This is a genomic window from Nesterenkonia rhizosphaerae, assembly GCF_039544555.1.
Taxonomy (GTDB): Bacteria; Actinomycetota; Actinomycetes; order Actinomycetales; family Micrococcaceae; genus Nesterenkonia; species Nesterenkonia rhizosphaerae.
The window spans coordinates 855,072-912,742 of sequence record NZ_BAABLW010000007.1 but is presented as its reverse complement, the minus strand read 5'-3'; the positions used below and the strand labels follow the sequence as shown (position 1 = coordinate 912,742).

Below are 57,671 nucleotides of genomic sequence, written 5' to 3'. Positions count from 1 at the left end.
ATGCCGCCAGTACTGCATCGGCGCCGGCAGCAATAGCCGGTGGGAAGTGCGCCGGCTCGCCAGCTCCTCCTGAGGCAATCAGCGGCACCGAAGTCACCGCACGCACTGCGGAGATCATCTCGGTATCGAAGCCCTCCTTGGTGCCGTCGGCGTCGATGCTGTTGAGCAGGATCTCTCCCACTCCGCGTTCTGAGGCCTCCCGGCACCAGTCCAGCGCGTCAATGCCGGTCCCGCGGCGTCCTCCATGGGTGGTGACTTCAAACCCCGACGGCGTATCCGGTGATCGTCGCGCATCAAGGGAGAGCACCAGCACCTGGTTGCCGAAACGGGCGACGATATCGTTGATGACCTCGGGGCGGGCCACCGCGGCCGTATTGATGGAGGCCTTATCTGCCCCGACCTTCAGCAGCCGGTCCACATCCTCCACCGCGCGCACACCACCGCCCACGGTCAGCGGGATGAATACCTCTTCAGCGGTGCGCGTGACCACATCGTAGGTGGTCTGACGTTCAGAGGAGGACGCCGTGACGTCCAGAAACGTCAGCTCATCAGCTCCGGCCTTGTTGTACCGGTGAGCCAGTTCCACAGGGTCTCCGGCGTCTCGGAGGTTCTCGAAGTTGACGCCTTTGACCACGCGGCCTGCGTCAACGTCCAAACATGGAATGACACGAACTGCCAGCGTCACGGCTGAACTCCTCTCTTCAGATCCACTCCCGCTACGCCAGATGCGCACAGCCGATAAAGGCTCGCCGTGGTCATCTCAGACTCGGCAGGCGTGGATCGTGGTCACCAGGATGGCCCGGGCGCCCAGATCGTAGAGCTCGTCCATCAGCTGGTTGGTCTTCTTCGCCGGCACCATCGAGCGCACCGCTACCCAGTTCTCATCCGCCAGCGGAGAGATCGTGGGCGATTCCAGCCCCGGAGTGATCCTGGTAGCTGCTTCTAGGTGTTCGCGGCGGATGTCGTAGTCCATCATCACGTACTGGCGCGCTACCAGGACGCCCTGGAGTCTGCGGATCAGTCGCTGGGTCTGGGTCTGCAGAGCAACAGGTGCGTGAGCGTCGTCGTCCTCACGCTCCCCGTTGCCAGAGATCAGCACCGCCTCGGACTGCAGGATCGGGCTGCCGAAGGTCTCCATACCGGCGGCTTTGAGGGTATTTCCGGTCTCCACCACATCTGCAATGGCGTCAGCCACCCCCAGCCGGACAGCCGATTCCACGGCACCGTCGAGGTGGACCACCTCCACATCGGCCACACCGCGGTCGGCGAACCACTGGCTCAGCAGACCGTCGTAGCTGGTGGCCACACGTTTACCGGCCAGGTCTTGCTCGCTGCTGAACTGTCCCTTGGGTGCGGCCAGACGGAAGGTGGAACGCCCGAAGCCCAGGCCGAGGATCTCTTCGGCGCCACCGCCGACCTCGGCGTCAAGGAACAGGTCCCGGCCGGTGATACCGAGATCGATAATGCCGCGTCCTACGTAGATGGCTACGTCTTTGGGGCGCAGGTAGAAGAACTCGACGCCGTTTTCCTCATCCACCAGGACCAGCTCTTTGCGGTCGCGGCGCTGTAAGTATCCGGCTTCGGAGAGCATGGCCATGGCGGCCTCTGACAGGGCGCCCTTATTGGGTACGGCTACGCGAAGCATGGTGTCCTTTGCGATGAACGTTTTTAGAGGAAGCGGTAGATGTCTTCGGGCTTAAGGCCCTTGGCCAGCATCATGACCTGCAGGTGGTAGAGCAGCTGGGAGATCTCCTCAGCTGCCTCATCCTGAGACTGGTATTCGGCGGCCATCCACACCTCGGCGGCTTCTTCGACGATCTTCTTACCGATCTGATGGACTCCGGCGTCCAGTGCTGCCACAGTGCCAGATCCAGCGGGGCGTTCCTCGGCTTTGCGGGCGAGTTCGGCGAAGAGTTCGTCAAAAGATTTCACGGCGTAAGCCTATGCCTTAAGCGTCCAGTTTCGCGATTTCGATGGCGGCGGCGACGGCGGCGTGAGCGGCTTCGAAGCCTTTGTCCTCCTGCGAACCGCTCAGCCCGGCCCGGGCGAGGGCCTGCTCCTCGGTATCACAGGTCAGCAGACCGAAGCCCACAGGCTTGCCGGTCTCGACCGCGATTGTGCTCAAGCCCTCGGTGGCGGCAGAGCAGACATACTCGAAGTGCGGTGTGCCACCGCGGATGACCACGCCCAGGGCGATGACGACGTCGTGGTGGTGAGCGGCATGTGCGCTGATCACCGGCAGTTCAAAGCTGCCGGGGGCGCGCAGCAGGGTGTAATCCTGGATGCCGATGCTGTGCAGGAAGCGCTCGGAGCCTGCAATAAGTCCGTTCATGACAGTGTCATGCCACCGGGAGGCCACCACTGCCACGCGCAGGGAAAGATCCTGGGCGGCTTTGGTGAGCTCGTTGAGCTCGTGCTCGTCGATATGCGGAGTTCCGGTGGAGCTCATTTCTCTCCCTGTTCCTCGTTGGTGGTGATCTGTTCGGAAGGGTACTGCGGGTTTGCAGTGGCTGTTGTGACCGCCTCGGTGAGGGTGAGGTGGTCCAGCATATGGCGCATTTTGTCCCGCTTGGTGCGCAGGTAGCGCTCGTTGTGTTCGCGGACAATGCCGGTGGAGGGCACCTGCTGGACGTTCAGCCCGGCGGCAGCCAGCACCTCCACCTTGGCGGGATTATTGGTCAGCAGCCGCAGTGTGGAGATACCGGCTCCGTGCAATACGGCAGCGGCACCGGTGAAGTCGCGCAGCTCCGCGGCGAGGCCGAGCATTTCGTTGGCCTCCACGGTATCTGCGCCCTCTTCCTGCAGCTTGTAGGCGCGCATCTTGTTGGCCAGTCCGATGCCTCGTCCCTCGTGGCCGCGCAGATAGAGCAGATGTCCGCCCTCGGCCTGAACGGTCTCAAGGGCCGCGGCCAGCTGCGTGCCGCAGTCGCAGCGGTGGGACCCGAAGACGTCTCCGGTCAGGCACTCTGAGTGCATCCGGACCAGCGGCGGTTCATGCTTTCCATTACTGCTGGAGGAGCTTCCCGGGGCGGACAGCAGGATGTGTTCGTGGCCGGTTTTCTGCTCGGTCCACACCTGGGCGTGGAAGATTCCGTAGTCGGTCGGCAGGTTGACCACCGGACCAGGTACCACGAGTTTCTGCGCCTCTTCGCGGGGCGAGTCCCAGGAGGAGAGGTAGGACTCCCGCACTGCATCCGATGTGGCTTCACCGCCGCGGTACTCAATGAGGTCAGCGATGCTGATCAGCGCCAGATGGTGTTCATCGGCGAAGTCGCGCAGGGCAGGCAGCCGCATCATGGTGCCGTCGTCGTGCACAATCTCAGCGATGACCCCGACTTCCGGGTAGCCAGCCAGCCGGCAGAGGTCTACGGCGGCCTCGGTATGCCCGTCACGCCCCAGCACTCCTTCGACGTGCGCGATGAGCGGGAACATGTGGCCGGGGCGGGTGAAGTCAGCGGCCTGGGCGCCAGCATCGGCGAGCGCTCGGGCGGTGATGGCCCGATCTGCGGCACTGATGCCGGTGCTGGCCACGGTGATCGCGTCGCAGCTGATGGTGTAGGCGGTGCCTTTGGGGTCTTCGTTCTGTGCTGTCATCGGAGGCAGCTGGAGATGCGCCGCCCGCTCGGCGGTCATGGGCACGCAGAGCACACCGGAGCTGTGCCGGATGGTCAGGGCCATCAGCTCTTCACTGGCCACCGCGGCGGGGAAGATGATGTCGCCTTCGTTCTCACGGTCGGCGTCGTCCACCACGATCACCGGGCGTCCTGCGGCCAGCTGATCCAGTGCCACTTCGATGGGATCAAGCACTGGTGCGGGGCTGGTGGGCTTGGGAACTGCCGGCAGGGTGTCGGAAGCGGCGCTGTCAGCGGGCTCAGCTTCTGCCGCCTGTGAGACCTCGAGTTCGCCCTGGAAGGTCAGCATGCGCCGGGTGTACTTAGCCAACACATCCACTTCGATATTGACGTTGCTGCCCGCTGCAAGGCCCCCGAGGGTGGTCTCGGACAGGGTGGTGGGAATCAGGCCCACCTCGAACCAGTGGCCGCCGGTTTTGTCTGCGCCGGTGGCGGTGATGGTCAGGGAGACCCCGTCGATAGCGATGGAGCCTTTCTCCGCGATGTAGAGGGCGAGATCCGCGGGCACGCCGAAACGGTAACGGCCATCGTTGAGGTCCTTCTCCAGCAGTTCACCGATGCCGTCCACATGCCCTTGGACCACATGGCCGTCCAGGCGTGCACCGGCTGGCAGGCAGCGCTCAAGGTTCACTCGGTCTCCTGTGCTGACCTGGGAGAAAGTGGTCCGCTTCAGGGTTTCGGGGATGAGCTCGACGGCGATGACCTCACCTTCGATACTCACAGCGGAGACGCAGACCCCGTTGACAGCGATGGATCCGCCCAGGCCCAGCCCCTCGGTGTGCCCCGGCGCCTGCAGCACCAGGCGTTCCACTCCCTTAGCGGGGTCGGGGGTGCGCTCAAGCACCTGACCGGTGCCGGTCACGATTCCGGTGAACATGCGTCTCCTTCTGGTTCGGGCTTGAGGTGGATGCACACATCTGAGTCCATGGTGCTGACGGCTCCGCCGTCGGTGGGGTCGAGGGCGAATCGTCGGGCCTGGGCCAGCGTGGTGACTCCGATATCTCCAAGGGAGCTGCGGCCAACACCGAGCAGCATCGGCGCCACATAGGCAAAGACTTCGTCCACCAGGTCAGCGGCGAAGAACGCCGATAGAACGCTCTGGCCGCCTTCGACCAGCACATGTTTGACCGGGTAGCCCCCGTGGGTGGTTCCGGCCAGGGTGCGAAGCGCCTCCAAGGGGTCGCGGGTCCGCAGCTGAATCCAGCCGTCCCCCTCGGGCTGGTGCTGTTTCAGGATGGCGTCTTCGGGAATGTCCCTCAGGCCCATCACGCAGCGCAGCGGCTGGGAGTCAGCCAGCTCGCCGTCGTCGTTACGTGCGGTCAGCCGGGGGTTATCGATATGCGCGGTGTTGGTGCCGACCAGGATGGCGTCCACACGCTGGCGGATCCGGTGGGTGTGGCGGCGGGAGGGTTCGGAGGTGATCCACTGGCTGGTGCCGTCGGCGGCGGCGATCTTGGCATCCAGTGTCTGGGCTAAGTGAACGGTGACGAAGGGCCGCTGCTGGGTTTGTGCGAGGTTCCAGCGATGGTTCAGCTTGGTGGCTTCTGCTTCAAGAACACCGGTGACGACGTCGAGGCCGCGCCCCACCAGCAGCGCCGCGCCTCCGCCGTTGGCGCTGGGATCTGCGGCTGCAGTGACAACGCGTGGCACACCAGCTTCCTGGATGAGGTCGGTGCAGGCGGGCTGGCGCCCCCGGTGCCGGCAGGGCTCGAGGGTGGTGTAGAGGGTGGTGCGTGAAAAATCAGTGACACCGGCTGAGTGTGCAGCGCGAAGCGCATCGCGCTCGGCGTGGAAAGTGCCGGCTCCGCGGTGGTGGCCAGTGGACAGAATAGTGCCGTCCTCGTCTGTGAGCACCGCCCCGACAAGGGGGTTTGCTCCACGGGGACCGAGCTGCGCGGCCTCGAGGGCACGACGCATGGGGCCGTTGTCGGCATCAGCCGTAGGCATTAAGCGTTCTCCTTCTGTGCCACTCCCATCCAGACTGTGACTGTCGGTGCTGGAATTTCACCAGCTCAGCCTCCTGAAGGAGGGTCGCGGACTCTGACCGCCGGTTCGGACTTTCACCGATCCCGTAAGCACGTGCGGACTATCTTGCCATAGACACAACAAAGCCCCGGAATCAGTTGATTCCGAGGCTTCATCGTTGTTCATCAGAGCGGATGACGAGATTCGAACTCGCGACCCTCACCATGGCAAGGTGATGCTCTAGCCAGCTGAGCTACATCCGCATCAGATCCATACTACTGGATCCGTGCGCGATACTGGGATCGAACCAGTGACCTCTTCCGTGTCAGGGAAGCGCGCTACCGCTGCGCCAATCGCGCTTATTCAGCTATTGCTTGTCAGGGACTGCTCCCTGACTTGCGAGGTGGGGACGGGAATCGAACCCGCGTATACGGCTTTGCAGGCCGCTGCCTCACCACTCGGCCACCCCACCAGGGTTCTACCGGGCTCAGTGTCCCTTCCTGCGAGCGGATGACGAGATTCGAACTCGCGACCCTCACCATGGCAAGGTGATGCTCTAGCCAGCTGAGCTACATCCGCATTTCGTCGGCGCTTTTTGGGCGTTTCGACGACATGAAACTCTAACCTACATGTCACCTGAGAGTCCAATCGGCGGGCTGAGCCCCGGATTCACAAGGATGTCCGAGGCTCGTGTCAGACTGGATTTCTTATGACGGATCCACGACTTGCCCACGCCACTGAGTTCGGCCGGATGTACTCGCGTTCGCTCTCATCTGCCCCCGAAGTTCCCTCCATCACCACGGTGATCGCCCAGGAGGCGAAGGATATGACCGGGTGGGCGGGGCATATGGCCGCCACAGAGCTGGTGAATGATCCACGACTGCCGGGTGCAGTGGGTTCTGCGCCGACTCTTCGCGGATTGGCGAGGGAGGCGTCCTCGGCGGCGGAGCGCTTCCGGGACGCGGCGGCCGCGCGCGGGGACCGTGTCCATGCCTATGCTGAGCAGGTTTCTCTTGCAGCACTGGGCGCGCCGGGAGCGGATCCCGACGGCGCCCGGCGGGTTCTGGCTGAGCACGGTGATGCGCGTTTCGCCGATCGGTTTGATGAGTGGTGGCAGCTCTATGGGGTGCGCCCGATTGCGGCGGAGACCACTGTGTGGAATCACACAGTGGGTTATGCCGGGACGTTGGATCTGGTGGCGGAGATCGGCGGACGGCTGTGTTTGATCGATTTCAAGACGAAGGGGCTGACTCGCGACGGGCGGGCTAAGCCGCTGAGCGAGTCGGTGGTGATGCAGTTGGTGGCCGGGTTGCGGGCTGAAGAGATGCTGGTGGATCCGGTGGCGGGAACGTGGTCCCCCTGGGCTTACGGGCAGGGGGCCGGCGGTGAGGACGCGATGCTTCTTGCGGTGGCGATTTCTGAGGCTGAGGTAGTGCCGGTGCAGGCTAGCCCCGGTGGGCTGCGGGCGCACTGGCGTAAGTTCTGGGCATTGCGGCAGGTGTGGGAGCACTCTCGGGCAGTGACGGAGACCGGCCGCGCGTTGCGGCCGATTGGCCCGCCGCCGGCTGGCGCTGGGGTTGGTGCAGTGACGCCCCCTGCCCAGGCCTCTGGTGATATGCAGCTGGCGGGACCTGGTGCAGATACCGATAGTGGAGCGCGCCGGGCGGACCGGTGGCCGGGACTGTGAGTGGAGCCGTGAACGGAGTAGCGAATGGAGTAGCGAACGGGGCCGTGAGTCAGCGGCCGAGCCAGTTCCCGTCCTCGTCGTAGCGGTCCTGGTAGATGGCCGGAGGTCGGTCCCCGGGTTCGATGGTGAACGGCCCGTTGCAGCCGTAGTCGGCGGCGTCGCGACAGGCCCCGGAGACCAGGCGCTGGCTGGTGCGCCAGATGTCAGCCTCACCGGGTGAGGCCGCTGCGGTGGTACTGCCGGGGATGGCAATCCAGCCGGAGTCCTCGACTTGGAACTCCCCGATGAATCTGGTGGTGACTTGGACAGGGTAGACGCCGGTGGATGAGTAGATGTGACTGGTGGGAGTCTCGGCGTCGGTGAGGTTGATGCTGTTGTTTGTCTCTGCGAAGTGTGCGGCAGATTCCCCTGCACGGCTGGTGGTTCGAACGGTGCCGTCGCCGTAGTCGAAGGTGTACTCCACGGGGATAGCGCGGATCTGCACTGTGTGACCCAGGAGCTCTTCGGTGAGCGTCTGTGTTTCTACATCGGCAAAGACATTCGTGTGACGGTTGATGTACCCGAATCCCTGAAGCTGCTCTTCAAAGGCGACGCGACCGCCATCGATCGGCAAGCGGGAGAACTCGTCAACGACGGTTGTGTAGACCAGTTCATGAGCCGGAATCTCCTCAGCAACTTCGGTTTGATCAGGGGCAGGCGGGGCCACCGCAAGCTCGACAGGTTCTTCGTCGGTAGACGGACATTCCGCAGGCCCACCCGCTGCCAAGCCTCCGATGAGGAACCCCACAGGGCAGTCTCGCGGTAGAAGATCCCAACAGGAAGGGTCGGATGCGCCGCTGTTTGTGCAAAAGTTACGGTTGGAGAGGAGTCCTGAGAGCCTGTCCCCCGGAGTATTTTCATTGTGAGGGATGCTTCGATTTTCCAATGAGCCCGTAGAGCGACTTGGATGCTCTATTTGCCGGACTCGTTCGCCACCACTTTCTCCTGTCGACCCTGGCTCCCGCTCCACGCTGCGCGGGTAGCGCCTCACGGATTCGACATCAGTGCTTGACCAGACTTCCGCCGCGTCATCCCTCCAGCTACCCGAGAACCGCTCGGCTTCGCCATTATGACTCTCGCTGCCGAACGCGGGGACAGTTGGCGACCAAATAAGTGCCACTGACAGAACAACACCTGTGACGAAATGCGAAGAATCCACGGCTCACTCCTCTCCACCAGGAGCAGTCTCCTCATCTGAGCCTAAGAATGCCAGCTCACCGACCTTCCAGGAACCCTCTTCGAACACGAGCAGCGAGTGCCACGCCCCTTCTCCAGCGCCCGCCTCTTCGAATGCCAGTTCGCCGTCCCAATAACCTTCATAGTCGTTCTCAATTACACGAAACACGGCCTCCGCTTGATCGGTTAGACCGTCCCATTCCATCGGGCGCACCCAGACACCTACAAACTCGTCCGGCTCTTGAACAAACCAGCCCCTTTCGTACATTCCGTCAATATTGTCAATTTGCGATTCGCAGACTCTGCACTCGCTGCTAGAAGCGCCCTCCAGAGGTTCCGTGTCCCCAGTGTTTCGCGAGTATGCCCGCACCTCCACCCAGTGCCGCAGAGCCGCCTCTGCCCCCTCTTCGGTGGGGTCGTATATCTCATCGGGCGGATCGGGAACAGGCCAGTTCTGGGCTGGCCCTTCGGAGGATGCGGGTACCGGCGTGGTGTCATCGCCATCGTTCACTTCCGAATCTTCGGCTGCAGGATCACTGCTGGCGGCTCCCTGACCATCTCCCTCCGCCGCTTCCCTAGCACTAACCTCGGCCTGAGATGCGGCCTCGGGATTCTCACTGCCATCAGCACAAAGGTGTGGGGCGTTCTGCATCGGCTCGCAGCCTTCCGCGCCATCCGCACCTGAGCACGCGCTCAGGACGAGAAGCCCGATCATTCCGAGCCCGGCGCCGCCACGCCCCGGTGAACGGCGAAACCACGACCCGTGTCGGCCTCTGCCCTTCGACCTTTCGGCAGCCGCAACCTTGTTCTGCACCCATGTCCCGTCAACCATTTGCCGATACACCCGTTCCGCAAACCGTCTGGCACGGTCTGCCCACCATCTGCTCCTCGGGGGCACCAACAGCTCCGCCCCTACCGTCCGCTCCCCACGGTAATAAGCCCTGCTCCTTGTGACCAGGGTCAAATCCCGCCTGTGGATAAAAGCTACGACCGTGCATAGGTCGCCCGTCAGGGGAGTGAGACCGCTGACCTGGGGCTAAACGCAATCAAACTGCCAGGACGGAAACCGGACCAGACTATTCGAATCTTTCTTCTATGAACCCTTGTCAGACCACTGGATTAGAACATATAATCGAATCATGGACACGAAACTAGCTCAGTCGCTGCGGCACGCGGACCTGCGTGTCGGCCAGAACAGCGTGTCCGACCAGGCCTGCCCCTCTTCGGCACAACCATCTGCTCCAACCGAGCTATGGGAGGCCGAAATGACCGTAAGACGTGCTGAAGCCCACCAGGTCTCAATACTCGTCGACTATGTCCAGGCCTTCTGCCGGACTCGCGCCGATGAACGCGAGCGGCGCTACCAGGACTTCATAAGCCTTGGGATGGACCAGAGTGCCAGCGCCTTGAAGAAACAAGAGCATCGCGAAGCTAGAACTGATGAATCCGCCGCACTCCTCTACGCAGCCCGGGCAATGCGCACCTCTGAGTACCGCGCCTCAGCGCTCTTCAGCGCTTCCTCCCACGCCAGAACAGCCCTCCCCAACGTCTGGCAAGCGTTCCTTTCAGGAAAAATCACCAGCACCGCACTGAGCCGTATTTCCCGGACCAGCCGTGACAGGCTCTGCGACAAGTCATCCCGCGCCGACCTCGATGCCCTAGCACCCGAATACGCAGAGCATCACCGTCCACGCGAACTGGAACGCTGGCTCACTCGGTTCACGGCCGTGGCCGAACCAGAAAATGCAGCAGACCGCTGCCAGCGGGAACTCGATCAGAGAACCGTCTCCGTTCGCCCCGCAGATGACTTCGAGAACATGTCCTGGTTCAGCGCTCTCCTACCCACCCCCACAGCGGTAGCCATTAAGCGACGCCTTGACGCAGTAGCTCGGTCGCCCCAACAACCAGTTCCCTACGACCCCATCACCGCAGCCCTGAGTGCCTCCGCTACTCGCAAAGCTCACATACGGGAGTGCATCGCCGCCTACCGCGGTCTGACTACGCCGCGGGACATCTGGACAGGAGAACCGCTGCGTGGGGGCACACCGAAAACCCCGGAGGAGCCCACCATCGTGAGCCTGCCCCCGAGCCCGGAATCGCTCACCGCCGAGTCGCTTCCCACTACCTATCACGACGGCGACACACGTACTCTGGCCCAGCGCGCGGCAGATCAGCTCAGCGCCTGGATCCTGAACGGCCGCTCCGAATCCGCGATCACCATTGACGCCCACATTGGTCTTTTGGTGGCAGAAGAAACTCTCACCGGGGAATCAAACCATCCAGCAATAAGCCGCGACCGTAGCCACACCCTGCCAGCCGAGGCTGCGCTAAACCTCATTAAGGATCCGGCAGTAGTCACCACTTGGCATGAGCTCCGCGTTACACCGCACCACCAGGACAATTTTCAACGCAAAGACCCACCTCCACTTGGGCCGTCCGCTCAGGAATATGACACGCTCTCCCACCAGTACCTCGGACGGTTCCCACCTGAACGGCTGCGCCAAGCCATCTGGTTCCGGGACGGCACATGCCAGGTACCCGGCTGTACGGTACCTGCAGAGAACTGCGATATTGACCACGTCCAGCCGCATCCTGAAGGCCCCACCCGCGGGGACAACCTCCAGGCGCTATGCCGGCGTCATCATCGGATCAAGACAGCAGGATTCGATGTTCTGATCACACAACCCGGATCTGGAATCCACCGCGCAACTGCGGAAACGCTGATACCGCGCACCGCAGAATCCCAGCACCGAATCACCAACACCGCATCAGGCTCACGCCACAGATGAGAGAATGTCCCCCATGCCTGTGCTGCCCATCCGCATGATCGGTGACCCCGTCCTGCGCACACCCTCAACGGCTGTGCCACTGAATACCGCAACCCCAGAACCCCGTATCCAGCAACTCATTCAGGATATGGAGGCCACCAACAAAGACGCCGGCGGAATCGGAATCGCAGCACCACAGGTAGGCGTCAACCTTCGCATCTTCACCTGGGACGTAGAAGGGCACCAGGGCGCAGTCATCAACCCGGAGCTCCAGCTGATGGGCGAACCAGCATTTGTCCCCCGCCAAGCACCCACTGAAGAAGACGCCATACTTCGTGAAGGCTGCCTATCCGTACGCGGCGGGATTTACGGTCCGGTCAAACGCCACCCCCACGTGGTTCTCACCGGTTACGACAGGGCAGGAGAACCACTGCGGATCCAAGCCGACGGCCTCCTCGCAGCCTGCTTCCAGCATGAACTCGACCACCTTGACGGCAAACTCTTCCTGGACCGACTCGAAGGCGATCACCGCAAGACTGCCATGCGTGCACTGCGTGAAGGGAACCCTGCATGACCGAATCTGCTACTCACCCCGCACAACCCACCAGCACCCCAATCCTGTTCGCCGGCACCCCCGAGATCGCCGCACAAGCTCTGCGTGGAATCATTGCCGCCGGCTACAACGTCACAGCTGTCCTCACTCGGCCCGACGCCCCTGTGGGCAGAAAAAAACAACTGACCCCCTCGCCCGTTGCGCAGGCTGCAGAGGAAGCCGGAATTCCGACCATTAAAACCGCCAAAGTCGACGCAGACATCACTAATCAGGTCCAGCAGACTGGAGCCCGGCTCGGCATCGTCGTTGCCTATGGTGCCCTGCTGCCGCAGCCCGCGCTGGAGGCGCTGCCGCTGGGCTGGGTCAACCTGCACTACTCACGGCTGCCGCAGTACCGCGGCGCCGCCCCCGTGCAACACGCCATGCTCAACGGCGAAGCCACCACGGCCGCCACAATCTTCCAGCTTGAAGCCGGAATGGACACCGGCCCGGTCCACGCCAGCGCCGAATACACCATTCCCGAAGCCACCTCTGCAGGGACGGTCCTGACCGAACTGACGACCCTTGGGACCTCGTTGCTCACCAAACTGCTCCCGGACCTCCTGGCAGGCAACTCACAACCAGTACGCCAGCAGGGCACCCCCAGCCACGCCCCGAAACTCACACGCGAAGACGCCTACATCGACCCCAGCGAACCGGCAGAACAGCTGGTCAACCGCATCAACGCGACCATCCCCGAGCCCGGCGCCTGGACCCTCAATGGCGAAAACCGCCTCAAACTTGGTCCCACCAGGCTCTACCACGGCGACCTCTCTCCAGACGCCACCCCCGGACGTGTACTGCAAGCGATCTCGGACCGCGCGCCGGGAGACTCCCTAATTGTGCTCACTGCAGGAGACGCACGCGGGGTTGTCCTGACCCAAGTCCAGCCCGCCGGTAAAGCAATGATGAACGCCGCTGACTGGTTCCGCGGCCAACAAGGCACCGTCACCTTAGGAAGCGCAGCATGAGCGAATCACACCGGAACCAGAGCCCCCACGAGGGCGAACGTAGAAACGCCAAAGGACGTCAGCGCAACCGCGGCAGCCGCAGCGCTTCCGAGCACAGCGCCGCAGGCTCTCGTGGCGAACAGAGCGGCCGATCCAGCCGCCAATCTGGGCGTCAATTCAGCAAGAACGCTCCCTCGGCCCGCAGCCGCCGCTCGGACCCTGCCCGCCTAGCGGCGTTCCAGGTACTGCGCGCGGTCTCCCGCGACGATGCTTACGCCAACCTTGTCCTTCCTGCAGAGATCCGCCGCGCCAAGCTCGATAAGCGCGACGCCGGATTCGCCACCGAACTCACCTACGGCGCCCTGCGCTCAGAAGGCACCTATGATGCTGTGCTCTCCAGGTGCGTAGACCGGGAACTCAGCAAACTCGACCCACCAATCCTCGACGCGCTGCGGCTAGGGGCACATCAGCTGCTGGCGATGCGGGTCAATACCCATGCCGCCGTCAACGAGACGGTAGCCCTAGTCCGCGATCAAATCGGTGCCGGCCCCTCCGGCCTGGTCAACGCGGTCCTGCGACGTGTCGCGGAGAAGACCCGTGACCAGTGGCTGGACGTCATCGCCGAAAACTCCACCGGCGACGACGCCCTCGGCCTGCGGCATGCCCATCCCTCCTGGGTGGTTCGCGCCCTCAGACAATCGCTGAAGCTGCGCGGACGTGCCGAAGACATCGAAGCGCTCCTTGAATCCGACAACGCCGCCCCGGAAGTCCATCTGGTCGGCCTGCCCGGACTTCACGGCGACGCCGGCCCCCATCACTTGAAATCAGCCGTCACCGCAGGAGCCACCCCCTCGGAGCTCGTCGAAGGCGCCGCGATCTTCCGCGGCGGAGATATCGGCCGCCTCGAAGGAGTCCGCGAAGGTCAGCTGCGCGTCCAGGACATCGGCTCGCAATGGATCGCTCAAGCGCTGACCGAACCAGCCGTACAACCAGCAGAACGCTGGCTGGATCTCTGCGCCGGGCCCGGCGGCAAAGCCGCTCTACTCGGAGCGATCGCTGCTGAGTACGGCGTGACTCTCACCGCCAATGAGCCTGCCCCACACCGTGCTGAACTGGTGACCAAGGCCCTGGCCGCCGTCGACCCCTCGGCCTGGAGCGTGCGAACAGGCGATGGCCGCACGCTCAGTTCAGACCCCGAGTTCTACACGCCCGAGCAGCCTTTCGACCGCATCCTCATCGATGCCCCCTGCACAGGTCTGGGCGCCCTGCGGCGCCGTCCCGAGTCCCGGTGGCGGCGCAAACCCAGTGGCCTCGCCGAGCTGACTGTCCTGCAGGAGGACCTACTCGACGCCGCCGTCGCCGTCCTCGCGCCGGAGGGCCTGCTGGCCTACGTCACCTGCTCCCCACATGCAGCTGAAACCATCGCTCAGGTGGAAGACCTGCTACGCCGACACTCCGAACTGCAGCTGCTCGACGCCCACGAGCCCATGGCTGCAGTGGCACTTCCCCAAGGACAGAAGCTGCTCGAAGAGACACGCTCGACCACCTCGGCCAACTCCAACCCCGTCATCGCCAAGACTGTGCAGCTGTGGCCGCATATCCACGGAACTGACGCTATGTTCTTCGCACTGCTGCAGAAGAAGCCAGACTGACGCATCTAGGATCAGAGACGTGACTTCGATTCATCCCAGCATCCTCAGCGCCGACTTTGCCAACCTTGCCGCCGAACTCCAGCGCATCAGCAGCGCCGATGCCGTCCATGTGGACGTGATGGACAACCACTTTGTTCCCAACCTCACCCTGGGACTGCCGGTAGTGAAAGCCATCCGTGAGGCCACCGACCTTCCCCTGGACATCCATCTGATGATCGACGACGCTGACCGCTGGGCGCCGGAATATTCTGAGGCCGGTTGCGAGTCCGTGACCTTCCACATCGAGGCCGCCGCACGTCCCAAAGAGCTGGCTCGCATTCTGCGCTCCCACGGGTCGAAAGCGGCTATGGCCGTCAAACCCGGGACCGAGCTGGAACCCCACCTGGAGATCCTCAGCGAGCTGGACATGCTACTGATCATGACCGTAGAACCGGGCTTCGGCGGCCAGTCGTTTATGGAAGCGATGCTGCCGAAGATCACGGCCGCACGGCAGGCAGCAGACGACCTCGGAGGCACGGTTGCTATCCAGGTCGACGGGGGCATCAACCGGGACACCATTCTCCGTGCCGCCGAAGCGGGGGCGGACACCTTCGTTGCAGGCTCCGCCGTCTATTCGGCCGCGGACCCCGACGCGGCCATCGCGCAACTGCGCAAGCTTATTCGAGGAAGTTAACCGCTCCCCGCCTCACCGCTACGTCGTAGGTGCGGCTGAGGCTGGTCCGGACAGCGAAAACCGGCGGCGGTCTCAACCTTCCCCTGAAGAGACCACCGCCGGTGTGCTCGCCAGTCTACCCGAAACTGCGGTCTTGTGCGGCCCTCGCACCTCCCAGGATTCAGCCCCGGGGAAATCAGCGGAAGCCGAATCGCGGCTGGACCACCTTCGGCGCCGCGGTTGGCTGCAGCTCCTCGTGGCGCAACTCCTGGATGGCCGCCTCAAAATCATCGAGATTCTCGAATCCGCGGTACACGGAAGCGAAGCGCATATACGCCACCACATCCAGACGCTTCAGCGGTCCCAGAATGGCCAGGCCGACGTCGTTGGCGTCTACTTCAGCGTTGCCGGAGGCACGGATGGCTTCCTCAACCTCCTGAGCCAGCACAGCGAGGTCGTCATTGGAGACGGGGCGGCCCTGGCAGGCTTTGCGGACACCGTTGATGACCTTGGAGCGGTCAAACGGTTCAGCTGCTCCCGAGCGCTTGATCACGCTGAGGGAGGTGGTTTCCACCGTGGTGAAGCGCTTGGAGCACTGAGGGCACTGACGACGACGGCGAATACCGGACCCGTCTTCCAGTGTGCGGGAATCCACCACGCGTGAGGCATCGTGACGGCAATAGGGGCAGTGCACTTTTTATCTCCTGTCTGGAGGGGCCTCCTCTCCCCTCAGGACACCAGTCTACGCACTACATATTGGGCCCAACAAACCCACTAGCACTACATCTAGTACTGGAGCGATGCAGTTCCCCCCGCGAGAGCCGCTATTGAGGCCAGCTCAAGTCTCCAGGCAGGTGGGGCCGAGAATGACCTTCAGATCTCCATAGAGCGACGGCGAGGGATTCACCCGGAAGTTCTCTACCCGGATCAGCTCGTACTTATCCGGATAGACCAACTTGATATGCATATCAGCATTGCCGGCATGGGCCTTCAAGGTCTGCCCCAGTTCCGTGACGATCTTCTCGGTGGCCTTCTGCACCGGCATCGACACCACCACCGGGCCGGTCACACCGTCCTCGGTGATCTCCGGGACTGTGACATCCATGGCCTTGAGGACCACCCCGCCGTCGTCGCGGCGGTCCACCTGCCCCTTAATCGAGACGATCAGGTCCTCGGCCAGGACCATAGACACCGCCTGGTAGGTCTTGCCGAAGAACATCACTTCGATGGAACCGACCATATCCTCCACTGCGGCGCGGGCATAAGGATTGCCCGACTTAGCGACCCGGCGTTCCAGGGCGGTGATCATGCCGCAGATGGTGACGATTGCGCCATCCGGCGGGCCTTCTTCACCCATGACCGAGGCGATAGACCGATCCGCATGCTGACTCAGCGTGCGCTCAAGGCCCTGGAGGGGATGATCTGAAACATAGAGTCCGAGCATTTCGCGCTCGAAGGCGAGCTTGTCCTTCTTATCCCACTCCGGAAGCTGGGGCACCTGCACGGCATCAAAGTCCTCCATGCCGTCGTCCCCAGTGGACATCGCCCCGAAGATATCGGTCTCGTACTGCAGCGAGTCCTTCTTCTTCTTCACTGCTTGATCGATGGCCTGCTCATGCACCGCCACTAGTGAACGGCGCGTATGCCCCAGCTCATCAAAGCCGCCGGCCTTGATCAGCGATTCGATGGTGCGCTTATTGCAGACATGCAGCGGCACTTTTTTGAAGAAGTCACTCAGGGACTCATACGCTCCCTGCTCGGTGCGGGCCTCCACCATGCCAGCCACCACATTGGCACCCACATTGCGCACCGCGCCCATGCCGAAGCGAATGGTCTCATCACCGACAGGTGTGAAGGTCAGCTCGGACTCATTGATGCTCGGTGGTGTCACCGTGATACCCATGCGGCGGCACTCGGAAAGGTACATCGCCAGCTTGTCACGGTTCTCACCGACCGAGGTCAGCAGCGCTGCCATGTACTCCGCCGGGTAGTTCGCCTTCAGATACGCAGTCCAATACGCGATCAGACCATAAGCGGCAGAGTGAGCCTTATTAAACGCATACTCGGAGAAGGGAACCAAAATATCCCAGAGCGTTTTAATGGCCTCATCGGAGTAACCGTTGGTCTTCATACCCTCAGAGAAGGGGACATACTCCTTATCCAGGACCTCTTTCTTCTTCTTGCCCATTGCGCGGCGCAGCAGATCTGCTTGGCCCAGCGAGTATCCCGCCACCTTCTGCGCGATCGCCATGACCTGCTCCTGGTACACGATCAGACCATAGGTGGTGTCCAGAATCTCAGCCAGCGACTCTTCCAGCTCAGGGTGGATCGGGGTGATCTCCTGCAGCCCATTCTTGCGCAGCGCGTAGTTGGTATGGGAGTTGGCGCCCATCGGCCCCGGTCGGTAGAGCGCGATGGTCGCGGAAATATCTTCGAAGTTATCCGGACGCATCTGCCGCAGCAGGGCACGCATGGGCCCGCCGTCGAGCTGGAACACGCCCAGAGTGTCACCGCGGGCCAGCAGCTCATAGGAGGGCCGGTCTTCCAGGTGGAGAGTCTCAAGATCGATCTCCACACCCTTATTGAGCTTCACGTTCTCCAGAGCATCGGAGATGATCGTGAGGTTTCGCAGCCCCAGGAAGTCCATCTTGATCAGGCCCAGGGTTTCACAGGTGGGGTAGTCGAACTGAGTGATGATGGCGCCATCCTGCTCACGCTTCATCAGCGGGATGATGTCGATCAGCGGGTCCGAGGACATGATGACGCCGGCGGCGTGCACACCCCACTGCCGCTTCAGTCCCTCCAGACCGGTGGCCAGATCAAAGATCTCTTTCAGCCGCGGATCGTTCTCCACGGTCTCGCGCATCTCACCGGCCTCGGCATAGCGCTTGGACTTCTCATTGAAGATGTCCCCCAGCGGCATCGGCTTGCCCTGGGCGTCCGGCGGCATCGCCTTGGTCAGCCGCTCACCGGTGGCGAAGGGCTCCCCCATCACACGTGCTGCGTCCTTCAGCGCCTGCTTGGATTTGATGGTGCCGTAGGTGACGATCATCGCCACCCGCTCGTCACCGTATTTGTCCACCACATAGCGGATCACTTCGGAGCGGCGACGATCATCGAAGTCGACGTCGAAGTCGGGCATGGAGACACGGTCAGGGTTCAGGAAGCGTTCGAAGATCAGACCGTGCTGCAGTGGGTCCAGGTCAGTGATGCGCATCGCATAGGCCACCATGGAGCCTGCACCGGAACCACGTCCGGGACCCACCCGGATCCTGTTCTCCTTTGCCCAGTTGATGAAGTCGGCCACCACCAGGAAGTACCCGGGGAAACCCATCTGGGTGATGACGCCGATCTCGTACTCAGCCTGCTTACGAACCTCATCGGGGATGCCCTGCGGATAGCGGTAGTGAAGCCCCTTCTCCACTTCCTTGACGAACCAGGACTGCTCCGATTCCCCATCCGGCACGGGGAATCGCGGCATATAGGAGGCGGATTCGTTGAACTCGACCTCGCAGCGCTCAGCGATCAACAGCGTGTTGTCGCAAGCCTCCGGGAAGTCCCGGAACAGATCTCGCATCTGCGCGGCGGACTTCAGATAGAACTCTTCGGATTCAAACTTGAAGCGCTTGGGATCATCCAGGGTGGAGTTGGACTGCACGCACAGCAGCGCCCCGTGGGCCTTAGCGTCATGGGCGTGGGTGTAGTGCAAGTCATTGGTGGCCACCAGCGGGAGATTCATCTCCTTGGCCAGGCGCAGCAGGTCCTGCTTGACCCGCTTCTCCACCTCGATGCCGTGGTCCATGACCTCGCAGAAGAAGTTGTCCTTGCCCAGGATGTCGCGGAAGTCCGCCGCAGCCTGCTTGGCTTCCTCATACTGGCCCTGCCGCAGGCGGGTCTGAATCTCACCACCTGGGCAGCCGGTGGTGGCGATGATCCCCTTCCCATAGGTCTGCAGAATCTCGCGGTCCATACGCGGCTTGTAGAACTGGCCTTCCAAGGAGGCCAGTGAGGAGGCCCGGAACAGGTTGTGCATACCGGCGGTGGTTTCAGCCCACATGGTCATATGGGTGTAAGCACCGGAGCCGGAGACATCGTCCACACCATCGCCGAAGCGCACACGGGTCTTATCCCTGCGGTGAGTGCCAGGGGTTAGATAGGCCTCGACGCCGATGATCGGCTTGATGTCGTGCTGTTTGGCCTTCTTCCAGAAGTCGTAGGCACCGAAAATGAACCCGTGGTCAGTGGTGGCCAGGGATTTCATTCCCTGAGCGCGGGTCTGCTCGAAGAGTTCGTCAAGCTTGGCCGCGCCGTCGAGCATCGAATACTCGGTGTGATTGTGCAGGTGGACAAAATCCTTGCTCATCATGCCTCCAGAATGCCCTGAGTCTCTGACATCGCTGCGCGCCGGAAGCGCTGCTTAATCATGAAGCAGGTCAAGTGCTTGTGTCAGATCCTTGGCGTGCTCGCTACGGTAGCTGACCCACTCCCCCGATGCCGGATGGCTGAAGCCCAGCTCTACCGCATGCAGCCACTGACGCGTCAGTCCCAGCTCGGAAGCCAGGTAGGGGTCGGCCCCATAAGTGAGATCCCCGGCCAGGGGGTGCCCCATGGCGGAGAAGTGAACGCGGATCTGGTGAGTTCTCCCGGTCTCCAGAGTCACATTCATCAGACTCGCCCGACCATAGGCTTCGATCAGCGTGTAGTGAGTACGCGCATCACGTCCATCGTCGACGACGGCGAAGCGCCAGTCATGCCCGGGGTGCCGGCCGATGGGCGCATCAATGGTGCCCTCGTGCGGATCGGGCAGTCCCTGCACCAGCGCATGATAGGTCTTCTTCGGCGTACGGTTGCGGAAAGCGTCCTTGAGCACGCTGTAGGCCCGCTCAGTCTTGGCCACCACCATGATTCCGGAGGTACCCACATCCAGGCGGTGCACAATGCCCCGGCGTTCCTGGGCCCCTGAGGTCGCGATCTCCACGCCTTGAGCCAGCAGTCCACCGATTACCGTGGGGCCGCGCCAGCCCGGTGAGGGGTGTGCCGCCACACCCACAGGCTTATCGACGACGACGATATCGGCGTCCTCATGCAGCAGTACCAGGTCTTGCACGGCTTCGATCCTCAGCTCATTGGGGTCACTGGGCTCCGGGATGTCTACGGTGATCCGGGCTCCTGCAGGCAGCTTCTCAGACTTCTTCACCACCGCACCGGTGGCACGGCTGTCCTGCGTATGGTGCTGCGGCCGATCCTCCGCCCAGCCGACCCGCCCGTCCTGCAACCACGCGGCGGCCTCAGTACGAGAGATATCGCACAGCCCGGCAAGGACAGCGTCGGCACGCTTTCCGCGGAGTTCTGCGGGGACTGTGAAGTCGGTGAGACCGTAAGCGGCGTCGTCGGCCTCGATGAGCTCGTCAGCGGGCGCGGTGATCTGGTCAGCGGGCACTGTGGTCTGATCAAAGGTCTCAGCGCGGGAATGCTCAGTCATGAGTGTTGGCCTCGTCCTGGTTCATAGTCTTCTTGGGCTTCTTGGCTTCACGGCTGCCGTCCATGTTGATCCCGAATACCATCAGCGCGCACAGCAGGATGATCGAGCACACGATGAAGGAGTCGGCGATATTGAAGATCGCAAACTGCGGGACGGAGATGAAGTCCACCACATGGCCCTGTCCGAAGCTGACGAAGCTGCCATCGACCAACGACGGCGCCCGGAACAGCCGGTCGGTGAGGTTGCCCGCAACTCCTCCGGCCAACCCGCCCAACCCCAGTACCCAGAGCCAGGAACCGCCGAGTTTACGGAACGTCACCAATGCGAAGACCAGCACCGCCGCTTGAATCAGGGTGAAGATCCAGGTGTGGTCGGTGCCCATGGAGAAAGCAGCTCCGGGGTTGAGGTGGTAGCGCCAATAGAGCACCGGCGGGAGCACATCAATCTGCTGTCCCAGGGTCATGGTGGTTTCGACCCACACTTTGGTGGTCTGGTCGAGAACAAAGGCAAGGGCCGCGATGCCTCCTGCGAGGAGGATCGCGGCCCTGCGGCGTGGTGTTTTGGGGGATTCGGACATCCCCACGATTCTACGTGATAGTCATCCGGCTTAGGCGCCGGTGGCTTCCTTCTCGATAGAACCCTTAGTGTTCAGCTCGTTGAGCTGGCCCTCGATGTAGTCCTTCAGGCGGGCACGGTAGTCGCGCTCGAAGCCCGTCAGTTCACTGACGCGGGATTCCAGCTCGGACTTCTTGCGCTCCAGCGCATTCAGAGTCCGGGTGGAGGTCAGCTCGGCCTCTTCGATCATGTTCTCCGCGCGGGTCTCCGCCTCGGTCACAATCTCAGTGCGCTTGCGCTCAGCCTCAGTGATGTACTGCTCGCGGGTGCGCTCACCTTCAGTGATGAGCTCCTCACGCTTGCTGGTGCCCTCGGTGATGAGCTCTTCGCGCTTGGACTCGCCCTCGGAGATCAGCTCAGCACGCTTGGACTCACCCTCGGCGATGTACTGCGTACGAGTCTGCTCACCCTCGGTGATGTACTGCGCACGAGTCTGCTCGCCCTCTGCGACGTACTGGTCGTGAAGCTTCTGGGCCATGGCCAGCACACCAGCTGCAGAGGCGGCGTCGTCCCCGGACGCTGCAGGCGCCGGCTTGGGGCGCTCCTGAGCGGGACGGGTACCCAGCGCGTACTCCGGGTAGGCGGTGATGCTGGGGTCAGCCTTGTACTCGGGCTGCTCGGCGCTCGCTCCGGACTCCGAGGGGTCTTCATCGGTGATCCGGTCAACGGTACCGGTCACCTCGGCGGCGGTACCTGCGTAGCCGGAGAGTCCGGCGTCGTTGAGGTCATCGGGCTCGACGTGGCGAGGATCGTTGTCCAGCTGCTCCTGGAGGGAGGCGACCTTGGCCTCGAGCTCCTGATTCTCCTGGAGAAGCCGGCGCCACTCAACGACGACCTCATCGAGGAAGTCGTCGACCTCGTCCTTGTCATAGCCGGGGCGGAACTTGGTCTCCGGGAACTCCTTGTTCAGGAGGTCTTCGGGTGTCAGGGCCATGCGGTGTCACCTCATCGAGTGGCTGTACAAGCGGGCGGGATTGCGTCATCGCACAGAATACCCATCAGGCACTTTCGCCTTCGACCTCAACCTTCAAGTCAGGGTTTCAGGCCTTCAGGCCGTCTTAGGCGCGCGAATCAGAAGGCGATGGCGACCAGGACGCGCTGCAGGATGACAACGGCCAGGAAGACGATGATGAAGCCCATGTCCAAGGAGATGCCGCCAAGGTTCAGCGGCGGAATTTTACGCTGGACAAACTTAATCGGCGGGTCCGTTACTGAATACACGCCAATGGCGAGCATCAGCGCGAGTCCCTTGGGACGCCAGCTTCGGGCGTACTGCTGAGTGATATCAAAGATGATCCGGATGAGCAGCATCAGCTGATAGATGCTCAGCAGCAGATAGAGCGGTGCAAGGAAGAAGTCCACAGGTGGAAAGGCTACCCGAACTGAAGCGAATCAGGACTGGTTGAAGAATTTGGCGCTGCCCTCAGCCGGCACTGGAGCGGCCTGCTCCTCCGCGAGGACCTCCACGTTCTTCGGAGTCAGCAGGAAGACCTTATTGGTCACCCGCTCGATGGAGCCGCCCAGACCGAAGACCAGGCCAGCAGCGAAGTCCACCAGTCGCTTTGCCTCGGATTCCCCCATCTCCGTGACATTCATGATCACCGGGATGTCATCACGGAAGGACTCGCCAATGACTTTCGCGTCATTGTAGGAGCGGGGGTGGACGGTGGTGATCTTACGCATTTCTGAGCTCTCATCCCGGGAGGAGGGGGCACGCTTAATAGGGGTCACGGGGGCCCGGTAGTCGGGGTCCACGGCCAGGTTGCTACGGTTGTAGGCACCGGTGGTGTTCTCCGGCTCCTCGGCACTGGAGGCACGATCAGCAAGGGAGACGACGGCGCCAGTCGGCTGAGCGGCAGTCGCGCGCCCGGAGTGCGCGGCACGCACTGAGCTGGTCTGCTGCGCCGAGGCCGGCGGCTGTGCTCCGGTGGAAGCTGCAGCTCGCTCGGAGCTGCTCTCTGCACGGGCGGAGGAGCGCTCCTCGTTGCCGAAGCTCTCCTCCTGATAGTCATCACCATCGGCCAAGCCGAGGTAGATCATGGTCTTCTTCAGTGCGCCGGCCATGAGATTCTCCTGGGGAAGGTTGTGGTTAGCTTCAGGCCCTGCGGCGATTGGATAACCGCTGGCGACCTGCGTGACTCAGAGATTACCCGGGATAAGGTCGCGAGCCGAGGACATCGCGTCCTATGCGTAGGTGTGTCGCCCCGCTTGCCACCGCAGCTTCTAGATCCTGACTCATACCTGCTGAGATCCAGTGCGCCTCCGGGTGTACGCCGCGGAGGCTGCTGGCCAGCTGCTGCAGCCTGTCGAAGGCAGGCTCGGCCGGTTCCCCCAGCGGAGCGACAGCCATGAGGCCTTTCAATTGCAGACCTGTAGCCTGAGCAATCTGGGCGGCCAGTTCCTCCACCTTAGCCGGGACTGCTCCGCCCCTGCCGTCGTCGACGCCGGGCTCGCGCAGGTCCACCTGGATCAAGCAGTCCAAGGGGGCTGTCCGCTGCCCCTCCTGCAGGGCCTGGTCTGCAGCTTTAGAGAGTGCAGTGATCAGCTTGCTGCGGTCTACCGAATGCACCGCGGAGGCGTATCGCGCCACGGATTTGGCTTTATTGCTCTGCAGCTGTCCGATGAAGTGCCAGTTCAGTCCCGCCGTCGATATCGCGGTATGGACAGCCTTGGCTGCGGCTTCCTGGTCCTTGTTCTCTCCCACCTGGCGCACACCCAGCTGGTAGAGACGCTGGACATCTGCTGCCGGAAAGTACTTGGTGACAACGATCAGCTCGGGACGGTCCAGTCGGCCGGTGGCAGCACAGGCCGTCTCGATTCGTTGGTGAACGCGCTGAAGTCGGTCTCTGAGCTCATCTGTCCGGGGATCTGTCACGCAGGTCAGTGTATCTCCGCAGTGCAGCACGGAATCTCTGGCCGTGGAGCGCGTGTCAACCGACTCAGCGCTGCCAGATCAGTCCGGCAATGCGGCCCTCTGCGGCACCTGTCTGCTGGCTGCCGCGATGAGAATACAGCGCCGCATCCTCTATGGTGCAGCCGAAGATATCGCTGACCAGGACGCCCTCGGCTTCAAGGACACGGCCCGCCTCCGCCCTGAGATTCAGTGCGGGTGTCCCCCAGCTGGTGGTGGAAGCCAGGGCGGGTCGCTGCACAGCCAGTTCATCAACCATCTGCTGCGGTACCTCGTAGCAGTCACCGCAGGCAGCGGGGCCTATCCACGCGCTGATCTGCTGCGCACCGTGCTCACGCAGTGCTGCGACGGTGTTCTCCAATACGCCGCCCAACAGACCGATCCGCCCGGCGTGGGCAGCTGCGGTGAGGTATTCGGACTGCCCCTGCGCTGATGGTTCACGTGTGGCGGCAAAAAGCACCGGAAGGCAGTCTGCGGTCATGATCGCCAGCGGCTGCCCCGCCTCAGGAGAAATCCAGGCGTCTCCAGTCAAGACGGTCCGGGCTTCTAAATGATCTGTTCCTGGGTGGTGATCTGTGGTCGGCGTTGATGTGGTCGATGTCTCTGCGCTCGGTGTCTCTGCGGCGTTGTGAACCGTCGCAGAATGCACTTGGTTCAGAAACTTCAGCGAGCCCGGGGGGATCTTCATATGCTGTTCGACCCTGGTCCGGTTCTTAGCGCCGTTGACCCCGGTGTTCAACGACATGGTGCCGGCAGCTGTTGAGGTGAAGGCCAGTCTGAGCGGACCATGATCAGCGCTCCACCAGAAGGGCTCATTGCCTCGGTCCGGTCCTGCCGGCGCTGTTTCTGCGGGTGGCTGCTGTGACGTCACCGCTTCAGTATCCCGCATCGCTGCGGCGCATGGGGCTGGAACGGGAGGGCGAGGATGGTCTAAGGATGCAGAACGGGGGCACCCCTGCCTGGAGCGGCAGGCGGTACCCCCGTGCGCGATGGGAAGGTTATCGCCGTAAGTCTGTTGCCCTATTTCTACTTCAGGAAATCAGGAACGTCCAGGTCATCGTCGTTCTTGCCGGTGTAATCCGACTCGATGATCTCCGGGATCTCCTCCTGGGAGCGGGCCGCGGGGGCCGGGCTGGAGATGCGCGGCTGCGGTGCAGTGTCCTGGGAGGCTGCCGAAGCTGCTGGTGCGGTGGCACCAGCTACAGGGGCCACCGGAACCGCTGGACGCTGCGGCGCAGGGGCGGCCTGCTGCGGTGCCGCCGGGCGAGAGGTGGCATCCACCTGGTCGAATCCGGCCGCGATAACGGTCACCCGAGCTTCATCTCCCAGCGCGTCATCGATCACCGCACCGAAGATGATGTTGGCCTCTGGGTGGGCCACTTCCTGCACCAGGCGGGCGGCCTCATTGATCTCGAACAGGCCGAGATCAGAACCGCCCTGGATGGAGAGCAACACACCGTGGGCGCCGTCGATGGAGGCTTCCAGCAGCGGGGAGGCGATGGCCAGCTCTGCGGCTTTGACGGCTCGGTCTTCCCCGTTCGCCGAGCCGATGCCCATCAGCGCCGAGCCTGCACCCTGCATGACCGACTTCACATCTGCGAAGTCGAGGTTGATCAGGCCCGGGGTGGTGATCAGGTCGGTGATGCCCTGCACGCCGGAGAGCAGCACCTGATCAGCTGACCGGAAGGCATCCAGCACCGAGACATTCTTATCCGAGATGGAGAGCAGACGGTCATTCGGGATCACAATGAGGGTGTCGACCTCATCACGCAGCGCTTCGATGCCGGATTCGGCGGAGCTGGCACGACGGCGGCCCTCGAAGGTGAACGGCCTGGTCACCACGCCGATGGTCAGCGCGCCCAGGGACCGGGCGATACGTGCCACGACGGGCGCACCACCAGTACCGGTGCCGCCGCCCTCGCCGGCGGTGACAAAGACCATATCGGCCCCGCGCAGGACCTCTTCGATCTCTTCTGCGTGATCCTCGGCAGCCTGGCGTCCCACATCGGGGTTGGCGCCGGCGCCCAGACCGCGAGTCAGTTCGCGTCCCACGTCAAGCTTCACATCGGCATCGGACATCAGCAGCGCCTGGGCGTCAGTGTTGATGGCGATGAACTCCACGCCGCGCAGGCCCACCTCGATCATGCGGTTGACGGCGTTGACACCGCCGCCGCCGATGCCGACGACCTTGATCACGGCCAGGTAGTTGTTCGGTGTAGCCACGTGAGTTTGTCCCTTAGCTCTCGAAAGTCTTAATGCACGAAGACCCCAGCTGCCCTGAACAGGCTGCTGACCGGGAGGCTCCTCACTGCCTTGCCCGTCAATCCGCGCTCTGGCGGGGTCCGCGGCTTAAGCCGATGCAGTTCGCGGATGCATCGGTTCAGGCCAACCCGCCTTCACACACGGTGACTCCGTCCCGGGCCGCCCTTACAAGCAGCCGGAGCCTTCGTGACACATGCCATTCTTCTGTTCCGGACACCCTGCAGCAACGTTCAAGTTGCACTTGAACCTTAGAGGGTTGAGGCCTCCTCAGCCGCGGGTGCCTATGCAGTTTTGCCCCACCCTACAGCCCTGACGCCCGATCAGCGGGTAACCGGCGTGGACGGCGTGGAGATATCAATAATCTGGGCTTCAGCGAAGTCCTCTGCGCTGGAGGCCAGGATCGCCTCCAGTACCGCCGCTTTTTCCTCACCGCGGTCATCGGAGCCCCACACCACCACTCGCTCATCTGCCAGTTCGAGCTGAACGGAGTCGATCGATTCTGCAGAGGCCGCGCTCATCTGCTCCCGCGCTGATTCCGGCAACTGACCCAGCACAGAGACGATGGCAGCGAAGACGGCCTCATCCTCCAGGGCCGCCTCTGCTGACACCTCGGGCGTGGCGTAACCCTCAGCGTCCATGACCTGGGTCCCGCGGAATTCTCGGATGACCTCCCCGGCGTCGTTGTAGAACAGCACGGCCTCGTCTTCATGGACCTCGGCCACCGGCGGGTGCTCCTGAATCTCCACATGCAGGGTATGCGGAAGCTCTGCCCTGCTGTGCACATCTGCCACCACGTTCTCCTGCTCCAGAGCGGCCCGAATATCGGCTGTGCTCACCTGAGGCAGGGGCTCTCCGTAGAAGCTCTCGACCAACTCCTGGGCCCGGGCATCAGTCAGCAGGTCGTTACCGCTGACTTCGATGCTGCGCAGTGCCAGCAGCGGGGAGAAATAGAGCGTAGCCACTGTCGCCACCAGCGCGAGGAAGGCCCCACCGAGCATGAGCAATCCCCGACGTCGGCGCCGGCGCTCAGTGACCGTCTCCGGTTCCGGAAAGGACAGCGGCTCATGATCACCACTGTGCTGTCGATCACCACTGTCCCGTGGCTCACCACTGTCCCGTCGGGGCTCACCCACCGGTGCGCTCCCGCAGGGCCTGCACAATGCCGGTGCCCAGGTGGGTGACATCCCCCGCACCGATAGTCAGGATGATATCCCCGGGACGGGCGACGGCGGCCACTGCGCTTACCGCGGAGTCGGGGCTGTGCACCGGATGGCCCAACAGCTCAGCGGTGACCCCTTCGATGGGCTCTTCACGGGCCGGATAGATATCCAGCACCAGAGCAGTGTCGGCAGCTTCAAGGGCCGCGCCGAACTCTGCGGCGAAGGACTGGGTGCGGCTGAACAGATGCGGCTGGAAGATCGCATGGACCTGACCGGGCTCGAATGACGAGTCAGGCTGGTAGGCCGCTGCGGCCCGGGCTGCGGCCAGCACCGCGGCCACCTCGGTGGGGTGGTGAGCGTAGTCGTCATAGACCCGAATGCCGGAGACCTCACCGCGCAGCTCAAAACGCCGTGAGCTTCCCGAGAATTCGGCCACTGCTGCCGCCGCCTGCTCCAGCCTGAGCCCGGACGCCAGTCCCGCGCCGACGGCGGCCGCAGCATTGAGCGCATTATGGACACCGGGCACCTTCAACTGCAGATCCGCGCGCCGGTCGGCGTGGCGGAGCACTGCATGCAGCCCGGTACCTGCTGGCACCAGCTCGCTCAGCCGAATATCGGCAGAATCCCCGGTGCCATAGCTGAGGATCTGAACATCTCGTGAGGCAAGAGGTTCCCGCACCTTCTCCAGCAGGGCGGCTGCGCCGTCGTCGTCGGCACAGATCACCAGCGTTCCCCCGGCCTCGATCCGCTCGGTGAAGTCCACAAAAACCTGCTCCACCGCCTCCGCAGTGCCGTAATGGTCCAGGTGGTCAGGCTCGACGTTAGTGATGACCGCGATGCGCGGACGGTAATTGAGCAGGGAGCCATCGGACTCATCGGCCTCAGCAACGAACCACTGACCCGCACCCGCCTGAGCGTTGGTGCCGAAACCTGCCACATTGGCGCCGATGGCGAAACTTGGCTGCACCCCAGCACGATCAAGCATCACCGCCGTCATCGATGAGGTGGTGGTCTTCCCGTGGGTGCCGGCTACCGCGATCGCCTGCTGATCGGCCATACACGCTGCCAGACCTTGGGATCGGTGCAGGATGTCAGCACCGGCGGCGCGGGCGGCGTCGTACTCCGGGTTGCCCTCCTTGGCAATGGATGAGGCGATGACCGTGGTCACCGGCTCTCCGGTTTCAGCTTCAATAGAGGCAAGATTCTGCGCGCTGTATCCCACCCGCACCGGCACCCCGGCGTCACGGAACTCCTGCAGGACCGGGAGGTCTTTGGCATCGGTACCGGAGATCGGCACCCCGGCAGCCAGCATCAGCCGGGCGATGGCAGAGACGCCGACACCTGCCAGTCCCAGAAAATGGACACGCCCCAGGGCCGCAAGTGACGGTGGGATCTGGGGACCGGGGGCCTGAGTCGCTGAAGTGGTGCTCATACCTGGGCCTCCACACCTGCTGCGTGCAGGGCCGCTCGGGCCATCCGCTCGTCTGCATCAGCGATTCCGGAGGCTTCTGAGTGCTGCTGCATGGTCAGCAGCAGCCGTGGGTCCTTCAGCAACGGCAGAACATTGCGCCGGATCCAGGACTTGCTGAAATGCTCGTCCTTCACCAGCAGGGCACCTCCGGCGTCCACCAGGCCGCGAGCATTGAGCTCCTGCTCGCCGTTGCCGATGGGCAGCGGGACGAATACCGCAGGCAGGCCCACCGCGGCGACCTCGCAGACAGTCGCCGCTCCGGCGCGCGCCACGATCAGGTCCGCAGCCGCATAGGCCAAGTGCATTCCGTCCAAATACTCACGCTGGTGGTAGTGCTCAGCGCGCAGCGGCGCGCCAGTGGCATCAGTGACGGCTTTGCCTCTGCCGGTCAGGTGCAGGATCTGGGCTCCGGTGCTGAGAATCTCCGGCAGCGCAGAAGCCAGCGCTCGGTTGACGTTCAGTGCACCGGAGGATCCCCCGGTCACCACCAGGGTGGGCCGCTGCGGATCCAGACCAAGGGCCTGGCGTGCAGTCACGCGCTCCGCATCACGATCCAGACGCGAGATGGCCTGAGCCATGGGCATCCCCACATGCTCGGCACCGCGCAGCGGAGTGTTCTCGAAAGCCACCCCGGAGAAGGCGCTGAACCGGTTGCCCAACTTATTGGCCAGTCCCGGTCGCGCATTGGCTTCGTGCAGTACCACCGGGATACCGCGCCGTCGTGCTGCCAGATACACCGGTGTGCAGACATAACCACCCACACCCACCACTACCTCAGCCTCGCGGCGGTCCAGGATCTCACCGGCGGCGTTGATCGCTGAACGGAAACGGCCCGGGAATCGCAGCAGATCCCGGGTGGGTCGGCGGGGAAAAGGAACCTTCTCGATGAGGTCCAGCTCGTATCCGGCCTCCGGAACGAGGCGGGTCTCCAGGCCTGCGGGGGTTCCGATCATGGACTGGCGGGCCTGCGGGGCGAGTCTGTGGATCGCCTCAGCGATGGCCAGCATGGGGCTGATATGTCCGGCAGTGCCGCCTCCAGCGAGGACGACAGAGGGAGCGCTCATAGCGTGTGGGGTTCCTTCGGGTGTTAAGCGACGATCTTCGGCAGGTCAGTCATAGCGGGGTGCATCAGGGACGTCGGCGTGATCGTGGTCTGGCGTCTTTACCGCGGTGCCAGTGTAGACCGCTTAGCAGTACCACGACGACGGCGCTTGGGCGCCCGCGCTTGGAGCCGCTGGCGGCGCGCGAAGTTCAGCACCACCCCGACTGCTAAGAGTGTGATGGTCAGGGCAGAGCCGCCGTAGGAGATGAAGGGCAGCGGCACACCGACCACCGGCAACAGCCCGATGACCATGCCGATATTGATGAAGGCCTGTCCGCTGAGCCACGCGATGATACCGATGCACACCAACCGGGTGAACTGGTCATCGGTGCCGAATGCCACCCGGAAGATGCCAATGGACAGGGCGGCGAAGAGTCCCAGCACAGTGAGAGTTCCCAGCAGGCCCAACTCCTCACCGATGATGGTGAAGATGAAGTCATTGTGGACCTCGGGGATGTAGTCCCATTTCTGCCGGGACTGCCCCAGGCCCACTCCCCAGAAACCGCCGGAGGCCAGCGCGTAGTAGCCCATCTCGGTCTGGTGGCAGGGATCCAGGCTGTGGTCACAGTTCATACCCAGCCATGCGTAGACGCGCATCATCCGGTACGGGGTCATCCACATCAGCAGGCCCACTGCGACCACCGCCAAGGCACCGGCTGCGATGAAGTAGCGCAAGGAGACACCGGCAGCGAAGAGCAGTGCGGCGGCAACGGTGATGATGATCAGGCTGGTGCCGAGGTCACCACCGGCGAGCACCAGCACCAGCACAGCCAACGCGCCCGGGGCCACAAAGGGAACCACCCAGTGCGTGAACTGCTCCACCAGTCGCCCCTTCTTGGCCAGCACCGCCGCACCCCAGAGCACCAGGGCGAGCTTCGCCAACTCCGAGGGCTGGCCACGGACAGGTCCGATCTGCAGCCAGTTGGTGGAACCGCCGCCGTCTGAACCCAGCGGAGTGAAGGCCACCAGACTCAACAGCACTCCGGAGAGCAGCATCATGGCCCAGCCGATGCCGCCCATCCAACGGGTGGGCACGTACATCATGAAGATCATGCCCAAGACGCCGATGCCAGCCCACATCGCCTGACGGGCGACGATGGTGAACGGGTCCCCATCACCGGTGACTGAGGTCGAGGACAGCACGAAGGTCAGGCCGATCACTGAAAGCGCGATGGCTGAGCCTAATACCAGCCAGAAGTTGGTGTAAGGGTTTGCCCCTTCGAAGAACGCCCACAGCTGGCGGACCCGTTCTGCTCGGGAGGCGGCGCGCTGTTGGCGCCAGGCCCGCCCGGTGGAACCGTCTGCGGCGTCGTCCTCATGTCCCGAGGTGGCTGCGGCCGAAGTATCAGTGTTGCTTCCTGGGATGTCATCCACCAGCCGCAGATGCCCACGCTGAGATCCGCTGTGGCCGGATGTCTCCAGGTCCGGGGTCTCCGGCTCTGCGGTCACCAACTCCTCGGCCGAGTCCGCTTCAACCGGCGACGGCGCGGTCAGTACCGTTGGTGCAGGAGGTCGGGCCGGAAGCCGCGGCGGGCGCTTATCCATCTGATCCTCCTTCTACGGGCTTGGGGTGGCTGCTTAAGCTGGACCTTCCATCAGCTCGGCGACTGCTTCGATGAAGGCTTCGCCTCGTGCTGCATAGGAGGCGAACTGATCCATCGAGGCCGCCGCAGGACTGAGCAGCACGGTCTGGCCTGCGGTAGCCAAGCGATGTGCCTGCGCGACTGCTGCACGCATTGCGGCAGTTCCATCAGCCGATCGCAGCAGGTCCTCCACCGGTGGGGGTGTATCTGATCCCGTCTGGTTCTGCGTTTCATCTTCGCTCACGCCTCCGCCGATCACCGGCACCTGCGGCGCGTGTCGTTCAAGGCTGGAACGCAGCTGAGAAGAGTCTGTACCGATGAGAATCACCTGGCGCAGCCTCGGCGCCACCTGGCGCACCAGCTCGTCATAGTTCACCCCTTTGGGGAGCCCGCCGGCGATCCAGACAATCTCGCTGAAACTGCTCAGCGACGCCGCTGCGGCGTGGGGGTTCGTGGCCTTTGAGTCATTGACCCAGAGGATATCGGCGGCCTTGGCCACCGGCTGGATGCGGTGGTCACCTGCTTCGTAGCTCCGGATAGCAGTACGGATAGCCTCTGGCTCCGCTCCTGCAGCGCGTGCCAGTGCGGCGGCTGCCAGCGCATTGGCCACCAGGTGCTGGGGCGCCATCGGACCAAAGTCTGAACGCACGGCGAGCTCAAGGGCCTGGTGTCGACGGTTGTCCAAGAAAGCGCGATCTACCAGGATGTCGTGGCCATCCTCAGCACGGACCATACCCAGCATCGACACATCCGGGGTGTCCGTGGTGAACCCGATTGCCCGGCAGCCCTCGGCAACATCGGCACTGGCCACCATCTGCTCGGTGACCGGATCAGCCACGTTGTACACGCAGGCGACTTCAGTGCCGGTATAGATCTTGGCCTTATCAGCGATATAGCCGGCCATGCTGCCATGCCAGTCCACATGGTCCTCGGCAATATTGAGAACCGCTGAGGCCAGCGGGTTCAGGGCTTCTGTGTAATGCAGCTGGAAGCTGGAGAGCTCGACGGCCAGCGCATCGTAGCCTTCGGGGTCCCGGATGGCATCCAGGATGGGCATCCCGATATTTCCGCAGGCCACAGCGCGTCGACCGGCCGCCTGCAGCATGGACTCCAGCAGGGTCACCGTGGTGGTCTTGCCGTTGGTGCCGGTGAGCACCAACCACTGCGGCTGCCTGGCCCCGGGTCGGGCGCCCAGTCGCCGGGCCAGCTGAATATCTGACCATACCGGCACATGCTCGGCGGCAGCCTGCTGCATGATTGCCGAGTCCGGGCGCCAGCCCGGCGAAGTGATGATCAGCTCAGGTGCTTGATCCCCGATGAGCGGAAGCTCATCGACTGCCGCGGCCCCCAGCCGGATATCCTCCACACCCACGATGCGCAGGGTCTGTGCATCCCGCTCTTCTTTGGGTGTGCTGGACCCGTCAACGACAACCACGCGGCAGCCCAGTTCGGCAAGAGTATCCGCAGCGGAGAACCCGGTGACGCCTAGGCCCAGCACTGCCACACGGACACCGGCCCACGGGCCGTCCCAACCGCGCAGCTGCGGATGGGAAGTCATCACTGCGTGATCACCCACTCGCCGTAGAACACCGCCAGGCCCAGTCCTACTGCCAGCGCTCCGATGATCCAGAAGCGGACCACCACTGTCACCTCGGCCCAGCCCATGAGTTCGAAGTGATGGTGCAGCGGCGTCATCTTGAAGACCCGTTTACCGCCAGTGAGCTTGAAATAGCCCACCTGGATGATCACACTCATCGTGATGATCACGAAGAGCCCGCCCAGGATCACGAAGAGCAGCTGAGTGTGCGTCAGGATGGCGAAGCCCGCCAGCGCACCACCTAGAGCAAGCGATCCGGTATCGCCCATAAAGATCTTGGCCGGTGACGTGTTCCACCACAGGAAACCAATCAGCGCGCCGGTGATAATGGCGGCGACTGTGGCCATATCCATCGGGTCCCGCACGGTGTAGCAGACCGATTCAACAGCCCGGGTCCCGCTGCAGGACTGGTTGTACTGCCAGATGGAGATGATCGTATAGGCCGCGGTCACCATCGCCGTGGCTGCAGCAGCGAGGCCATCGAGCCCATCGGTGAGGTTGACCGCATTAGTGGCCGCGGTGTTGATCAGATTCGCCCAGATGACAAACAGGATGCCGCCGATGACGGTGCCGAAGACTGCGAAGTCAATCGGTGTCTCGCGCACAAAACTAATAGCAGTCGACGCCGGGGTGTTGCCCTCACTGTTGGGGAACTGCAGCGCCAGTACCGCGAAGAGCACGCCCACGATCCCCTGACCCAGGATCTTGGCCCACGGGGAAAGCCCGAGGGACTGCTTCTTGGTGATCTTCGCGGCGTCGTCGAAGAAGCCGACAACGCCCATACCTGCCATCAGAAGCAGCAGGATCAGGCCCGAGGCCGAGGGTCCGGCGGCGGTGTCACTGATCAGCAGCAGCACCCCGTGGGTCAGCGCATAGGAAATCAGCACCGCGAGGATGATGACAGCACCACCCATAGTGGGTGTGCCGCGTTTGAATTCGTGGCTGGTAGGCCCGTCGTCGCGGATGAACTGCCCGTATCCGCGACGCACTAAGAAGCGGATGAACAGTGGTGTCCCGAGAAGGGTGAGGAGCAGGCCGAGGGCTGCACCGATTACGACGGCGATCACTCAGTTCCTTCCCATGAGGCGATTTTGTCTCCAAGAAGTCTAAGCCCAGCTCCGTTGGAGGACTTCAACAACACAATGTCTCCCGGTTCCAGAGTCGATTTCAGCCAGCTCTCGGCTTCCTCTGCGGTGGCCACCCAGTGGACCTCACTGCCCCAGGAGCCTTCGGCGATGGCGCCGCGGTAGAGCGGGTACGCAGTCTCCCCCACCACCAGGGTCTTGTCGATGTTCAGGCGGACGACAGTCTCACCCAACTGGGCGTGTTTGATGATCGATTCATCGCCGAGCTCCAGCATCGCTCCTAGAACCGCCACCGAGCGGCGCGCAGTGGCCAGCGGGTCATGGGCTGAGGGCCGGGTCAGCATCGCCAGAGTGCGCAGCGCTTCACGCATGGACTCGGGGTTGGCGTTATAGGCGTCGTTGATGATGGTCAGCGACTGCGGCTCGCCCTTGAAATCTATGACGCTGCGTTCCATTCGCCAACGGGATGCCGGTCCCAGCCCCTGCAGGCGCGCGGCGATGTCTTCGGGTTCGGCTCCGGCGCGGTAGGCCGCAGCAGCAGCCGCCAGGATATTGGTGATGTGATGGGCTCCGGTCAGCCCACTGGTCACCGCGAACTCCTCCCGGCTCGGGCCAAAACTCAGCGTGAACTGCGGGTGACCCTCACCGTCGAGAGTCAAGCTCTTGGCGGCCACCGTGCGGGAACTGACGTCCATCGAATCCGAGGTGGTCCAGGTAATCGGCGCACTGGCACGGTCTGCCATGGCACGGACCTGAGCGTCGTCGTCGTTGAGGATGACGTGCTCAGTGGCCAGCTCGGCGAGTTCTCCCTTGGTCTGGGCGATCTTGTCGGCACCGCCGAACTTTCCGGCATGGGCGGAGCCGACCATGAGGACCACCCCGATATCGGGTTTCACCATCTCGCACAGGTAGCGGATGTGCCCGGGCCCGTCGGCGCCCATTTCGATGATCAGGTACCGAGTGTCCAGTTCGGCGGTGAAAACCGTCAACGGAACTCCGACCTCGCCGTTATAGGACCCCTGAGGCGCTGTGGTCGGGCCTTCTTCACCCAGCAGCGCAGCCAGTAGATCCTTCGTGGTGGTCTTGCCTGCCGACCCAGTAATGCCGATCACTGTGGTGGGCGAATGCGCGCGTATGCGACGGACGATCTCAGCAGCGAGCGCTCCCATTGCCACCACCACATCCGGCACGATCACCGAGGGGTGCTCGGTACCGTCAGGGGCATGGGTCGCACGCTCGGCGAGCACCAGCTGGGCCCCGGATGCCAGGGCCGCGTCAATGAAGTGGTGACCGTCAGTGGTCTCCCCTGGCTTAGCGATGAACAATGAGCCCGGAGTCATCTGCCGGGAGTCTGTATCGGCACCGGTCAGCGTCAGGGACTGCGGATCCAGCTCCGCGGCCTCAAATCCGTGCAGCCGGCCCCCGGTGATCTCAGCGATCTCAGCGGCGGTCAGCGGAATCATGCGTAGTCTCCTTGAAGCGTGGGGTACCCGCGTGCAGACAGCGCGCGGGCCAGTTCTACCCGGTCATCGATGGCGTGCTTGGCACCGGCCATGTCCTGATGAGACTCATGACCACGTCCGGCCAGCAGGATAGTGTCCGCTCGCCCAGCGGCAGCAACCGCTGCGGTGATGGCGTCCTCGCGCGGGCTGATCTCTTCAAGCACCGTGCTTAGGCCACCACGGGCGATAGCGTCACGGGCGCCCTCGAGCAGGTCGGCACGGATCTGGGCGGGATCTTCACCGTGGGGATCGTCATCACTGATGATGACGTGGTCGGCCATCCGTACTGCGATCGCGCCCATCGTAGGACGCTTGCTGCGGTCACGTTCGCCCGCGGCGCCGATGACCAGAATGAGTTTGCCGTGCTGCTGGCGGACCGCCTGCAGGGTGCGGATCATAGCGTCGGGGTTGTGGGCGAAGTCAACGATCGCCGCAGGTCCGGCGCCGTCGGTTCCAGCCGCAATCACCTGCATCCGGCCGGGGACCTGCACGTGGAAGGGCCGCTTGGTCTCCAGTGCGGCCACGACATCTTCTCGCGTGAACTCCTGGGCGCGGTGCGGATCCGCAGCTGCCTCTAAGACCATCACTGCAGCCAGTGCGGCATTGGAGACGTTGAAGTCCCCCGGCAGTGCAGTGGAGGAGCGAACCTCTTCCCCGGTATGCCGGTTGACTAAGGTGAACGCGCTGCCCAGGCCCTCAGGGGCGACCTCGCGCACCTCCCAATGAGCCTGGGTGACGCTGTCCGGGCGAGTGGAGAGGGTGACGACCTTACCGGTGGCCGCGGCAGCCATCCGGTGCCCCCAGGACTGTTCGGCCCCGGTGTCGTCCACGGTGATCACGCTGATCCGGGTCCGCGAGCGGCTGAAGAGGGCTGCCTTGGCGGCGAAATACTCCTCCATGGTCCCGTGCAGGTCTAGGTGATCCTGGGTGAGGTTGGTAAAGCCAGCGACGTCGTAGAACAGTCCGGAGATCCGCCGGTAGCTGATGGCATGGGAGGAAACCTCCATAGCCGCGGCCGCGACGTTCTTCTCACGGAACTGGTGCATCAACGCATGCAGCTGCACAGCCTCCGGGGTGGTCATATCCGACGAGATGCGCTCGGAATCCTCTGGAGTCGCACCGGCGGCGATCTCGATAGTTCCGATCAGGCCGGTATTACGCCCCTGAGGTGCCAGCAGTGTGCTCAGCAGCGCTCGCAGGAAGTAGGTGGTGGTGGTTTTTCCGTTCGTTCCGGTGACGCCGAAAAGTGCCGGATCCGAAGAGGCGGTCGTGCCGTAGATCACAGCAGCGGCGGGACCGGCGGCGTCACGTACTGCGGCAACTTCGATGACCGGCAGCTGGTAGCCAATGGCCTCGCGAATCTTGCCTACACCGGCGGCGTCGGTCAGTACGGCGGCAGCACCGCGGCTGATGACCTCTGTGATGAAGTCGGCCCCGTGCGCACGCGCTCCGCTGACAGCAACGAACAGATCCCCCGGCGCTACCCGCTGGGGATTCATGGCCGCACCGGTCAGAACCGTGGCGTAGGCACGTTCTGCGAAAGGACTCAGAAGCGGGTCATACCCTGTAGCTCGCAGATGCTCAGTAAGGGTGCCGACGCTGACAGCGCTGGTCACCACGGATAGTCCTGCTGTTCGCCCACAAACCCATCATAGGCCTCCGACTCTGCTCCTGAGGGAGGCACGTCGTAGCTGGAGAGGGCATAGGACATGATGTCCCGGAAGGTATCTGTGAGGTCCCAGTCTCCAAAGCGTCCGGCGGGGCGGTGCACGGTGACCGAGACCAGGAACTGCGGGTCATCGAGCGGGGCTAGCCCCACAAAGTTCACGGTGTACCCGTCGAAGCCCCCCTGAGCGCCGGCGGCCTCGGCGGTGCCGGTTTTTCCGCCGACCCGGTATCCCTCGATAGCAGCCCCGCGGGCGCTGCCGTATTCCACCACACCCTCCATGAGCTTGAGCATCTCCTCTGAAGTGTGCGATGAGAAGATCCGCTCGGATTCGGTCTCCACCGGATGTTCGGTTCCATCTGGATCGACATAGGCGTCAACAATGCGCAGCGGCGTCTTCACGCCGTCGTTGGCCAGCAGTTGGTACATCTGAACAGTGTGCAGCACGGTCATCTCATAACCCTGACCGAACTGGGTGGTCAGCGGCTGGCGTGCGTCCCACTCCTCAGGCGGGCGCAGCGCAGACTGACCCTCGATCCCCAGGCCAATGTCGATGGGATCGCCGATGCCCACCTTGCGCATGTAGTCGTAGCGGGTTTGCTCATCGATCTGATTGCCGATCAGCACGGTCCCGGTGTTGTAGGAGCGCGCGTAGATGCCGGCTGCAGTCATCTCGTACTCAGAATGCGAGCGCGCGTTCTGGATGGTCTGGCCGTTCCAGGTGTAGCGGTACGGAACCGTGTAGTGATCTTCGGGCTCCATGACGCCTTCTTCCAACGCCATGGCGAAGGTGATCGATTTGCCCCCGGAGCCCGGTTCAAAAGGCTGGGTCAGAGCAAGCGGACGGCGGAAGAGCTCATCGGTCTGACCCGGTTGTGCCGGGTCCACGGTTTCCGAATCCGCCATGGCCAGTATCTCGCCTTCGCTGCCTTCACGAAGGTCGACCACAGTAGCGTTGCCCCACTGGGCGTTGTACTGGTTGGTCTTCTGCGCGATGGCTTCTTGGGCGTACCACTGGAGATCCTGGTCGATGGTGAGCTTCACGTCCTGGCCGTCGGTGGCTGGGACCTCTTCAAAGGTCGCGGTAGGGATGCGCACGCCGTCGGCACCCACTTCATAGATCCGCTGGCCCGATTCACCTGTGAGGGCGTCGTCCTGAGCCGCTTCCACCCCTTCTAAGGGCCCATCTGCTCCGATGAAACCGATGATGGAGCCGGCAACGGGCCCGGCAGGATAGGCCCTCTCGGACTGGGGCTCGGAGAAGATGCCCGGGACTCGTAGCTCCATGACTTTCTGACGCATCTCGGGGGTCACGGACCGGTCAATCATCGAGTACCGGTTGGTGCCGTCCCCGGTCATCGCTTCCAGGACCTCCTGGCGGTCGATCTCAAGGATCTCGGCGATCTGGGCGGCGGACTCCTCCACCGTGATGGGAATTCTCAGGCCGGTGTCCGGATCCCGAACGGTGTAGCTATCGACCTGAGACTGATCAGCGATGATGTGGTACCGCTCCACGGAGGTGGCCATGACGCGCCCGTGGACATCCAAGATGTCTCCACGGGCGCCGGGCAGCTCAACACTGCGCAGCCTGTCGCTGACCGCCTGTTGAGCATTACCGGCCGGGTCGAGGGCCTGAACGTGGAAGAGTCTTCCGCCCAGAAGCATCAGCATGGCCAGCACCAGGGCAAGCCCGATGCGCATGCGGAAGGAGAGCGTCTTGGCGCGCTGGGTGGTGCCCATCATGCGTCAGTTGTCCTCCGGGCCGCTTCAGTTGATCAGCTTCGGGGCGGGAATAGTGCCGCCCTCTAAGTCCTGACTGCCGAACTTGCGGTCAGCCTGGGCTTCTTGGCCTCCATTGTGCCCGTCCGCAGCGTGCATCAGGGTCTCCAACGCGCCGACGCCGAGTAGTCCGGTAGGCGAACCCTCGGCCTGTTGCGCCACGTCCACTGCCGCGCTGACGTCCTGGCCGGGCAGCACAGGTGCTGCCACAAAATTGCTGGGGCGGTGGGAGGAGTCAGCGCTTTCGGCACTGCCGATGACATCCCCACTGGCCAAGTCCAGGGTCCCAGCCGCAGCTGGCATGACCATTCCCAGGGTCACTGCAGCATTGGACAGTGACTGAGGTGACTCCAGGAACTGGACCTGCTGGGTCAGCGCCTGGTTCTGATGCACCAGTGACTGATGCTCATTCTGCATCTGGACCACGCTGTACTGGGCGTTGGCGATGTGAATATTCAGGGCCAGAACCGCTGCAAGTGCCGCTGCAAGCAGCAGAATCACTCCGGCGATCAACCCTTTCTGCCGCCCTTTGACCTTCGGCAGAGCCTGCAGTGCTGGCCGAGAGCGCACAGCCTGCTGGGAGCGCGGCGAGCTGTGCTCCGGGGAGACTGTGCGCACATCTGCTACGGAGAGGACGCTCATGCGATACTCCTTGCCGTCACTGGGGCCTTGGCCTGGCGGATCTTCTCGGCTGCGCGCAGCTTGGCTGATGCTGCGCGCGGGTTCTCAGCGATCTCCTCCGCGGTGGGCGGTTCTGCCCCGCGGACCACATTGCTGAAGGTGGGTTTGTGCTCGTCAAGCTCCACCGGCAGTCCGGCAGGTGCTGAGGATGTGGTGCGCTTGGCGATGGCTTGTTTGACGATCCGGTCTTCAAGCGAGTGGTAGCTGAGCACCACGATCCGGCCGCCCAGGCTCAGTGCATCCAGCGCATGCGGAATAGCTCGGCGCAGCACCTCCAGCTCCTGGTTCACCGCGATGCGAATGGCCTGGAAAGTCCGCTTGGCCGGGTGCCCCCCGGTACGTTTTGCTGCGGCTGGGACTGCTGAATCCACGACGGCGGCCAATTGGCTCGTGGTGGTCAACGGTGATTCCTGCCGAGCCCGGATGATCGCTTTGGCGATGCGCCCTGCGAACCGCTCCTCGCCGTACTCGGAGAGAATCCGGCGCAGTTCATTCTCCTCCACCCGCGCCAGCAGCTGAGCAGCCGTTTCATCTGGGGAGTCATCCGCGGCGTTCATGCGCATATCCAGTGGTGCGTCATAGGAGTAGGCGAAGCCGCGTTCAGCCTCATCGAGCTGCAGAGACGAGACTCCGAGGTCAAAGAGCACTCCGGCCAGACGCTGGTCCGGCTCGAGCGTCTTGGCAACCTCGTCCACCTGGTCGTATACCGCATGGACGCCGCGAAAACGGCTGCCGTAACGCTCGAGCCGACCGGCGGCCAGTTCAAGCGCCTGAGTGTCCCGGTCGATTCCTAGAACAGTGACATCTGGATGGGCCGCCAACATAGCTTCGGAGTGACCCCCCATACCCAGGGTGGCGTCGATGACGACTGGTCGGCTGCCATCGTGCTGGATTGTGGTGACACTCTGAGCGAGCAGGGCGATGCAGCGATCCCTCATCACGGGGATGTGGCGGTCGGCTGCCGCACGCTCACTCATGGCGCCTCCTTCGCTGTGATGAATCGAATGCCTGGAGTCAGCTCCCCCTCCGCTCCGGTCCGCCTGACATCGGGGAAGAGAAGTCAGGTGGTGCCGGGCGGCTGGAGAACTCACCCCAGGCCTGCCGCTGGCTCAGAAGAGACCGGGGATGGCGTCCTCATCGGTAGATGAGAACTCCGTCTCCTTCTCTTCCAAGTAGGAGTTCCAGGCCGCGGTGTCCCAGATCTCGGCTCGGTCTCCCGCGCCAATCACTGTGACCTCGCGGTCGAGTCCCGCATATTCCCGCAGTGCTGCCGGAATGGTGATTCGGCCCTGCTTATCCGGGGTCTCGTCCGAGGCTCCGGAGAGGAACACGCGGATGTAGTCACGTGCCTGACGGGAGGTCAGCGGCGCCTGCCGCATCTGCTGGTGCACATTGGCGAATTCCTGCTCACTGAACACATAGATGCAGCGCTCCTGCCCGCGGGTCAGAACCAGACCGTCGGCCAGTTCATCTCGATATTTCGCGGGAAGGATAAGACGCCCCTTCTCATCCAGACGAGGCGTGTAGGTGCCGAGGAACATGGCGCCCACCTCGCTTCGCTCAGATGATCAGAGCTTCTCTCCCATCGCGCTCCACTTTACTCCACTTCACCCCACTTTCCAACCATTATCGGCAGCTTGGCCCCCTCCCGCGCCTCATTACGGACACGGGACAGCAGAAGAGGCGGCTCTGACCTGCGCTTTTGCGCGGGGTGCGCAGTGGAGGGCCGTGGGGAGGAAGGTGGAGGGAAATGTGCGGAGGGAGCCACAAGTGACTGGTATTCCTCACCGTGCCCTCACCGCGTGGACCTCACCACACAGGTGGTGGAGGAAAGTGGAGACACCTTGAGGGATGCGTAAGGGAGGGAAGTGGAGCACAGCAGAGTCCAGGCCCTTCGCCGGGCCGAAGAGTGCATAAACGAATCAAGCCCCTCACTAGGAGGGGCTTGATTCGTTCGGGAAAAGACTCGGGGCAGACTCAGCCTTGCTGTCGGCGCTGCTCCCACTTGTCTTCGAGGCTGCTCATGAAGGAACCGGAGGGACTGGGGGCTGAGCTTCGCGGCCCGGATCCGCCGCCGGGACCACCGTTGCCCCCTGAGCCGCCGTTGTTCCCGTTGCCTCGGGACTTACGTGCCCCTCCCCCTGTGGTGGCGAAGTAGGCGCCGCCGCCCATCAGCAGAAAACCAATGACCCCCACCGGGATGAGCTGCTGATAGATGCCGAAGATCAACACGCCAATTCCGGCGACAGCAACAAGCAGCCCGAGAACCAGGTTGCGGATGTTGAGCTTGCCGACAGCGGTCTCCTGCAGAGAGCTCGCAAAGCCAGGGTCCTCAGTCTGAAGCTGTTCCTCAAGCTCCTTGAGCAGTCGCTGCTCGCGCTCCGACAGTGCCATCGTGACGCTCCTTGTTCCGAGTCCTCGGCGGGTATGGGCCTTTAGTCTAGCTTCTGAAGACTGTCGCGGCCTAGCCGATGACGAAGCTATGACCAACTTGCCACGAAACTCTCAGTCATCCTCAAGCTTGGAGCCGCCCCCGGCCTGACGTCGGGCTTCCCGCGGCAGCAAGGAGGCCGGAGCCACTGGCAGGTCGGGGAATCTCTGCGCCACGGCATCGATGGCTCGTTCGGCATCAAGCCACTCAGCGGCCCGTGTATCAAAGCTCAGCTGCAGAGCCCCATCATCGCGCTGAAGCCGCTCCGCGCGGAGCCCTATCAACCGCACCGGCTGCGGTCGTTCCCCGAGTCCCTGCAGCAACCGCACCGCAGTCTGCGTCAGCACCTGGGCTGATTGGGTGGGATGTTCAAGTGTGGCGGACCGGGTCAGCGTGCTGAAGTCCTGATAGCGCAGCTTCAGGCTCACCCCGCGGGTATTGAGCTGTGCCTGGCGCAGCCGCGCTGCCACCCGGTGCCCCAGGCGAAGCAACTCGCGGGTCAGCTCGGCGTCTGAGTCGATATCCATCGCGAAGGTCTCCTCCGCCCCGATACTCTTCTCCTCGCGCTGGGGCACCACTTCCCGTGGATCATGCCCCCATGCCAGATCATGAAGGTGCTCGCCGGTGACCCCGAATCGTCTTTTCAGACTCTCCCGCGGTGTCTGCGCTAACTGCTCCACTGTGTGGATACCTTGGGCGTGCAGAGCCTGCGCTGTTTTGCCTCCGACTCCCCAGAGTGCCTCAACCTTCAGCGAATGCAGGAAGCGCAGCCGCTGAGCGGGCGGGACCAGCAATAACCCGTCAGGCTTGGCTCGGGTCGAGGCGATCTTCGCGATGAATTTTCGGTCGGCGATTCCGACCGTGGCCGGCAGCCCGAATTGAGCGCGGATATCGGCCCGAATCCGCTCACCGATCTGTTGCGGCTGCCCTAAACGCCGTCGCGCTCCGGTGAGATCAAGGAAGGCCTCATCCACGCTGAGCTGTTCCTTGGTATCGGTGATGGTGTCGAAATACCCCATAATCCCGACTGAAAGCTCTCGGTATCGGTGCATCTGTGGGGGCAATACGGTGGCATGCGGGCTCAACTGCAGTGCCCGGCTCAGCGGCATCGCCGAGCGCACGCCGTCGGCGCGTGCTTCATAGGAGGCAGAGAGGACCACCGAACGCCCCTCACCGGCGACGATGATCTTCCGCCCGCGCAGTTCAGGTTTATCCAGCAGCTCTGCCTCGACATAGAACGCATCCATATCCACATGCGCGATGATGCGGGGACGATCTGCGGCGGGCATATGGATAGGCTAACGGCATGCTCAGACATCAGACCCCGCAGCAGGATTTCGCACAGCGCGCCGAGCGCTTCGTCGCCGGGGTCAACGACCTCTGCCGAGAGTACTTGCTCATCCGCCGTGAGGAAGTCAACGCAGTCTCCGCACACGCAGCGCCGCTGGCCGATGCGATCCTCGATCTCACCGCTGGCGGGAAGAAGCTGCGTCCGGTGCTGGCATGGATCGGTTGGCGCAGCGCACGCTCGGAAGAGCACCTTCCCGCAGCGGTTGAGAAGCACGACGCCGACGCTGCAGTGAAACTACTGGGTGTCTCCTTAGAGCTCTTCCAGGCTGCTGCGCTGGTCCACGATGACATCATTGACCGCTCGGCAACCCGCCGCGGCCAACCCAGCACGCATAAGCGTTTCGAAACACTGCACCGCGAAAAGCGCTACGCCGGGGAGACTGATCACTTCGGCACCACTGGAGCCATCCTCTCTGGTGACCTCGCACTGGCCTGGTCCGGGCAGGCCTTCGCCGACGCCCAGCAGCAGGCCCAGCAGCAGGTGGAACTCAGCTCCGAGCAGCTGTTTGAGGCTCAGGCTATTTTCCAGCGGATGCATACCGAAGTGATGACCGGCCAGTATTTGGATGTGCTCGCCGAGGTGGGCCCGGCCGCCACGAACGAAGCCGAGGCCGTGGCTCAGGCACGCAATGTGCTGCGCTATAAGGCAGCGAAGTACTCCAGCGAATACCCGGTGACCCTGGGCTGTGCGCTGGCCGGGGGCTCTGCGGCGCTGCGCAGGGCTTTGGCTGCGGCCACGCTGCCGGTGGGTGAGGCCTTCCAGCTGCGTGATGATCTGCTCGGTGTCTTCGGTGATCCTGCAGTGACCGGCAAGCCTGTGGGCGATGATCTGCGTGAGGGCAAACGGACAGAACTGATCGCCTACGGCCTCTACCGCTCCCCCGCGGCTGCTGCTGATGAACTCGCCTCAATGCTGGGCCGTGCTGATCTGAGCCAGGACGACGTCGCCCGGGCCCGCGAGATTCTCATCACCTGCGGTGCTGTTGAAGAAGTGGAGCGTTCGATCGAGGCGCTGCTGAGCAGCAGTGCCGTTGAGGTAGAGAAGCTGCATGATCTCGGCGTCGATGACGAGGTACTCCATGATCTCGAAGCCGTGACGCAGCGGCTGGTCGCCCGGACGTCCTAAAAGCGCCCGGCTTCATCCTTCGATACCCTGAAGCAATGAGCACTGAAGAGAGCTGGATCGGCTCAACCATCGACGGGCGATATGTGATCACCAAGCGCATCGCCCGCGGCGGCATGTCTACGGTGTATCTAGCCCGTGATGAGCGTCTGCACCGCGATGTGGCCATCAAGGTGCTCTTCCCGCATATGGCCGAGGACCGCAAGGTGGTCCAGCGCTTCGAGCAGGAGGCGCGCACTTCAGCACTGATCTCCCACCCCAATGTGGTGCAGGTTCTGGACCAGGGCCAGACCCGGGAAACCGCCTACATGGTCATGGAGTACGTTCCCGGAGCCACGCTGCGCACTCTGCTCAAGAGCGGACCGATGACGCCAAGGCTGACCCTGGCCTATACGCAGGCAATTCTGGCTGGCCTGGCGGCCGCTCACCGAGCCGGTCTGGTCCACCGCGATATCAAGCCCGAGAATGTGTTGGTTTCTCCAGAGGGCCGCATTAAGCTCGCCGATTTCGGCCTGGCTCGGGCCGCCACCCATCATTCCGGTACGTCCACGCTGATGGGGACCGTGGCCTATATCTCTCCTGAACTGCTCTCAGGTGAGGGCGCTGATGAACGCGCCGATATCTATGCGGTCGGAATCCTGCTCTACGAGATGCTCACCGGGGTCCAGCCCTACACCGGTGATTCCCCGGTCCGGGTTGCCTTTCAGCATGTGAATTCCACCGTGCCCGCGCCTTCTTCCTACGTTCCCGGACTGCCTCAGGCTCTGGATGAGCTCGTTCGAGAGGCAACGCGCACTGACCCCGCGGAGCGCCCGAAAAACGCTGACGCACTGCTGGATATGCTGCAGGAGGTCCGCGAGCAGCTCAGCGATGAGGAGCTGGACTTCGACGGCGCGGCGCGTAAGCACCGCCGCCACCACGGCACGGGTGCACCGGCAGCCACCGCGGCTATGCCTGCCGCGGCTGCCGCCGCGACAGCAGCAGATTCGGCCCATACCCCCGAGACGTCCTCACCCGCTGAGGATGATGAGGATTTCGCCTCAGAGGACAAGACTGTGGTCTTCGGCGGAGAGGACTTCCCCACCGCAGAGGACCGTACGCAATGGGACGACGACGCGACCACGGTCCTGGGTCAGACACCTCCAGGCGCTCAGGAACCGGGCGGCCCGCCGGCACCTCAGGACTATGCGCCCCCGCGGCCGCAGGCCCCGCAGCCGGCTCAGGGCACCCAAGTGATGAATGAGCCCTGGTCAGCCCTCGCCGAACAAGACCGGCAGACAGTGGCAGAAGTGCCGCTTCCTGGTCGGCTCAGCGTCCACGACGACGACACCACCGCCACACCGGTGACCGCTGCGGCGGATCCCCGTGCCAGCAAGCGAGAGCGTCAGCGCCCGAAAGTTGAACTCTCCACACCCGATTCCACTCGCCAGGGGGTCGCGGTAGCGATTCTGATGATCCTCACCGCCGTGCTGATGCTGCTGGCCTACCAGCTGGGGATCAACTCTTCGCTCATCCCCAGCCTCGGCGGCGGTTAAGCAGGTTCTAGCCCACAGCGGTGAGCGCTTCGGCGACCAGGAAGGCCAGTTCCAGAGACTGCTTGTGATTCAGTCGCGGATCCACCAGCGACTCGTAGCGGGCGTCGAAGGCTGATTCGTCGATGACATCGGAGCCGCCCAGGCACTCGGCCACGTCGTCGCCGGTCATCTCCACATGCAGGCCGCCCGGGTAGGTGCCGGCGGCACGGTGGACTTCAAAGAAGCCCCGTACCTCATCCATGATGTCGTCGAACCGACGCGTCTTGTACCCGTTTTTGGCGGTGATGGTATTGCCGTGCATCGGATCAGTCACCCACACGACTTTTGCGCCCGAGTCCCGCACGGCTTCCACCAGGGGTGGGAGCTTCTCGCGGATATTCTTAGCGCCCATCCGGGTGATGAAGGTCAACCGGCCCGGCTCGCGCTCGGGGTCGAGCTTATTGATCAGCTCCAGCGCAGTCTCCGGGGAAGTGGACGGGCCCAGCTTGACCCCCAGCGGGTTGCGCACTCGGGAGAGGTAGTCCACGTGGGCGCCGTCGAGCTCACGCGTGCGCTCACCGATCCACACGAAGTGCCCGGAGGTGACATAAGGCTGGCCGGTGCGGGAATCGATACGAGTCAGTGCACGCTCGTAGTCCAACAGCAGCGCCTCATGTGCGGCGTAGAACTCAGTGCGCTTGAGGCCCTCAAATTCGACGCCGCAGGCATCCATGAACCGTACTGCGCGATCGATCTCCCCGGCGATCTGCTCGTAGCGGGTATGCGCCGGATTCTCCATGAATCCCTTGTTCCACTGCTGGACGGCCCGCAGGTCTGCAAAGCCGCCCTCGGTGAAGGCACGGACCAGGTTCAGCGTGGCAGCCGATTTATGGTACGCCTGCACCATGCGCTTGGGATCCGGGCGGCGGGATTCCGGGGTGAAATCAAAGCCGTTGACGATCTCCCCGCGGAAACTCGGCAGCGTGGTCTCTCCGCGGGTTTCCATATCCGAGGAGCGCGGCTTGGCGTACTGACCGGCCATCCGGCCCATCTTGACCACCGGCAGTGAGGCTCCGTAGGTCAGCACCACAGCCATCTGCAGGATGGTCTTCACCTTGGCGCTGATCTTGTCAGCCGTCACGCCGTCGAAGGTCTCCGCGCAGTCTCCGCCCTGGAGCAGGAAGGCTTCACCATTGGCTACTTTCGCCAGCCGGTCTTTGAGCTTATCGACTTCACCGGCGAAGACCAGCGGAGGGTTGGATGAGAGCTGCTCATAGGCGTCCTCGAAGTCCTCGTGACCGCGCCAGTCCGGCTGCTGGCTCAGCGGCAGGCTACGCCAGTTGTCGAGACCCGGATACTCTGCGGCGCCGGTGTGCAGGATCTCTCCGGGCGCGGTCAGCGGGGTCTCGTGGCGGGGCTTGTCTGCGATAGTCACCCGTATAGGGTAAGGCGCGATCATTCCGGCACCTAATGTGCCAAGACCCGTTTCACATGATGGAAGCTACCGTGCGGCGTGTTCCTTGGCGGCGTTCTCGTAGAGCTCATCAACAACTTCTGCGAAGTCGTCCATGATGTTCTGTCGGCGAATCTTCATCGAAGGTGTCAGGTGACCCGATTCAATGGTGAAATCAGTGTCCAACAGTTCAAAAGTACGGATGGACTCCGCGCGGGAGACAGACTCGTTGGCCTTGTCCACCACCTTCTGAATGTGCTCGCGCACCTTCGGGTTCTTCGTCAGCTCACTGATGGACGTCTCCGCGGGGATGCCCTGGCGATCCAACCACGCGGGCAGCGTCTCCGGATCCAGAGTGATAAGAGCCGCCACAAAGGGACGCCCGTCACCGACGACGACCACCTGGGAGACGATCGCATCGGAGCGGATCTGATCTTCCAACTGGGCCGGTGCCACGTTCTTGCCAGCTGCAGTCACCAGGATCTCTTTCTTGCGGCCGGTGATGGTCAAGAATCCAGCGTCATCCAGTGTGCCGATATCTCCAGTGCGGAACCATCCGTCGGCGGTGAAAGTCTCCTCTGCGAGTTCCGGCCGGTTGCGATAACCGCGGAAGACGCAGACGCCCTTGCCCAGGATCTCGCCATCTTCGGCGATCCGGACGGCACAGCCCGGCAGAGGCTGGCCCACGGTGCCGATCTTGTAGGCCGTGGGAGTGTTGACGGTGATCGGCGCGGTGGTCTCGGTCAGCCCGTAGCCTTCCATGATCTGCACACCGATGCCGTGGAAGAAGTGTCCCAGCCGCTTACCCAACGGGGAGCCGCCGGAGACCGCATGGGTCACCTTGCCGCCCATGCGGGCGTGCAGTTTGGAGTAGACCAGTTTGCTGAACAGCGCGTGCTTGGCTCCCAGCAGCAGCGGGACCTTTCCTGCCTGCTGCGCCTTGGACCACTCCACCGCGGTATCGGCTGCCTTGGCGAAGATCTTGCCTTTGCCCTCGCCTTCGGCCTTCATCATCGCCGCGTTGTAGATCTTCTCAAAGACACGCGGTACAGCCAGCAGGAATGTGGGATGGAAAGTGCCCAGATCATCGACCAGCTGTTTGATATCGGAGGTATGACCCACTTTCGCACCGGTGGCCACGGAGATCACCGAGATGAACCGGGCAAAGACATGGGCCAGCGGGATGAAGAGGACCGTGGAGGCTTCCTTGTTGATCACTGCCTTCAGCGAGGTGCCGGCCTGCAGTGAGAGATCAGCGAAGTTCCCGTGGGTCAGCTCGCAGCCTTTGGGTCGACCGGTGGTGCCTGAGGTGTAGATGATGGTGGCAAGATCTTCTAAGTCTGCTGCGCTGCGACGGCTCTCCACCTCCGCGTCCTGCACAGCTTCACCTTCGCTGCGCAGCTCATCGAGGTCAGTTCCTTCGATGGTGAAAAGATGCTCGACGTCGTCGAGCTTCTCCTGCACGATCGCCCGGTCCACTGCCTTAAGATGACTGGTCTTCTCAGCGAAGACCATACGGACACCGGAGTCCTGCAGGATCCAGGCGATCTGCGAGGGTGAGGAGGTTTCATAGACGGGAACGGTCACCGCCCCGGCGTACCAGATGGCAAAATCCAGCAGAGTCCACTCGTATCGAGTGGCCGCCATAATCGCGACCCGGTCCCCGGTACTGATTCCACGGCTGATGAGCCCCTTGGCCAGGGCGACGACGTCGGCGCGGAACTCCTGGGCGGACACGTCAGTCCACTGTCCGGGCTGAAGCTGCCGGGCGAAGAGCGCATTGCCGGGATCCTCGGCAACCTGGCGCTCCAGAAGGTCAGTGACGTTCAGATCTGATGCGACCTCAACAACTTTGGGCACTGCGTGCTCCTGCAGCTGATTTGCCACGGGGTCCCTCCTGAAGCCTTGATGTCAATGTGGTGTGATTCACATTAGTGAGGCAGAGGGGCGTTGTCTACTCGCCACCGAGCATCCGCTTGGCCTTGCCCCGGGCCGCTGAAGCCCTGTTGTAGAGCGCATCCACCACCTGCGAGAAGTCGCGCATCACCTCGGGGCGCTTAATCTTCAACGAGGGGGTCAGGTGACCTGACTCGATAGTGAGGTCTTCCCCCAGGACGGTAAAGGAGCGGATGGACTCCGCCTGTGAGACCGTGGCGTTAGCCCGATCGATGATGTCCTGAAGATGCTTCAGCACCTGGGGATGCTCAGTCAGCTCAGCCATGGGAGTCTGCGGATCGATACCTCGGCGTTGGCACCACGAGCTGATCGTTTCAGAGTCCAGGGTGATCAGCGCTCCCACAAAGGGACGCCCTTCCCCCACCACCACGGCTTGTGACACCAGCACATCCGCACGGATTTCATCTTCAAGCTGCGCCGGTGAGACGTTCTTACCTCCGGCCGTGACCAGGATGTCCTTCTTTCGCCCGGTAATGCGCAGTCGTCCGGCGTCGTCGAGTTCACCAAGATCTCCAGTGCGGAACCAGCCGTCAATGAAGGCTTCCTGATTCAGCTCAGGCCTGCCGCGATAACCGCGGAAGACACAGGTGCCGCGCACCAGGACCTCGGAATCCTCAGCAATGCGCACCTCATTGCCAGGAAGCGGGATACCCACGGTGCCGATGCGGTAGATGCTGGGGATATTGCCGGTCACCGGGGCGGTGGTCTCGGTCAGGCCGTAGCCTTCGATGATCTGCACCCCGATGCCATGGAAGAAATGCGCCGTTCGCTCCCCCAGCGGCGAGCCGCCGGAGAAGGCATGGGTGACCTGTCCGCCCATCCGGGCCATGAGCTTGGAATAGACCAGCTTGGAGAACACCTTGTGCTGGGCGCGCAGCCCCAGAGGTACCCGCCCCGCCGTCACCGCCTGGGAATAGCGCACTGCCACATCCACGGCGCGGGAGAATATCCGGCTCTTACCCTCGGCTTCGGCCTTCAGCACTGCCGCGTTGTAGATCTTCTCGAAGACCCGCGGTACCCCCAGCAGGAAGGTGGGCCGGATATCACCGAGATCATCGATGAGTTGGCGAATATCCGGAGTATGCGCCACCCGGCCCCCTGCGGCGATGAAGATCACCGAGACGAACCGGGCGAAAACATGAGCCATCGGCAGGAACAGCACCGTGGAGGAATGCTTGCCGATCACCCCATCCATGACTGCCAGAGTCTGCAGACAGTGTTCGGTGAAGTTCCCGTGGGTCAGCTCGCAGCCTTTGGGGCGACCGGTGGTACCGGAGGTGTAGATGATGGTCGCCAGGTCTTCCAGCGAGGCGGCGCTGCGGCGCTGCTCAAGTTCGCTCGCGGTCGCGCCCGGGGCTGACCGCCGCAACACCTCCAGAGCATTCTGCTCCAGACAGAGAATCTCGGTGACATTGCTCAGCTGTTCCGAAGACACTGCTTCAGCGACCAGCTTCCGGTGGGACTTCGTCTCCGTGATGACTGTCCGCGCACCGGAGTCCTGCAGGATCCAGGCGATCTGGCTGACTGAAGACGTCTCATAAATGGGCACGCTGACCGCCCCTGCATACCAGATGGCGAAATCCAGCAGGACCCATTCGTATCGGGTGGCCGAAAGTATGCCGATTCTGTCGCCAGCCTCGATACCGGAGGCGATGAGGCCCCTAGCTAGGTCACTGACCTCCCGCTGGAACTGGGCGGCGCTGACATCTACCCACTGGCCGTCTTTGTCACGCCGAGTGAACAGGATATTGCCGGGGTCCTCATTGACCTGCTGATGGAGCAGATCGGTGATGTTCATGTCTGTTGGAACCTGCACCATCGCTGGCACTGAGTGCTGGCTGGCTGGTGCTGTGTCGGCTCCGTGTGCGCGCGGACTGTATGCCCCCAAGCTAGAACTCCTCCTGGGTAGGTGAGAAAACTGCTTCGTTGCCGCTAGCTCAATCACCTGGTGCGACCGGCCAGCAGTGCTATTAGACCTGCGCTCCGTCGCCGCTGCCTGTGCGCTTGCTGGGCATCTGCAGGAAGAGGACAAGCAGGCCGAGGAAGACCACGCCTATCAGCGCCGCCGTCGTCCAGCCGGGGAAAGACACCGGCAGGAAGGGGAAGATAATCAGCGATAGGATTCCGGCAATGGTCAGGAAGGCCCCAAGCACGACGGCGGGCTTGGCACCTGCCAGCGGGTTCTTGGGGTTCGGCGGGCGGAAATCGTCGATCTCCTCCAGCGCCGCATCATCGACGTGATAGTCCCGGGGGCCGCGCTGGCCGCCGCCCCGGGATTGCCCGAGGTTCTTCGGCACCGGACGCCCCGGAACGGGCTGTGAGCCGCTCCTGCGGTAGTAGGAGTCCTCATCACGTTGCTTGTTCATGGGTACCAGCCTACCCGGCGGGCGATACCGACACCTCTCCTATGAAGCGAATAATCCTGCGCTGAAGGAGTTCGGCGTCGTAGTCCAGAGTGGCGACATGCTGACTGCGGCGCAGAATGACCTCCTGGATCTGCCCCTTGGGCACACTGCGGGTGAGCAGCTGGGCCGAAGCTGAGCCGACAACATTGTCCCGGGCTGATCGCAGCAGCAGCACCGGGCATTCCAGATACGGCAGCACGGCACGAGTGCGCCGGAAAACCTCGTTGAGCTCAGCGACTGCCCGCACCGGTGTACGCCCGTAGGCTTCCTCGGTGACCTCCGGGTTCGCGATATCCCCGGCGATGGAGGCCACAGAGGGCCGCACCGTGGCCAGCAGCCGAGCGATCCGGCCCAGTCCAGGTGTCAGCCGCAGTCCCGGATTGATGGCCGCCACTCCGGCGGAACCCCAGGAGGCCGCGGCCCACAGAGCCAGCGCCCCACCCATGGACAGCCCGATCGGCACCACGGTCTGGCAGCGTGAGGCCAGCCGCCCATAAGCGGCGTCCACCTCAGCGAAGAGATCATCGGCTCGGGTCAGCGCCAACTCCTCCCAGCGTGTCCCATGACCGGGAAGCAGCGGCATCTCCACCTCGTAGCCGGCCTGACGCACCGCATCAGCCACCGGCTGCATCGAAGCAGTGGTTGATGTGAATCCATGAAGGATCAGGGCACCTGCAGCGCTGTTCACCATGAGTTCACTGTAAACCGCCTATTGTTGTGGTGAACGTCTTATCCGCCGTAGTGCCCTCTGAAGTCAGAGGGGCGAGAGGAAGAGCCTGCCCGTGCCCCCGTCGTCATCTCTGTTCTACCGCTCCGCCAAATCCTTAGTGGTGGCTCCCCTGGTGAATACGGTGTTCCGGCCCTGGGTCAAAGGGCTGGACAACATCCCCACCGAGGGCGCTGCCATCCTGGCCTCCAACCATCTGTCCTTCTCTGATTCGGTATTCATTCCTGTGGTTGTGCCCCGGCAGGTGCGCTTCCTGGCCAAGAACGACTATTGGAAGGGCAAGGGCGTCAGCGGGGCGTGGAATCGCTGGTTCTTCAACGCCAGCGGCCAGATCCCCATGGATCGGTCCGGCGGACGCGCCAGCCAGAACTCGCTTTCTGCAGGCGAGAATGCCCTGCGTGAAGGGCACCTGCTGGGTATCTACCCAGAAGGTACCCGAAGCCCCGATGGGCGTCTGTACCGCGGAAAGCTGGGCGTGGCCAAGCTTGCCCTGAGCGCGCAGGTCCCGGTCATCCCGATTGCGCTGATCGGCACCGATAAGGTCCAGCCGATCGGCAAGAACATCCCGCGGGTGCGCCGAGTCGGGATGATCATCGGCGAACCGATGAGCTTCGAGACCTACTACGGCAACGCCGATGACCGTTTCGCTCAGCGTGCGGTCACTGACGAGATCATGTCTCAGATCATGCGGCTCTCCGGCCAGGAGTATGTGGACGTCTACGCCTCCGAGGTCAAGCGTCGGCTGGAGGCCGAGAAAGACCCCTCCTAGCGGGTGCTGCCGGCCTTAGACCTGGCGGGCCTGCTTGATGGCCCGGCGGACGCGCTTAGCACTCACGGTCTGCGGCGTGCCCAATGACTGGGCGAAGAGATTGACCCTGAGTTCCTCGAGCATCCACTTCACCTGAGCCAGCTCCGGCGGCACCGGCAGCTGCGGGGGTACGGCCTCGATGGCGGCGTCGTACTCATCCTCGAGCTCCTGGACTGCCTGCATATCCGTGGTGTCCTTAGCCAGGCCCTGGCCAGCCTCCAACCGGTCCAGGCGCAGCAACATCGCCTGAAGATACCGCGGCAGGTGATGCATCTGGGTGAAACCGGTAGCGGTGATGAAGCCGGGGTGAACCAACTGGTCGATCTGGGCCTGCATATCCGACACCGCTGGCTTCAGTGCCGCCGACCGCACGCTGCTCAGCCTTGCCCGGGCCTCAGTGTTCAGAGTCAGCACCCGCGCCATGACATCGGTCAGCGACAGCACAGTCTCGATCAGTTCAGCTCGGGCATTCCGGGAGATCTGCTCAAACGCGGCAGCGGCATACGGCAGTTCAGCAGGCACCAGATGATCCAGCGCCGCAGTGGTTGCCTCAGCCACCATCTTTTCGGTGCTGCTGGAAGCGTCTTTGGCGAACTGGCCAAACGCCAGTCGCTCCCGGTTGCTCAGGTGCTCCACAACATAGCGCTGGGGTGAGGGCAGCACGGCACTGAGCAGGGCCACGACGCCGGCGCGGTGGGTGCGCTGCTGCTCGGAGGCAGATTGGGCCACCATCAGCCGCGCCCCGGGGCCATCGGGGGTCAGCGCCGGGTATCCGGTCACTTCGCGGCCGGCAACCTGGGTGGCTACTGTGCTGGGGATATCACCAAAAGTCCAGGTCACCTGCTGTCGCGCTGAGGTGTCAACGCGCTCCCCGGCACCGGTCACGGCATCCTGCCGGTCCTGCTGCGAGCCGGCGCTGGACTGCTGGTGAGACTCCACGCCTCCGGACTGACGGGACTGTCTGGGCTGACCAGACTGACCGAGCTGACCAGAGCGACCCGTTGTGCCCACTGAGCCGGCTCCCCCACCGGTGAGGGAACGGCCGATGGCCTCTCGGTTCTCCGCGGAGAAGCGCACCTGCAGTTCCGCCAGATCTGCCCCAGTGTCCAGGATTCGCCCGCGCTCGCTGACCACGGCGAAGGTGAAGCGCAGGTCCTCCGGCAGCCGGGAGGTATCCAGGTGTTCACTATCGACGACGACGCCCTTGAGCTGGCGCAGCACCCGAGCCAGTGCCTCGGTGAAGGGTGAGACCTCGACGTCGTACTGTTCCTCCAGCAGCTGCCGGGCTTGGGCGGCAACATCAGGTGCTGGCACAAAGTTCTTCCGCTGCTGCTTCGGCATCTGCCGGATCAGGGCGGTGATCATCTCGGTACGACGCCCGGGGATGAACCATTCGAAGCGGTGCGGCTGCAGCTGGTTGAGGAAGAGCACCGGGACACGCACGGTGACGCCGGCTTCATAGGCGTAGGTGAGCTCAAGCTGCAGGCCATCGTGATCGAAGGCGGCTGGGAACGCCTCAAGATCCACCTGCTCGGCAGCCGGTGCCATCAAGGTGTCCTGCGGGATGTCCAGCAGCTCAGGTGTGTCATGGCGCTGTTTCTTCCACCAGGCGTCGAAGGCCCGCTGGGAGGTGATACTGCGCGGCAGGCGCTGGTCGAAGAAATCCACCAGCTGCTGATCCGCTGCCCGCAGATCCCGCCTCCGCGTGCGTTCCTGCAGCTCCTCGAGTTCAGCGAACCGTGCGCGGTTGCGTTTGTCGAAGTGATGCTTGGTAGACCAGTCGCCCTCGATCAGGGCACGGCGGATGAACTCCTCGCGCGCACCGACCGGATCGATCTTGCCGAAGAGCACTTGGCGGTCAGCTACGATCGGCACCCCAAAAAGGGTCAGCCGCTCGGTGGCCACCACGGCGCCTTTCTTCGCGCTCCAAGTGGGCTCGGAGTAGGTGCGTTTGAGCAGGTGAGCTCCGAGTTCCTCAGCCCACGTCGGGTCGATCTTCGCTGCCATGCGGGCCCAGAGCCGGGAGGTCTCCACCAGTTCAGCGGCCATCACCAGATCATGGTTTTTCTTGAACAGCCCCGATCCCGGGAAGATCGCGAAGCGGGTGCCACGGGCGCCCTGATAGTCCCGGGTGCGCGGGGTAAACAGCCCGATATGACTGAGCAGACCTGCCAGCAGGGACTTATGCACCGCATCGTGCTTGGCCACATGGTCGGTGCCATGATGGGGTTTGACCCGGTGCTCGGCGAGTTTGGCCTGCTGGGCCAATTCGCCGAGCTGGGAAACCAGGTCTTGCCATTCGCGGATGCGAAGCCAGTTCAGATGTTCCCGGCGACAGAGTTTGCGGAACTGGCTGGAGGAGAGTTCCTTCTGCTGTTCCTGAATGTAGCGCCAGAGATTCATCAGCGCGGAAAAATCCGAATTCTCATCGGCGAAGCGCTTATGCAGCGCATCTGCCTCATCGCGCTTCTCGGTGGGACGCTCCCGGACATCCTGGATCGACAGTCCTGCCACCAGCACGGTGACCTCGGTCAGGCAATCCCGGCGGGCGGCTTCCACCATCATCCTGCCCAGCCGCGGATCCACAGGAAGCTGCGCCAGACGACGCCCGGTGGCCGTGACTCGCCCAGCATTGCGGCCGCCGCCTTCCAACGCGCCGAGTTCGGAGAGCAGCCGCACGGCGTCGTTGACGGCTTTGGAGTCGGGTTTCTGCACAAAGGGGAAATCCAACAGCTCATCCGGGGTCCTGGTGATGCCCATCGCGGACATCTGCAGCAGGACTGAGGCTAGGGAGGTGCGCAGAATCTCCGGGTCGGTAAACTCATCACGGGAGAGGAAGTCTTCCTCGGAGTAGAGCCGGATGCAGATGCCGTCGGAGGTGCGGCCACAGCGGCCAGCACGCTGATTGGCGCTGGCCTGGCTGATCGGTTCGATCGGCAACCGCTGCACCTTGGTGCGCGTGGAGTACCGGGAGATGCGCGCAGTGCCGATGTCGATCACGTATTTGATGCCGGGCACAGTCAGCGAGGTTTCGGCCACATTGGTAGCCAGCACAATCCGGCGCCGCCCTCCCGGGGTGAAGACTCGCCGCTGCTCCTGCAGAGATAACCGGCCGAAGAGCGGCAGGACTTCCGAGTTGGCCAGCTTTCGATGGTTTTTGATGGTGTCGGTGAGCGCATCCGCGGCGTCGCGGATCTCACGTTCGCCGGGGAAGAAGATCAGAATGTCACCGTCGGGCTCACCGCTGAGTTCCAGCACGGCATCTGTCACTGCGTCCAGCAGATCGCGATCCTCGGATCCTGCTGAGGCCGGCCCACTGGGCAGACCGGCTTCGCCGTCGTCGTCCTCCAGGGTTTCTAAGTCCTGCACAGGGCGGTAGCGGATCTCCACCGGGTAGGTGCGTCCGGAGACTTCGATGATCGGAATATCTTCAGGCAGCTCATCCTCCGCTGCAGGCAGCGGCTGCTGGCTGAAGTGCCGGGCGAAGCGCTGCGGATCGATGGTGGCGGAGGTGACGACCACCTTCAGCTCCGGACGCTTGGGCAGGATCCGTTTGAGATAGCCCAGGATGACGTCGATATTGAGGCTGCGCTCATGGGCCTCATCGATGATGATGGCCGAGTACTTCTTCAGCATCGGGTCCCGCTGAATCTCGGCCAGCAGAATTCCGTCGGTCATGAGCTTCACCGAGGTGTCCTTGCCGACTTCAGCGGTGAAGCGCACCTGATAGCCCACGGTCTGGCCGATCTGGGTCTTCAGCTCCTCGGCCAGCCGTTCGGCCACCGAGCGTGCGGCCAATCGGCGCGGCTGAGTGTGGCCGATCAGTCCCTGCTGCGCCAGTCCCAGCTCAAGGAGCATCTTGGGCAGCTGGGTGGTTTTGCCGGAGCCAGTTTCA

Annotated in this window: 47 protein-coding genes, 4 tRNA genes and 1 riboswitch (2 of these 52 cut by a window edge); of the genes, 9 read left to right on the top strand and 42 right to left on the bottom strand. The window is 63.2% G+C overall.

Annotated elements, in window-relative coordinates; genetic code table 11:
• The 10 genes from hisF to ABEA23_RS09840 all read right to left on the bottom strand — a co-directional run.
• Nucleotides 1-685: the 5' portion of an imidazole glycerol phosphate synthase subunit HisF gene (gene hisF, locus ABEA23_RS09885; RefSeq protein ID WP_345477840.1), read on the bottom strand. It extends 80 nt beyond the left edge of the window; 685 of the gene's 765 nt are visible here — the first part of the coding sequence; its start codon is at nucleotides 683-685; the stop codon falls past the left edge of the window.
• Nucleotides 686-760: 75 nt separating this feature from the next.
• A complete protein-coding gene (gene hisG, locus ABEA23_RS09880) occupies nucleotides 761-1,645 on the bottom strand; it encodes an ATP phosphoribosyltransferase (RefSeq protein ID WP_044492942.1) in 885 nt (294 codons plus the stop codon).
• Nucleotides 1,646-1,668: 23 nt separating this feature from the next.
• Nucleotides 1,669-1,932 carry a phosphoribosyl-ATP diphosphatase gene (locus ABEA23_RS09875; protein WP_044492944.1) on the bottom strand — a complete coding sequence of 88 codons (264 nt, stop codon included), beginning with the start codon at nucleotides 1,930-1,932 and terminating at the stop codon, nucleotides 1,669-1,671.
• A 16-nt stretch (nucleotides 1,933-1,948) separates the two neighbouring features.
• Nucleotides 1,949-2,449 (bottom strand): 6,7-dimethyl-8-ribityllumazine synthase, encoded by a 501-nt coding sequence (gene ribH / locus ABEA23_RS09870; protein WP_345477839.1) that lies wholly within the window; start codon nucleotides 2,447-2,449, stop codon nucleotides 1,949-1,951.
• The gene (ribB, locus tag ABEA23_RS09865; protein ID WP_345477838.1) at nucleotides 2,446-4,509 is read right to left on the bottom strand and encodes a 3,4-dihydroxy-2-butanone-4-phosphate synthase; all 2,064 of its coding nucleotides are present in this window, start codon (nucleotides 4,507-4,509) and stop codon (nucleotides 2,446-2,448) included. The genes ribH and ribB overlap by 4 nt, the downstream gene beginning before the upstream one ends.
• A complete protein-coding gene (gene ribD, locus ABEA23_RS09860; RefSeq protein WP_345477837.1) occupies nucleotides 4,491-5,579 on the bottom strand; it encodes a bifunctional diaminohydroxyphosphoribosylaminopyrimidine deaminase/5-amino-6-(5-phosphoribosylamino)uracil reductase RibD in 1,089 nt (362 codons plus the stop codon). Before ribD ends, ribB begins: the two co-directional genes overlap by 19 nt.
• 14 nt (nucleotides 5,580-5,593) lie before the next feature.
• A riboswitch (FMN riboswitch) is annotated at nucleotides 5,594-5,713 on the bottom strand.
• A gap of 73 nt (nucleotides 5,714-5,786) precedes the next feature.
• Nucleotides 5,787-5,860 (bottom strand) — tRNA-Gly (locus ABEA23_RS09855).
• Between the two features lie 24 nt (nucleotides 5,861-5,884).
• A tRNA-Val gene (locus tag ABEA23_RS09850) sits at nucleotides 5,885-5,956 on the bottom strand.
• A gap of 42 nt (nucleotides 5,957-5,998) precedes the next feature.
• Nucleotides 5,999-6,069 (bottom strand) — tRNA-Cys (locus tag ABEA23_RS09845).
• A gap of 33 nt (nucleotides 6,070-6,102) precedes the next feature.
• Nucleotides 6,103-6,176: transfer RNA gene (locus tag ABEA23_RS09840), tRNA-Gly, on the bottom strand.
• 130 nt (nucleotides 6,177-6,306) lie between these two features.
• On the opposite strand from ABEA23_RS09840, the gene ABEA23_RS09835 reads away from it, so the two are divergent.
• Nucleotides 6,307-7,284, top strand: coding sequence for a cytochrome (locus tag ABEA23_RS09835; protein WP_345477836.1), 978 nt, complete (start codon nucleotides 6,307-6,309; stop codon nucleotides 7,282-7,284).
• A 49-nt stretch (nucleotides 7,285-7,333) separates the two neighbouring features.
• Here ABEA23_RS09835 and ABEA23_RS09830 read toward each other — a convergent pair whose 3' ends face one another.
• Both ABEA23_RS09830 and ABEA23_RS09825 read right to left on the bottom strand, forming a co-directional pair.
• Nucleotides 7,334-7,990, bottom strand: a complete 657-nt coding sequence (locus ABEA23_RS09830) for a hypothetical protein (RefSeq protein ID WP_345477835.1) — start codon at nucleotides 7,988-7,990, stop codon at nucleotides 7,334-7,336.
• Between the two features lie 495 nt (nucleotides 7,991-8,485).
• On the bottom strand, nucleotides 8,486-9,151 hold the full coding sequence (locus ABEA23_RS09825) for a DUF6318 family protein (protein ID WP_345477834.1): 666 nt from the start codon (nucleotides 9,149-9,151) through the stop codon (nucleotides 8,486-8,488).
• 487 nt (nucleotides 9,152-9,638) lie between these two features.
• Between ABEA23_RS09825 and ABEA23_RS09820 the strand changes: the two genes are divergently transcribed.
• Genes ABEA23_RS09820 through rpe form a run of 5 tightly spaced genes read left to right on the top strand, consistent with a single transcriptional unit; the run spans nucleotide 9,639 to nucleotide 15,134 of the window.
• Nucleotides 9,639-11,288, top strand: a complete 1,650-nt coding sequence (locus ABEA23_RS09820) for an HNH endonuclease signature motif containing protein (protein WP_345477833.1) — start codon at nucleotides 9,639-9,641, stop codon at nucleotides 11,286-11,288.
• 4 nt (nucleotides 11,289-11,292) lie between these two features.
• Complete coding sequence (gene def, locus ABEA23_RS09815) at nucleotides 11,293-11,841, top strand: peptide deformylase (protein ID WP_345477832.1); 549 nt, start codon at nucleotides 11,293-11,295, stop codon at nucleotides 11,839-11,841.
• Nucleotides 11,838-12,830, top strand: a complete 993-nt coding sequence (fmt, locus tag ABEA23_RS09810) for a methionyl-tRNA formyltransferase (protein WP_345477831.1) — start codon at nucleotides 11,838-11,840, stop codon at nucleotides 12,828-12,830. Before def ends, fmt begins: the two co-directional genes overlap by 4 nt.
• Nucleotides 12,827-14,461: an RsmB/NOP family class I SAM-dependent RNA methyltransferase gene (locus ABEA23_RS09805; protein ID WP_345477830.1), complete on the top strand. Its 1,635-nt coding sequence runs from the start codon at nucleotides 12,827-12,829 to the stop codon at nucleotides 14,459-14,461. Before fmt ends, ABEA23_RS09805 begins: the two co-directional genes overlap by 4 nt.
• Before the next feature lie 19 nt (nucleotides 14,462-14,480).
• Nucleotides 14,481-15,134, top strand: a complete 654-nt coding sequence (gene rpe, locus ABEA23_RS09800) for a ribulose-phosphate 3-epimerase (protein WP_345477829.1) — start codon at nucleotides 14,481-14,483, stop codon at nucleotides 15,132-15,134.
• A 175-nt stretch (nucleotides 15,135-15,309) separates the two neighbouring features.
• Here the strand turns inward: rpe and nrdR are convergent, their stop codons facing one another.
• The 24 genes from nrdR to dinB form a co-directional block, all read right to left on the bottom strand.
• Complete coding sequence (gene nrdR / locus ABEA23_RS09795) at nucleotides 15,310-15,807, bottom strand: transcriptional regulator NrdR (protein ID WP_260072976.1); 498 nt, start codon at nucleotides 15,805-15,807, stop codon at nucleotides 15,310-15,312.
• 144 nt (nucleotides 15,808-15,951) lie between these two features.
• Nucleotides 15,952-19,479 carry a DNA polymerase III subunit alpha gene (gene dnaE, locus ABEA23_RS09790; RefSeq protein ID WP_345477828.1) on the bottom strand — a complete coding sequence of 1,176 codons (3,528 nt, stop codon included), beginning with the start codon at nucleotides 19,477-19,479 and terminating at the stop codon, nucleotides 15,952-15,954.
• 51 nt (nucleotides 19,480-19,530) lie between these two features.
• Nucleotides 19,531-20,595: an RluA family pseudouridine synthase gene (locus ABEA23_RS09785; RefSeq protein ID WP_345477827.1), complete on the bottom strand. Its 1,065-nt coding sequence runs from the start codon at nucleotides 20,593-20,595 to the stop codon at nucleotides 19,531-19,533.
• Complete coding sequence (locus tag ABEA23_RS09780; protein WP_345477826.1) at nucleotides 20,588-21,172, bottom strand: signal peptidase II; 585 nt, start codon at nucleotides 21,170-21,172, stop codon at nucleotides 20,588-20,590. Before ABEA23_RS09780 ends, ABEA23_RS09785 begins: the two co-directional genes overlap by 8 nt.
• 30 nt (nucleotides 21,173-21,202) lie before the next feature.
• Nucleotides 21,203-22,144 (bottom strand): DivIVA domain-containing protein, encoded by a 942-nt coding sequence (locus ABEA23_RS09775; protein WP_345477825.1) that lies wholly within the window; start codon nucleotides 22,142-22,144, stop codon nucleotides 21,203-21,205.
• Between the two features lie 137 nt (nucleotides 22,145-22,281).
• Nucleotides 22,282-22,572, bottom strand: a complete 291-nt coding sequence (locus tag ABEA23_RS09770; protein ID WP_081652477.1) for a YggT family protein — start codon at nucleotides 22,570-22,572, stop codon at nucleotides 22,282-22,284.
• A 30-nt stretch (nucleotides 22,573-22,602) separates the two neighbouring features.
• Entirely contained in the window at nucleotides 22,603-23,274 is a 672-nt protein-coding gene (locus tag ABEA23_RS09765; protein ID WP_345477823.1) for a cell division protein SepF, read from the bottom strand.
• 82 nt (nucleotides 23,275-23,356) lie between these two features.
• Nucleotides 23,357-24,085 (bottom strand): YggS family pyridoxal phosphate-dependent enzyme, encoded by a 729-nt coding sequence (locus tag ABEA23_RS09760; protein ID WP_345477822.1) that lies wholly within the window; start codon nucleotides 24,083-24,085, stop codon nucleotides 23,357-23,359.
• 64 nt (nucleotides 24,086-24,149) lie between these two features.
• Nucleotides 24,150-24,992 (bottom strand): purine nucleoside phosphorylase YfiH/LACC1 family protein, encoded by an 843-nt coding sequence (locus tag ABEA23_RS09755; protein WP_345477821.1) that lies wholly within the window; start codon nucleotides 24,990-24,992, stop codon nucleotides 24,150-24,152.
• Nucleotides 24,993-25,147: 155 nt separating this feature from the next.
• A complete protein-coding gene (ftsZ, locus tag ABEA23_RS09750; RefSeq protein ID WP_044492970.1) occupies nucleotides 25,148-26,344 on the bottom strand; it encodes a cell division protein FtsZ in 1,197 nt (398 codons plus the stop codon).
• A gap of 359 nt (nucleotides 26,345-26,703) precedes the next feature.
• A complete protein-coding gene (locus tag ABEA23_RS09745; RefSeq protein WP_345477820.1) occupies nucleotides 26,704-27,516 on the bottom strand; it encodes a cell division protein FtsQ/DivIB in 813 nt (270 codons plus the stop codon).
• Nucleotides 27,509-28,975, bottom strand: coding sequence for a UDP-N-acetylmuramate--L-alanine ligase (murC, locus tag ABEA23_RS09740; RefSeq protein ID WP_345477819.1), 1,467 nt, complete (start codon nucleotides 28,973-28,975; stop codon nucleotides 27,509-27,511). The genes ABEA23_RS09745 and murC overlap by 8 nt, the downstream gene beginning before the upstream one ends.
• Nucleotides 28,972-30,078: a UDP-N-acetylglucosamine--N-acetylmuramyl-(pentapeptide) pyrophosphoryl-undecaprenol N-acetylglucosamine transferase gene (locus ABEA23_RS09735; RefSeq protein ID WP_345477818.1), complete on the bottom strand. Its 1,107-nt coding sequence runs from the start codon at nucleotides 30,076-30,078 to the stop codon at nucleotides 28,972-28,974. The genes murC and ABEA23_RS09735 overlap by 4 nt, the downstream gene beginning before the upstream one ends.
• A 98-nt stretch (nucleotides 30,079-30,176) precedes the next feature.
• Nucleotides 30,177-31,661: an FtsW/RodA/SpoVE family cell cycle protein gene (locus ABEA23_RS09730; RefSeq protein WP_345477817.1), complete on the bottom strand. Its 1,485-nt coding sequence runs from the start codon at nucleotides 31,659-31,661 to the stop codon at nucleotides 30,177-30,179.
• A gap of 33 nt (nucleotides 31,662-31,694) precedes the next feature.
• On the bottom strand, nucleotides 31,695-33,257 hold the full coding sequence (gene murD, locus ABEA23_RS09725) for a UDP-N-acetylmuramoyl-L-alanine--D-glutamate ligase (RefSeq protein ID WP_345478667.1): 1,563 nt from the start codon (nucleotides 33,255-33,257) through the stop codon (nucleotides 31,695-31,697).
• A complete protein-coding gene (gene mraY / locus ABEA23_RS09720) occupies nucleotides 33,257-34,363 on the bottom strand; it encodes a phospho-N-acetylmuramoyl-pentapeptide-transferase (RefSeq protein WP_345477816.1) in 1,107 nt (368 codons plus the stop codon). The genes murD and mraY overlap by 1 nt, the downstream gene beginning before the upstream one ends.
• Complete coding sequence (locus ABEA23_RS09715) at nucleotides 34,360-35,844, bottom strand: UDP-N-acetylmuramoyl-tripeptide--D-alanyl-D-alanine ligase (protein ID WP_345477815.1); 1,485 nt, start codon at nucleotides 35,842-35,844, stop codon at nucleotides 34,360-34,362. Before ABEA23_RS09715 ends, mraY begins: the two co-directional genes overlap by 4 nt.
• Nucleotides 35,841-37,502 carry a Mur ligase family protein gene (locus ABEA23_RS09710; protein ID WP_345477814.1) on the bottom strand — a complete coding sequence of 554 codons (1,662 nt, stop codon included), beginning with the start codon at nucleotides 37,500-37,502 and terminating at the stop codon, nucleotides 35,841-35,843. The genes ABEA23_RS09715 and ABEA23_RS09710 overlap by 4 nt, the downstream gene beginning before the upstream one ends.
• Nucleotides 37,496-39,292, bottom strand: a complete 1,797-nt coding sequence (locus ABEA23_RS09705) for a peptidoglycan D,D-transpeptidase FtsI family protein (RefSeq protein ID WP_345477813.1) — start codon at nucleotides 39,290-39,292, stop codon at nucleotides 37,496-37,498. Before ABEA23_RS09705 ends, ABEA23_RS09710 begins: the two co-directional genes overlap by 7 nt.
• Nucleotides 39,293-39,316: 24 nt before the next feature.
• Nucleotides 39,317-39,970 carry a cell division protein FtsL gene (gene ftsL, locus ABEA23_RS09700; protein WP_345477812.1) on the bottom strand — a complete coding sequence of 218 codons (654 nt, stop codon included), beginning with the start codon at nucleotides 39,968-39,970 and terminating at the stop codon, nucleotides 39,317-39,319.
• Nucleotides 39,967-40,986: a 16S rRNA (cytosine(1402)-N(4))-methyltransferase RsmH gene (rsmH, locus tag ABEA23_RS09695; protein WP_345477811.1), complete on the bottom strand. Its 1,020-nt coding sequence runs from the start codon at nucleotides 40,984-40,986 to the stop codon at nucleotides 39,967-39,969. Before rsmH ends, ftsL begins: the two co-directional genes overlap by 4 nt.
• 132 nt (nucleotides 40,987-41,118) lie before the next feature.
• Nucleotides 41,119-41,550 carry a division/cell wall cluster transcriptional repressor MraZ gene (gene mraZ, locus ABEA23_RS09690; protein WP_044492989.1) on the bottom strand — a complete coding sequence of 144 codons (432 nt, stop codon included), beginning with the start codon at nucleotides 41,548-41,550 and terminating at the stop codon, nucleotides 41,119-41,121.
• Nucleotides 41,551-41,986: 436 nt separating this feature from the next.
• Nucleotides 41,987-42,403, bottom strand: a complete 417-nt coding sequence (locus ABEA23_RS09685) for a DUF3040 domain-containing protein (RefSeq protein WP_345477810.1) — start codon at nucleotides 42,401-42,403, stop codon at nucleotides 41,987-41,989.
• A 111-nt stretch (nucleotides 42,404-42,514) separates the two neighbouring features.
• Nucleotides 42,515-43,729, bottom strand: coding sequence for a DNA polymerase IV (gene dinB, locus ABEA23_RS09680; protein WP_345477809.1), 1,215 nt, complete (start codon nucleotides 43,727-43,729; stop codon nucleotides 42,515-42,517).
• A gap of 17 nt (nucleotides 43,730-43,746) precedes the next feature.
• On the opposite strand from dinB, the gene ABEA23_RS09675 reads away from it, so the two are divergent.
• Complete coding sequence (locus ABEA23_RS09675) at nucleotides 43,747-44,916, top strand: polyprenyl synthetase family protein (RefSeq protein WP_345477808.1); 1,170 nt, start codon at nucleotides 43,747-43,749, stop codon at nucleotides 44,914-44,916.
• Nucleotides 44,917-44,951: 35 nt separating this feature from the next.
• Nucleotides 44,952-46,448 (top strand): protein kinase domain-containing protein, encoded by a 1,497-nt coding sequence (locus ABEA23_RS09670; protein WP_345477807.1) that lies wholly within the window; start codon nucleotides 44,952-44,954, stop codon nucleotides 46,446-46,448.
• A 7-nt stretch (nucleotides 46,449-46,455) separates the two neighbouring features.
• Here the strand turns inward: ABEA23_RS09670 and ABEA23_RS09665 are convergent, their stop codons facing one another.
• From ABEA23_RS09665 to ABEA23_RS09645, 5 genes are all read right to left on the bottom strand, one after another.
• Entirely contained in the window at nucleotides 46,456-47,826 is a 1,371-nt protein-coding gene (locus ABEA23_RS09665) for a class II 3-deoxy-7-phosphoheptulonate synthase (RefSeq protein ID WP_345478666.1), read from the bottom strand.
• 102 nt (nucleotides 47,827-47,928) lie between these two features.
• Nucleotides 47,929-49,755: an AMP-dependent synthetase/ligase gene (locus ABEA23_RS09660; RefSeq protein ID WP_345478665.1), complete on the bottom strand. Its 1,827-nt coding sequence runs from the start codon at nucleotides 49,753-49,755 to the stop codon at nucleotides 47,929-47,931.
• Nucleotides 49,756-49,834: 79 nt separating this feature from the next.
• On the bottom strand, nucleotides 49,835-51,634 hold the full coding sequence (locus tag ABEA23_RS09655) for an AMP-dependent synthetase/ligase (protein WP_345477806.1): 1,800 nt from the start codon (nucleotides 51,632-51,634) through the stop codon (nucleotides 49,835-49,837).
• A gap of 172 nt (nucleotides 51,635-51,806) precedes the next feature.
• Nucleotides 51,807-52,202 carry a hypothetical protein gene (locus ABEA23_RS09650; RefSeq protein ID WP_345477805.1) on the bottom strand — a complete coding sequence of 132 codons (396 nt, stop codon included), beginning with the start codon at nucleotides 52,200-52,202 and terminating at the stop codon, nucleotides 51,807-51,809.
• Between the two features lie 10 nt (nucleotides 52,203-52,212).
• The gene (locus tag ABEA23_RS09645; protein ID WP_345477804.1) at nucleotides 52,213-52,932 is read right to left on the bottom strand and encodes an alpha/beta hydrolase; all 720 of its coding nucleotides are present in this window, start codon (nucleotides 52,930-52,932) and stop codon (nucleotides 52,213-52,215) included.
• A gap of 109 nt (nucleotides 52,933-53,041) precedes the next feature.
• Here ABEA23_RS09645 and ABEA23_RS09640 point away from each other — a divergent pair, with 109 nt between their 5' ends.
• Entirely contained in the window at nucleotides 53,042-53,737 is a 696-nt protein-coding gene (locus tag ABEA23_RS09640) for a lysophospholipid acyltransferase family protein (protein ID WP_345478664.1), read from the top strand.
• A gap of 15 nt (nucleotides 53,738-53,752) precedes the next feature.
• Here the strand turns inward: ABEA23_RS09640 and hrpA are convergent, their stop codons facing one another.
• Nucleotides 53,753-57,671: the 3' portion of an ATP-dependent RNA helicase HrpA gene (gene hrpA / locus ABEA23_RS09635; RefSeq protein ID WP_345477803.1), read on the bottom strand. 158 nt of this gene lie beyond the right edge of the window; the window shows 3,919 of its 4,077 coding nt (coding positions 159-4,077); its start codon lies beyond the right edge, outside the window — the gene reads right to left on this strand; its stop codon occupies nucleotides 53,753-53,755.

Coding starts and splice junctions, on each gene's coding strand:
- hisG (WP_044492942.1), bottom strand. CDS start 1,645: ATGCTTCGCGTAGCCGTACCCAATAAGGGCGCCCTGTCAGAGGCCGCC.
- ribH (WP_345477839.1), bottom strand. CDS start 2,449: ATGAGCTCCACCGGAACTCCGCATATCGACGAGCACGAGCTCAACGAG.
- ribB (WP_345477838.1), bottom strand. CDS start 4,509: ATGTTCACCGGAATCGTGACCGGCACCGGTCAGGTGCTTGAGCGCACC.
- ribD (WP_345477837.1), bottom strand. CDS start 5,579: ATGCCTACGGCTGATGCCGACAACGGCCCCATGCGTCGTGCCCTCGAG.
- ABEA23_RS09835 (WP_345477836.1), top strand. CDS start 6,307: ATGACGGATCCACGACTTGCCCACGCCACTGAGTTCGGCCGGATGTAC.
- ABEA23_RS09825 (WP_345477834.1), bottom strand. CDS start 9,151: ATGCAGAACGCCCCACACCTTTGTGCTGATGGCAGTGAGAATCCCGAG.
- ABEA23_RS09820 (WP_345477833.1), top strand. CDS start 9,639: ATGGACACGAAACTAGCTCAGTCGCTGCGGCACGCGGACCTGCGTGTC.
- def (WP_345477832.1), top strand. CDS start 11,293: ATGTCCCCCATGCCTGTGCTGCCCATCCGCATGATCGGTGACCCCGTC.
- fmt (WP_345477831.1), top strand. CDS start 11,838: ATGACCGAATCTGCTACTCACCCCGCACAACCCACCAGCACCCCAATC.
- ABEA23_RS09805 (WP_345477830.1), top strand. CDS start 12,827: ATGAGCGAATCACACCGGAACCAGAGCCCCCACGAGGGCGAACGTAGA.
- dnaE (WP_345477828.1), bottom strand. CDS start 19,479: ATGATGAGCAAGGATTTTGTCCACCTGCACAATCACACCGAGTATTCG.
- ABEA23_RS09785 (WP_345477827.1), bottom strand. CDS start 20,595: ATGACTGAGCATTCCCGCGCTGAGACCTTTGATCAGACCACAGTGCCC.
- ABEA23_RS09780 (WP_345477826.1), bottom strand. CDS start 21,172: ATGTCCGAATCCCCCAAAACACCACGCCGCAGGGCCGCGATCCTCCTC.
- ABEA23_RS09775 (WP_345477825.1), bottom strand. CDS start 22,144: ATGGCCCTGACACCCGAAGACCTCCTGAACAAGGAGTTCCCGGAGACC.
- ABEA23_RS09765 (WP_345477823.1), bottom strand. CDS start 23,274: ATGGCCGGCGCACTGAAGAAGACCATGATCTACCTCGGCTTGGCCGAT.
- murC (WP_345477819.1), bottom strand. CDS start 28,975: ATGAGCACCACTTCAGCGACTCAGGCCCCCGGTCCCCAGATCCCACCG.
- ABEA23_RS09735 (WP_345477818.1), bottom strand. CDS start 30,078: ATGAGCGCTCCCTCTGTCGTCCTCGCTGGAGGCGGCACTGCCGGACAT.
- ABEA23_RS09730 (WP_345477817.1), bottom strand. CDS start 31,661: ATGGATAAGCGCCCGCCGCGGCTTCCGGCCCGACCTCCTGCACCAACG.
- murD (WP_345478667.1), bottom strand. CDS start 33,257: ATGACTTCCCATCCGCAGCTGCGCGGTTGGGACGGCCCGTGGGCCGGT.
- ABEA23_RS09715 (WP_345477815.1), bottom strand. CDS start 35,844: ATGATTCCGCTGACCGCCGCTGAGATCGCTGAGATCACCGGGGGCCGG.
- ABEA23_RS09705 (WP_345477813.1), bottom strand. CDS start 39,292: ATGATGGGCACCACCCAGCGCGCCAAGACGCTCTCCTTCCGCATGCGC.
- ftsL (WP_345477812.1), bottom strand. CDS start 39,970: ATGAGCGTCCTCTCCGTAGCAGATGTGCGCACAGTCTCCCCGGAGCAC.
- rsmH (WP_345477811.1), bottom strand. CDS start 40,986: ATGAGTGAGCGTGCGGCAGCCGACCGCCACATCCCCGTGATGAGGGAT.
- mraZ (WP_044492989.1), bottom strand. CDS start 41,550: ATGTTCCTCGGCACCTACACGCCTCGTCTGGATGAGAAGGGGCGTCTT.
- ABEA23_RS09685 (WP_345477810.1), bottom strand. CDS start 42,403: ATGGCACTGTCGGAGCGCGAGCAGCGACTGCTCAAGGAGCTTGAGGAA.
- dinB (WP_345477809.1), bottom strand. CDS start 43,729: ATGCCCGCCGCAGATCGTCCCCGCATCATCGCGCATGTGGATATGGAT.
- ABEA23_RS09675 (WP_345477808.1), top strand. CDS start 43,747: ATGCTCAGACATCAGACCCCGCAGCAGGATTTCGCACAGCGCGCCGAG.
- ABEA23_RS09670 (WP_345477807.1), top strand. CDS start 44,952: ATGAGCACTGAAGAGAGCTGGATCGGCTCAACCATCGACGGGCGATAT.
- ABEA23_RS09655 (WP_345477806.1), bottom strand. CDS start 51,634: ATGAACATCACCGATCTGCTCCATCAGCAGGTCAATGAGGACCCCGGC.
- ABEA23_RS09650 (WP_345477805.1), bottom strand. CDS start 52,202: ATGAACAAGCAACGTGATGAGGACTCCTACTACCGCAGGAGCGGCTCA.
- ABEA23_RS09645 (WP_345477804.1), bottom strand. CDS start 52,932: ATGGTGAACAGCGCTGCAGGTGCCCTGATCCTTCATGGATTCACATCA.